General features: G+C 61.8%; 47 protein-coding genes (2 of these 47 running past the window's edge). 12 read left to right on the top strand and 35 right to left on the bottom strand.

Going from position 1 to position 57,671, the window contains the following annotated elements; genetic code table 11:
• The 5 genes from ggt to ACIQAL_RS18960 form a co-directional block, all read right to left on the bottom strand.
• Positions 1-1,012, bottom strand: the 5' portion of a protein-coding gene (gene ggt / locus ACIQAL_RS18980; RefSeq protein ID WP_341957867.1) for a gamma-glutamyltransferase. It extends 713 nt beyond the left edge of the window; 1,012 of the gene's 1,725 nt are visible here — the first part of the coding sequence; the start codon lies at positions 1,010-1,012; its stop codon lies beyond the left edge, outside the window.
• Positions 1,013-1,364: 352 nt separating this feature from the next.
• Positions 1,365-2,045: a TIGR04211 family SH3 domain-containing protein gene (locus ACIQAL_RS18975; protein ID WP_401148233.1), complete on the bottom strand. Its 681-nt coding sequence runs from the start codon at positions 2,043-2,045 to the stop codon at positions 1,365-1,367.
• Positions 2,046-2,398: 353 nt separating this feature from the next.
• Positions 2,399-4,633 (bottom strand): 1,4-alpha-glucan branching protein GlgB, encoded by a 2,235-nt coding sequence (gene glgB, locus ACIQAL_RS18970; RefSeq protein ID WP_401148230.1) that lies wholly within the window; start codon positions 4,631-4,633, stop codon positions 2,399-2,401.
• Between the two features lie 2 nt (positions 4,634-4,635).
• The gene (gene treS / locus ACIQAL_RS18965; RefSeq protein ID WP_401148228.1) at positions 4,636-7,956 is read right to left on the bottom strand and encodes a maltose alpha-D-glucosyltransferase; all 3,321 of its coding nucleotides are present in this window, start codon (positions 7,954-7,956) and stop codon (positions 4,636-4,638) included.
• Positions 7,957-7,972: 16 nt separating this feature from the next.
• Positions 7,973-10,009, bottom strand: coding sequence for an alpha-1,4-glucan--maltose-1-phosphate maltosyltransferase (locus ACIQAL_RS18960; protein WP_401148225.1), 2,037 nt, complete (start codon positions 10,007-10,009; stop codon positions 7,973-7,975).
• Positions 10,010-10,339: 330 nt separating this feature from the next.
• Here ACIQAL_RS18960 and ACIQAL_RS18955 point away from each other — a divergent pair, with 330 nt between their 5' ends.
• Entirely contained in the window at positions 10,340-10,516 is a 177-nt protein-coding gene (locus ACIQAL_RS18955) for a hypothetical protein (protein ID WP_401148223.1), read from the top strand.
• Between the two features lie 35 nt (positions 10,517-10,551).
• On the opposite strand, the gene ACIQAL_RS18950 is transcribed toward ACIQAL_RS18955, so the two are convergent.
• The 3 genes from ACIQAL_RS18950 to ACIQAL_RS18940 all read right to left on the bottom strand — a co-directional run bounded on the left by ACIQAL_RS18950 (position 10,552) and on the right by ACIQAL_RS18940 (position 12,804).
• Positions 10,552-11,097 carry an MgtC/SapB family protein gene (locus ACIQAL_RS18950; RefSeq protein ID WP_401148221.1) on the bottom strand — a complete coding sequence of 182 codons (546 nt, stop codon included), beginning with the start codon at positions 11,095-11,097 and terminating at the stop codon, positions 10,552-10,554.
• A 76-nt stretch (positions 11,098-11,173) separates the two neighbouring features.
• Entirely contained in the window at positions 11,174-11,722 is a 549-nt protein-coding gene (locus ACIQAL_RS18945) for a cytochrome b (protein ID WP_401148219.1), read from the bottom strand.
• Entirely contained in the window at positions 11,719-12,804 is a 1,086-nt protein-coding gene (locus ACIQAL_RS18940) for a catalase family peroxidase (RefSeq protein ID WP_401148216.1), read from the bottom strand. Before ACIQAL_RS18940 ends, ACIQAL_RS18945 begins: the two co-directional genes overlap by 4 nt.
• 177 nt (positions 12,805-12,981) lie before the next feature.
• Between ACIQAL_RS18940 and ACIQAL_RS18935 the strand changes: the two genes are divergently transcribed.
• A complete protein-coding gene (locus ACIQAL_RS18935) occupies positions 12,982-13,494 on the top strand; it encodes a sigma-70 family RNA polymerase sigma factor (protein WP_341957849.1) in 513 nt (170 codons plus the stop codon).
• Positions 13,491-14,249, top strand: coding sequence for an anti-sigma factor family protein (locus ACIQAL_RS18930; RefSeq protein ID WP_401148214.1), 759 nt, complete (start codon positions 13,491-13,493; stop codon positions 14,247-14,249). Before ACIQAL_RS18935 ends, ACIQAL_RS18930 begins: the two co-directional genes overlap by 4 nt.
• Before the next feature lie 46 nt (positions 14,250-14,295).
• Here ACIQAL_RS18930 and ACIQAL_RS18925 read toward each other — a convergent pair whose 3' ends face one another.
• Positions 14,296-15,894 carry a lactate dehydrogenase gene (locus ACIQAL_RS18925; protein ID WP_401148211.1) on the bottom strand — a complete coding sequence of 533 codons (1,599 nt, stop codon included), beginning with the start codon at positions 15,892-15,894 and terminating at the stop codon, positions 14,296-14,298.
• A gap of 111 nt (positions 15,895-16,005) precedes the next feature.
• Complete coding sequence (locus ACIQAL_RS18920; RefSeq protein ID WP_401148586.1) at positions 16,006-17,199, bottom strand: MFS transporter; 1,194 nt, start codon at positions 17,197-17,199, stop codon at positions 16,006-16,008.
• Between the two features lie 118 nt (positions 17,200-17,317).
• On the opposite strand from ACIQAL_RS18920, the gene ACIQAL_RS18915 reads away from it, so the two are divergent.
• Both ACIQAL_RS18915 and ACIQAL_RS18910 read left to right on the top strand, forming a co-directional pair.
• On the top strand, positions 17,318-17,866 hold the full coding sequence (locus tag ACIQAL_RS18915; RefSeq protein WP_166594439.1) for a TetR/AcrR family transcriptional regulator: 549 nt from the start codon (positions 17,318-17,320) through the stop codon (positions 17,864-17,866).
• A 57-nt stretch (positions 17,867-17,923) separates the two neighbouring features.
• Positions 17,924-19,210: a leucine-rich repeat-containing protein kinase family protein gene (locus tag ACIQAL_RS18910; protein WP_401148208.1), complete on the top strand. Its 1,287-nt coding sequence runs from the start codon at positions 17,924-17,926 to the stop codon at positions 19,208-19,210.
• A 110-nt stretch (positions 19,211-19,320) separates the two neighbouring features.
• Here ACIQAL_RS18910 and ACIQAL_RS18905 read toward each other — a convergent pair whose 3' ends face one another.
• The gene (locus tag ACIQAL_RS18905) at positions 19,321-20,022 is read right to left on the bottom strand and encodes a YebC/PmpR family DNA-binding transcriptional regulator (protein WP_401148206.1); all 702 of its coding nucleotides are present in this window, start codon (positions 20,020-20,022) and stop codon (positions 19,321-19,323) included.
• 336 nt (positions 20,023-20,358) lie between these two features.
• Here ACIQAL_RS18905 and ACIQAL_RS18900 point away from each other — a divergent pair, with 336 nt between their 5' ends.
• On the top strand, positions 20,359-21,921 hold the full coding sequence (locus ACIQAL_RS18900; protein ID WP_401148205.1) for a type VI secretion system Vgr family protein: 1,563 nt from the start codon (positions 20,359-20,361) through the stop codon (positions 21,919-21,921).
• A 16-nt stretch (positions 21,922-21,937) separates the two neighbouring features.
• Here the strand turns inward: ACIQAL_RS18900 and ACIQAL_RS18895 are convergent, their stop codons facing one another.
• The 6 genes from ACIQAL_RS18895 to quiC form a co-directional block, all read right to left on the bottom strand.
• Positions 21,938-22,711 (bottom strand): enoyl-CoA hydratase, encoded by a 774-nt coding sequence (locus ACIQAL_RS18895; protein ID WP_401148203.1) that lies wholly within the window; start codon positions 22,709-22,711, stop codon positions 21,938-21,940.
• 91 nt (positions 22,712-22,802) lie between these two features.
• Positions 22,803-24,011 (bottom strand): acetyl-CoA C-acyltransferase, encoded by a 1,209-nt coding sequence (locus ACIQAL_RS18890; RefSeq protein ID WP_401148201.1) that lies wholly within the window; start codon positions 24,009-24,011, stop codon positions 22,803-22,805.
• A gap of 15 nt (positions 24,012-24,026) precedes the next feature.
• On the bottom strand, positions 24,027-24,794 hold the full coding sequence (locus tag ACIQAL_RS18885) for an SDR family NAD(P)-dependent oxidoreductase (RefSeq protein WP_401148199.1): 768 nt from the start codon (positions 24,792-24,794) through the stop codon (positions 24,027-24,029).
• Between the two features lie 128 nt (positions 24,795-24,922).
• Positions 24,923-26,317, bottom strand: coding sequence for an MFS transporter (locus ACIQAL_RS18880; RefSeq protein ID WP_401148196.1), 1,395 nt, complete (start codon positions 26,315-26,317; stop codon positions 24,923-24,925).
• 91 nt (positions 26,318-26,408) lie between these two features.
• A complete protein-coding gene (locus tag ACIQAL_RS18875) occupies positions 26,409-27,080 on the bottom strand; it encodes a TetR/AcrR family transcriptional regulator (RefSeq protein ID WP_341957831.1) in 672 nt (223 codons plus the stop codon).
• A gap of 89 nt (positions 27,081-27,169) precedes the next feature.
• Positions 27,170-29,077: a 3-dehydroshikimate dehydratase QuiC gene (quiC, locus tag ACIQAL_RS18870; RefSeq protein ID WP_401148195.1), complete on the bottom strand. Its 1,908-nt coding sequence runs from the start codon at positions 29,075-29,077 to the stop codon at positions 27,170-27,172.
• 294 nt (positions 29,078-29,371) lie between these two features.
• Between quiC and ACIQAL_RS18865 the strand changes: the two genes are divergently transcribed.
• Positions 29,372-30,739, top strand: coding sequence for an MFS transporter (locus tag ACIQAL_RS18865; RefSeq protein ID WP_401148194.1), 1,368 nt, complete (start codon positions 29,372-29,374; stop codon positions 30,737-30,739).
• A gap of 68 nt (positions 30,740-30,807) precedes the next feature.
• On the opposite strand, the gene ACIQAL_RS18860 is transcribed toward ACIQAL_RS18865, so the two are convergent.
• The 13 genes from ACIQAL_RS18860 to uvsE form a co-directional block, all read right to left on the bottom strand.
• A complete protein-coding gene (locus tag ACIQAL_RS18860) occupies positions 30,808-31,695 on the bottom strand; it encodes a DMT family transporter (RefSeq protein WP_341957828.1) in 888 nt (295 codons plus the stop codon).
• Positions 31,696-31,916: 221 nt separating this feature from the next.
• Positions 31,917-32,312, bottom strand: coding sequence for a 4-carboxymuconolactone decarboxylase (gene pcaC / locus ACIQAL_RS18855; protein ID WP_166594427.1), 396 nt, complete (start codon positions 32,310-32,312; stop codon positions 31,917-31,919).
• Positions 32,313-32,328: 16 nt separating this feature from the next.
• Positions 32,329-33,693, bottom strand: a complete 1,365-nt coding sequence (locus ACIQAL_RS18850; protein WP_401148191.1) for a 3-carboxy-cis,cis-muconate cycloisomerase — start codon at positions 33,691-33,693, stop codon at positions 32,329-32,331.
• A gap of 47 nt (positions 33,694-33,740) precedes the next feature.
• Positions 33,741-34,343 carry a protocatechuate 3,4-dioxygenase subunit alpha gene (gene pcaG / locus ACIQAL_RS18845; protein WP_401148188.1) on the bottom strand — a complete coding sequence of 201 codons (603 nt, stop codon included), beginning with the start codon at positions 34,341-34,343 and terminating at the stop codon, positions 33,741-33,743.
• 10 nt (positions 34,344-34,353) lie between these two features.
• Complete coding sequence (gene pcaH / locus ACIQAL_RS18840) at positions 34,354-35,073, bottom strand: protocatechuate 3,4-dioxygenase subunit beta (protein WP_401148185.1); 720 nt, start codon at positions 35,071-35,073, stop codon at positions 34,354-34,356.
• A 126-nt stretch (positions 35,074-35,199) separates the two neighbouring features.
• Positions 35,200-36,129, bottom strand: coding sequence for a pca operon transcription factor PcaQ (gene pcaQ, locus ACIQAL_RS18835; protein WP_401148183.1), 930 nt, complete (start codon positions 36,127-36,129; stop codon positions 35,200-35,202).
• A gap of 378 nt (positions 36,130-36,507) precedes the next feature.
• Entirely contained in the window at positions 36,508-38,730 is a 2,223-nt protein-coding gene (locus tag ACIQAL_RS18830; protein WP_401148181.1) for an ATP-binding protein, read from the bottom strand.
• Positions 38,727-39,353 carry a biliverdin-producing heme oxygenase gene (locus ACIQAL_RS18825; RefSeq protein ID WP_401148179.1) on the bottom strand — a complete coding sequence of 209 codons (627 nt, stop codon included), beginning with the start codon at positions 39,351-39,353 and terminating at the stop codon, positions 38,727-38,729. The genes ACIQAL_RS18830 and ACIQAL_RS18825 overlap by 4 nt, the downstream gene beginning before the upstream one ends.
• A gap of 170 nt (positions 39,354-39,523) precedes the next feature.
• Entirely contained in the window at positions 39,524-41,413 is a 1,890-nt protein-coding gene (locus tag ACIQAL_RS18820) for a M48 family metallopeptidase (protein WP_401148177.1), read from the bottom strand.
• A 24-nt stretch (positions 41,414-41,437) separates the two neighbouring features.
• Entirely contained in the window at positions 41,438-42,034 is a 597-nt protein-coding gene (locus ACIQAL_RS18815; protein WP_341957813.1) for a LemA family protein, read from the bottom strand.
• A gap of 102 nt (positions 42,035-42,136) precedes the next feature.
• The gene (locus tag ACIQAL_RS18810; RefSeq protein WP_401148175.1) at positions 42,137-43,762 is read right to left on the bottom strand and encodes an NADP-dependent glyceraldehyde-3-phosphate dehydrogenase; all 1,626 of its coding nucleotides are present in this window, start codon (positions 43,760-43,762) and stop codon (positions 42,137-42,139) included.
• 214 nt (positions 43,763-43,976) lie between these two features.
• Positions 43,977-45,101 carry a GGDEF domain-containing protein gene (locus ACIQAL_RS18805; RefSeq protein ID WP_401148172.1) on the bottom strand — a complete coding sequence of 375 codons (1,125 nt, stop codon included), beginning with the start codon at positions 45,099-45,101 and terminating at the stop codon, positions 43,977-43,979.
• 323 nt (positions 45,102-45,424) lie between these two features.
• Positions 45,425-46,456 (bottom strand): UV DNA damage repair endonuclease UvsE, encoded by a 1,032-nt coding sequence (gene uvsE / locus ACIQAL_RS18800; RefSeq protein ID WP_401148169.1) that lies wholly within the window; start codon positions 46,454-46,456, stop codon positions 45,425-45,427.
• Between the two features lie 177 nt (positions 46,457-46,633).
• Here uvsE and msrA point away from each other — a divergent pair, with 177 nt between their 5' ends.
• Positions 46,634-47,140, top strand: coding sequence for a peptide-methionine (S)-S-oxide reductase MsrA (gene msrA / locus ACIQAL_RS18795; RefSeq protein ID WP_341957806.1), 507 nt, complete (start codon positions 46,634-46,636; stop codon positions 47,138-47,140).
• Positions 47,141-47,152: 12 nt separating this feature from the next.
• Here msrA and ACIQAL_RS18790 read toward each other — a convergent pair whose 3' ends face one another.
• The 4 genes from ACIQAL_RS18790 to ACIQAL_RS18775 form a co-directional block, all read right to left on the bottom strand.
• Positions 47,153-48,019 (bottom strand): substrate-binding periplasmic protein, encoded by an 867-nt coding sequence (locus ACIQAL_RS18790; RefSeq protein WP_401148166.1) that lies wholly within the window; start codon positions 48,017-48,019, stop codon positions 47,153-47,155.
• On the bottom strand, positions 48,009-48,800 hold the full coding sequence (locus tag ACIQAL_RS18785) for an ABC transporter permease (RefSeq protein ID WP_401148163.1): 792 nt from the start codon (positions 48,798-48,800) through the stop codon (positions 48,009-48,011). The genes ACIQAL_RS18790 and ACIQAL_RS18785 overlap by 11 nt, the downstream gene beginning before the upstream one ends.
• A 2-nt stretch (positions 48,801-48,802) precedes the next feature.
• On the bottom strand, positions 48,803-49,672 hold the full coding sequence (locus tag ACIQAL_RS18780) for an ABC transporter ATP-binding protein (protein ID WP_401148161.1): 870 nt from the start codon (positions 49,670-49,672) through the stop codon (positions 48,803-48,805).
• A gap of 621 nt (positions 49,673-50,293) precedes the next feature.
• Positions 50,294-51,322 (bottom strand): ABC transporter substrate-binding protein, encoded by a 1,029-nt coding sequence (locus ACIQAL_RS18775; RefSeq protein ID WP_401148158.1) that lies wholly within the window; start codon positions 51,320-51,322, stop codon positions 50,294-50,296.
• 588 nt (positions 51,323-51,910) lie between these two features.
• Here ACIQAL_RS18775 and ACIQAL_RS18770 point away from each other — a divergent pair.
• The 4 genes from ACIQAL_RS18770 to ACIQAL_RS18755 all read left to right on the top strand — a co-directional run bounded on the left by ACIQAL_RS18770 (position 51,911) and on the right by ACIQAL_RS18755 (position 57,190).
• Positions 51,911-53,284 carry an LLM class flavin-dependent oxidoreductase gene (locus ACIQAL_RS18770; protein WP_401148155.1) on the top strand — a complete coding sequence of 458 codons (1,374 nt, stop codon included), beginning with the start codon at positions 51,911-51,913 and terminating at the stop codon, positions 53,282-53,284.
• A 60-nt stretch (positions 53,285-53,344) separates the two neighbouring features.
• Positions 53,345-54,571 carry an acyl-CoA dehydrogenase family protein gene (locus ACIQAL_RS18765; protein WP_401148153.1) on the top strand — a complete coding sequence of 409 codons (1,227 nt, stop codon included), beginning with the start codon at positions 53,345-53,347 and terminating at the stop codon, positions 54,569-54,571.
• Positions 54,572-54,743: 172 nt separating this feature from the next.
• Positions 54,744-55,721, top strand: coding sequence for a sensor histidine kinase (locus tag ACIQAL_RS18760; protein WP_401148150.1), 978 nt, complete (start codon positions 54,744-54,746; stop codon positions 55,719-55,721).
• 494 nt (positions 55,722-56,215) lie between these two features.
• A complete protein-coding gene (locus ACIQAL_RS18755) occupies positions 56,216-57,190 on the top strand; it encodes a GlxA family transcriptional regulator (protein ID WP_401148148.1) in 975 nt (324 codons plus the stop codon).
• Between the two features lie 24 nt (positions 57,191-57,214).
• On the opposite strand, the gene ACIQAL_RS18750 is transcribed toward ACIQAL_RS18755, so the two are convergent.
• A protein-coding gene (locus ACIQAL_RS18750; RefSeq protein ID WP_401148146.1) for a 4-oxalomesaconate tautomerase crosses the window boundary here: on the bottom strand, positions 57,215-57,671 show its end. The gene runs 623 nt beyond the window's last position; the window shows 457 of its 1,080 coding nt (coding positions 624-1,080); its start codon lies beyond the right edge, outside the window; the stop codon is at positions 57,215-57,217.

The following is a 57,671-nucleotide window of genomic DNA, read 5'->3' as shown; positions in this document are numbered from 1 at the left end:
GCGCGATCGGGTTCTTCACGAAATCCGGGTCGCCGAGGTAGCTGTTGCGGTCCACATAGGCGTGACGCATGGCCTCGATCTGATAGTGCATGCCCTGGGCCGAGTGATAGCCCAGCTCCTTCATCGGGTAGCCTTCGAGGATGTTCATGATCTCGCAGATCACCACACCGCCCGAGCTTGGAGGCGGCGCCGAGACCACGTGGTAGCCCCGGTAATCGCACTCGATGGGCGCCAGTTCGCGGGTTTTGTACTTATCGAGGTCGGCCTGAACGATGATGCCCTTGCCCGCCTTGCTCGAATCGACGATGGCCTTGGCGACCCAGCCCTTGTAGAAACCGTCGGTCCCCTTGGCAGAGATTTCCTTGAGGGTTTTTGCCAGGTCCTTCTGCACCAGCTTGTCGCCAACCTGCATCGGCTGGCCTTTGTTCAGAAAGATCGGGGTCAGGTCCTTGTCAGCCTTGAACTCGTCGGTCGCGGTGTGCAGCAGATCGATGTCGCCCTGCTCCAGCGGAAAGCCGTTTTCGGCGAGTTTGATCGCCGGTGCAATGACCTCGGCGCGCTTCTTGGTGCCGTATTTGCTCAGCGCCATTTCCATGCCGGACACCGTGCCCGGTACGCCCACGGCCAAATGGCCCTTGGAGCTGAGGTCCGGAACGACGTTGCCGTCCTTGTCCAGGTACATGTTGGCGGTGGCGGCCTGCGGCGCTTTTTCACGGAAATCAAGGAAGGTCTTGCGGCCGTCCGCCAACTGGATGGTCATGAAACCACCGCCGCCGAGGTTACCCGCAGCCGGGTAAACCACTGCCAGCGCATAACCTACGGCAACGGCGGCGTCCACCGCGTTACCGCCGGACTTCAGCACATCGACGCCGACGTGAGTGGCCAGATGCTGCGCGGTGACGACCATGCCGTTTTCAGCGGCAACGGGGGCGACGGAGGCGGCGTAAGTGGAGGAAAACGCGAGGGTGAGCGAGGTCGCAATGAGCGACTTGGCCAAGGGTTCAAACTTCATGAGTCGACTCTCTTTCTTCTTTTGAATGTGGAACAGCATTGGCGGGTCGAGCCGGATGGGGACATGCCCTCTCACGACTCGCCCGGCATCCTTGCGACTGCAGATGCACATTTGTTGGAGCGCTGTTGCTAGCCACCCCGGCCCACGACAGTACCGGGGGGCCGCACCAAAATAGCGCAGCCAGAAGAATCAACCTAGAGCCAATGACAAGATATTTCAGAGAATCCTTAGAGCCGTTGCAAAATCTGACATGTAGGAGCGAATTCATTCGCGAGACGTCGATTAGGTCGATAGACATGTGCCGGATGTACTGGCCTCTCGCGACTGAATTCGCTCCCACAGAACAGTCAGGTCAGAACCAGCGATCGTTGCGTTTGCGGCCACGGGTCAGCGCTGGAAGGATCAGGCCCAAGAGCAAGCCTGCTCCGGCGATGCTGCCGCCGTAGACCATGTAACGCATCAGCACCTGATTGTTCTCGTCACCCAGCTTGGCCTGGGTCGAGCGCAGTTCCGACTGGGCGTCGGTCAACTGGGCGTTGAGGTCTTTGGTGCGGGCTTCGAGCTCGTCGACGAGTTTCTTGCGGGAGTCGAGGGTCTCCTGCATGCCCTGGACCTTGGTCTTCCAGTCGTCATCGATGGTTTTGAGTTGACCGCTGAGGTCGGCGACCTGCTGGGTCAGTTGCGGCAGCCGTTCGGTCTGGCCGGGGACTTCTTGAAGATCATTGGAGGGAATCCAGACGGTATCCCCGGAATTGCCGCGCACCTGGCTGTAATCGCCCTGGGTGTTGATCAGCTCGACTTTCTGCCCGGACTTCAGCGTGCCGACGATGCGATAGCCGTCGGTGGGGCCGCTGCGAACGTACGTGCTGAGGGTGTCGCTGACCCAACGGTCCTTGCCTTCGGCGTGGGCTTGGCCGGCGAGGCCGAAAGCGAACAAAGTGCCCATCAAACCGGCGCTGAGCAAACGGCGTCGAACGCCCGGCAGTGGTGAGATGAGGGAATCGGGAGCTGAAACAGGGCGAGATAGCGACATGGGGAATCTTCGACAAATAAAAAGAATGGCCGGATGGACGGGCCGCATGCGATGAACGAAACGTGGTCAACAGACCATTCAAATGATGTCAGGTTCACTGCGGGAGGGTGACGTTCGTCTGAGCGCCCGGGTTGATCCGTCGAAGCGGCGTAGAGGTTTGGCTGGGGACACAGAGGGAATCAGGCCGTCCAGACACCTGAAAAACAGCGTGGGAGACGCGGAAAGCGCGACGGCAACGAGGGTGGCGTATCAGTCAACCTCGCTGTGACTGATGAACCGCACTCGCTGCCGTCGTGCCCCCGACGGCTCCCACCGGTTGGGCGGCGCACCTTCGATTGCTTTAGCAGATGACTTTACTGGTCGCTCACCGGCTTCAAGACCACCACCGCCAACGGCGGCAGGTTCAAGGCCACAGAATACGCCTGCCCGTGGTTTTTGATTTCCTCGGCCATCACACCCCCGCCATTGCCGATGTTCGACCCCGCATACACCTCGGCGTCGGTGTTCAGCAACTCAGCCCATTTGCCACCAAACGGCACGCCTACGCGGTAATGCTCACGGGGCACGGGCGTCAGGTTCGCCACCACCAGCAGCGGCTCGCCGTCCTTGCTCCAGCGCAAATACGCGTACACGCTATTGCCCGCATCGTCACCGATGACCCATTGGAAACCCTGCGGCTGGCAATCCTGCTCGTACAACGCCTTCTCGGACCGATACAGCCGGTTCAGATCGCCCACCAGCGTGTGCACGCCTTTGTGGTCCGCGTAGTTAAGGAAGTGCCAGTCCAGCTCAGTGTCGTGGTTCCACTCGCGCCACTGCCCGAACTCGCAGCCCATGAACAGCAGCTTCTTGCCAGGGTGGGTCCACATGAAGGTCAAGTACGCCCGCAGGTTGGCGAACTTCTGCCAGCGATCCCCCGGCATCTTGTCGATCAGCGAATGCTTGCCGTGGACCACTTCATCGTGAGAAATCGGCAGGATAAAACGCTCGGACCACGCATACACCAGGCCAAAACTCAGGCGGTCGTGGTGATGCTGACGATGGATCGGGTCCTGCTCAATGTACTTGAGCGTGTCGTGCATCCAGCCCATGTTCCACTTGTAAGCGAAGCCCAGGCCGCCCTGTTGAGTCGGTTGACTGACGCCCGGCCACGCCGTGGATTCCTCCGCGATGACCAACGCCCCCGGCGCTTCCAGCGCGACCACGTCGTTCAGGTGACGCAGAAAATCGATGGCTTCCAGATTTTCACGACCGCCGTAGCGGTTCGGCACCCACTCCCCGGCTTTACGTGAATAGTCGCGATACAGCATCGACGCCACCGCATCCACCCGCAGGCCGTCGATGTGGAATTTCTTCAGCCAGTGCAGGCCGGAGGCGATCATGAACCCGTGCACTTCGGTGCGGCCCAGGTTGTAGATCAGCGTGTCCCAGTCCTGATGGAAACCCTCCTGCGGGTTGCCGTATTCGTACAGCGCCGTGCCGTCGAATTGCGCCAGGCCGTGGGTGTCGGTCGGGAAATGCGCAGGCACCCAGTCAAGAATCACGCCGATGTCGTTCTGGTGACAGGCGTTGACGAAGGCCGCGAAATCTTCTGGTGAGCCATAACGGGCGCTCGGCGCGAATTGCGAGAGCAGTTGATACCCCCAGGAACCGCCGAACGGGTGTTCCATGATCGGCATCAATTCGATATGGGTGAAGCCCAGCCCTTTGATGTACGGGATCAGCTCCCGCGCCAGCTCTTGCCAATTGAACGGACGATCCGGTTCGTCATCGCCGCCGTGGTGCCATTTCCAGGACCCGGCGTGCAATTCATAGATCGACAGCGGCTGATGCACATCCTGCTTGTCGCCACGGGCCTGCATCCAGTCGTTGTCCTGCCAGTCGAAGCTCAGGGGCGCAGCGACCTTCGAGGCGGTGTCCGGCGGCAGCTTGGTGGCCAGCGCCATCGGGTCGGCCTTCAGTGGCAAGACGCCGTGCTGGCCGAGGATTTCATATTTGTAGGCTTCACCGGGGCCCAGGCGCGGGATGAAAATTTCCCACACGCCGGACGGGTAACGCACACGCATGGGGTGACGGCGGCCATCCCAGCTGTTGAAATCGCCGACAACCGAAACGCGACGGGCATTCGGCGCCCACACCGAGAAACGCACGCCGTTGACGCCGTCCACGGAAGTGACCTGTGCGCCCAGCGCGCTGCTCAGGTCGCGGTGATTACCTTCGGCAAACAGGTACAAGTCCATCTCGCCGAGGAGTTGGCCAAAGCTGTACGGGTCTTCGGTGATCTGCTCGCCGGTGGCCCAGTTGATCTTCAACAGGTACGGCTCTCGCACCGGAAAGTGCCCGGCGAAAAAGCCGGGTTTGTCGCTCATGCTCAGTTCGCCCAGATCGCGTTCACCGTCACGGGACAGCACGCGCACGCCCAATGCATTGGGCAGGTAGGCGCGGATCACCTGGCCATCCTTGCCGTCGCTGTGAGGGCCGAGCATGGAGAACGGGTCGCGGTGTTCGGCGCGGATCAACGCGTCCATGTCGCCGGCGTTGGGCAGCACATTTTGGTTGCCTTTACCGAATGGGTCAGACGCACTCATTTTCATTCTCCATCAGACAAGTCCAGCAGCCCACGTAGACCTTGAAGCGGTACCGACAACCAGGTCGGCCGATTCTCGGCCTCATAGGCCACTTCATAAGCCGCTTTTTCCAAAGTGAACAGCGCCAGCGCGGCCGCCTCCCCTTTGGTGTCTTTCCAGGCGTGGGCAACGTCGACGGTAGCTGTTTTGTAAGCCCCGAGAAACGCGTCCCGCGCCTGTCTCAAATACGTTTCGGCCACATGCTTGCGCGCGGCCTCTGCCTGAGGCGAGCTATCCGCACTCTGGGCATTGCGTACCGCCATGGCGGCAGCGTAGTCGAAAGATCGCAACACGCCGCTGACGTCTTTGAATGGGCTGTACTTCGCGCGACGCTCCTGCAGCGGACGCGCCGGTTCACCCTCAAAGTCGATCAGGTACGCATCGCCTTTCACCACCAGCATCTGGCCCAGGTGCAAGTCACCGTGAACCCGCATGCGCAGGCCGCCCACCGATTGTTTGGACAGGCTCTGCACCTGTGCCAGCAGCGGTTTGCGTTTACCCAGCAATTCACTGACCAATTGCTGATCGCCGGGTTCAAGGGTATTGCGATGCTGTTCGAGCAAGTCCAGCGCGCGCTCGATCTGCGCCCCGACGCTTTTGGCCGACGCCTGACTGTCCTTGACGCTGGTGACCTCGGTCTTGAAGTCGGGATTGTCGGTCGGCGCGCTCAGCACCACGTGCATTTCACCCAACCGTTGTCCTAGCAATCCGGCGAAATCCTTGAGTTCCAACAAGGCATTGGCGTGCTGTTCCGCCGATGACGAACCGTGAGCCATGTGATCGCGCACAGCGCGTTCGAGGTTGTTCTGGGTCCATTCCCACGCGTCCCCCTGATTGCTCAGATACCCCTGAGCGATCATCAGCAGATTGCTCTCGCCCGCCTTGTCGACCCGCACCACCGCGCCAAGCAGCGGCGAGATGTGTTCGTAGCCGGCTTCGGTAAGGTACGCGCCCATTTCCAGTTCGGGGTGCGTCCCGGCCGCCACGCGACGGATCATCTTCAGCACCAGCGCGTTGCCGACCACGACCGAGCTGTTGGATTGCTCGGCGGACAGATAGCGCACTTCAGATTCGCCGTTCAGTCCCAGCGCCGCCAGTTTCGAGGTCTGCTGAAAACGCAGCTCGCCATCGTCGGTGGGCAATGCGGTCTTGTCCTGCATGCCTTTGATCACGGCGCGAATGAACGGCTCCAGGGTGAACGCATCGGTAATCAAGCCGACTTGACGCCCACGACGCACGCGGGCCAGGGCCAATTGCTGCGGCAGCGCGCTGCTGAAATCATCTTCGGCGAGGAAGCCGAACGGCAGCTGATACCGCGCCACATCGCTGCCCGACGTGACCTCGATTTCGCTGAGCAGCACCGGGCGTTCGGCCGTGCCGAAGCGTACGGCGTAAGCGATGTGCACGTTGTCGATGGCCGTGCCCTTGCCCGCGAACCAGCGGCGTTTGGGCAAGTAGACCGACAACGAGGTCTGTTCCATGGTCTGGCGCAGCGGTTCGTCCAGCAGTTCTTCCAGACGTTGCTTGAGCACCAGGGTGGGGAAATCCGGCATGCTTTCGGCCGGTTCGACGTGCCAACTGGGCATTTGATTCTCCGCGGCCAGCACGAACCAGTAGAAGCCATACGGCGGCAACGTCAGCAGGTAATTGAGCTGGCCAATGGGTGGAAAGGCGCTGCCGCCCAGCATCTCGACTGGCACCGTGCCCGCGTAATGGGACAGTTCCAGTTCGGCCGCCTGGGAAGCGGCGGAGACGTTGGCGACACACAGGATGATTTCAGTCTTGCCGTCCGGCCCCGTGTATTCGCGGGTGTAGGCCAGAATGCGGCGGTTGCTCGGCGAAAGCATTTTCAGTGTGCCCCGGCCGAACGCTTTCTGCTGTTTGCGCACGGCGAGCATGCGCCGGGTCCAGTTGAGCAGCGAATGCGGGTCGTGGTCCTGAGCTTCGACGTTGACCGACTGATAGCCGTACAGCGGGTCCATGATCGGTGGCAGCACCAGACTCGCCGGGTTGGCCCGGGAGAAGCCGCCGTTGCGGTCGATGGACCATTGCATCGGCGTGCGCACCCCGTCGCGGTCGCCAAGGTAGATGTTGTCACCCATGCCGATTTCGTCGCCGTAATACAGGGTCGGCGTCCCTGGCATGGACAACAACATGCTGTTGAGGAGCTCTACGCGGCGGCGGTCGCGTTCCAGCAGTGGGGCCAGACGACGGCGAATGCCAAGGTTAATGCGCGCACGGCGGTCGGAGGCGTAGTAGTTCCACAAATAGTCGCGCTCACGGTCGGTGACCATTTCCAGGGTCAGCTCATCGTGGTTACGCAGGAAAATCGCCCACTGGCAGTTTTCCGGGATTTCCGGGGTCTGGCGCAGGATGTCGGTGATCGGGAAACGGTCTTCCTGCGCCACGGCCATGTACATGCGCGGCATCAGCGGGAAGTGAAAGGCCATGTGGCATTCATCGCCGTCCTTGCCTTTGCGATCCCCAAAATACAGCTGCGTGTCTTCCGGCCATTGATTGGCCTCGGCCAGCAGCATGCGGTCGGGGTAGTTGGCGTCGATCTCGGCACGAATCTGCTTGAGGACGTTGTGGGTCTCTTGCAGGTTTTCGTTGTTGGTGCCGTCGCGTTCGATGAGGTACGGAATCGCGTCCAGACGCAGGCCGTCGATGCCCATGTCCAGCCAGTAGCGCATGACTTCCAGCACCGCTTTCATCACCTGCGGGTTGTCGAAGTTCAGGTCCGGCTGGTGGGAATAGAAGCGGTGCCAAAAGTACTGCCCGGCGACCGGGTCCCAGGTCCAGTTGGACTTTTCGGTGTCGAGAAAGATGATCCGGGTGCCGTCGTATTTCTGGTCGTCATCGGACCAGACGTAAAAATCCCGCGCCTTGGAGCCCTTCTTTGCGTGTCGGGCCTTCTGGAACCACGGGTGCTGGTCCGAGGTGTGGTTGATGACCAACTCGGTGATCACCCGCAGCCCGCGCTTGTGGGCTTCGGCAATGAATTTCTTGGCGTCCGACATGTTGCCGTAATCGCTGTGAATCCCGCGATAGTCGGAGATGTCGTAGCCGTCGTCGCGCCGGGGCGACGGGTAAAACGGCAGCAGCCAGATGGTGTTGACGCCCAGCTCGGCGATGTAATCGAGTTTGGCGATCAGGCCTGGAAAGTCGCCGATCCCGTCATCGTTGGAATCGAAATACGACTTCACGTGCACCTGGTAAATCACCGCGTCCTTGTACCAGAGCGGGTCTTCGATGAAGGCAGCGTTGCGGGGTTTCTTTGCCATGACCACGTCCCTTGAATTATTGGTTTGGCGCCTTGATGCGCCAGATGCCAAACGGCTGATAGTTCGGGTCGATGCGCATGAACTGCGTTTTGCCGTACCAGGTCCAGGAGTGGCCGGTCATCAGGTCTTCACCCAGGGTCGCCGCGTCATCCGCCAAGCCCATTTCCCACAACGGCAGCTCGAAATAGGCTTCCTGCGCGTTGCGCGGATCGAGGCTGACGGCCACGAGGACGAAATTGCTGCCGTCCGCGCTGCGTTTGCCGAAGTACAGAATGTTGTCGTTCCAGGCGTTGTAGATGCGCAGGCCCAAGTGCGATTGCAGCGCCGGGTTCTGACGACGGATGCGGTTCAGCTGTGCGATCTCGGCAATGATGTTGCCGGGTGCGGTGTAGTCCCGAGGGCGAATCTCGTACTTCTCGGAATCCAGGTATTCCTCTTTGCCCGGCACCGGGGCCGACTCACAGAGTTCAAACCCGGAATACATGCCCCACAGCCCCGACCCCATGGTTGCCAGCGCGGCGCGGATCAGGAAGCCCGGACGCCCTGAGTCGTGCAGGAAGTGCGGGTTGATGTCCGGCGTGTTGACGAAGAAGTTCGGCCGGTAGCATTCGCGCCACGGCGACTCATTGAGCTGGGTGAAATACTCGGCCAGCTCGGCCTTGGTGTTGCGCCAGGTGAAGTAGGTGTAGCTCTGGGAGTAACCGACCTTGCCCAGGCGCGCCATCATCGCCGGCTTCGTGAAGGCCTCGGCGAGGAACATCACGTCCGGGTGCTGCGCACGAATGTCAGCGATCATCCATTGCCAGAACGGCAATGGCTTGGTGTGCGGGTTGTCGACGCGGAAGATCTTGACGCCCTCCTCGACCCAGCCAAGGACCACATCGCGCAGTTCCAGCCAGAGGCTAGGGATCGCATCCGGCGCGTAGAAGTCGACGTTCACGATGTCCTGGTATTTTTTTGGCGGGTTTTCCGCGTAACGGATCGTGCCGTCCGGGCGCCACGAGAACCAGCCCGGATGCTCCTTGAGCCACAGGTGATCCTGGGAGCACTGGATCGCGAAATCGAGGGCGATTTCCAGGCCGTGCTCGGCAGCCGCAGCGACCAGATTGCGGAAGTCTTCACGGGTGCCCAATTGCGGGTGGATCGCGTCGTGACCGCCATCCGCACTGCCGATGGCGTACGGGCTGCCCGGATCGTCGGGACCGGCTTTCAGCGAGTTATTAGGGCCTTTTCGGTGCGCGCGGCCAATCGGGTGAATCGGCGGGAAATACAGCACGTCGAAACCCATGTCGCGAATCATCGGCAAGCGGCTGTGCACGTCGTTGAAGGTGCCGTGGCGATGTTTATCGTCGGTGATCGAGCGGGGAAACAGCTCGTACCAACTGGCGAACTGCGCCAGTTCACGTTCCGCATCCAGCGGGAATTCAAGGCTGCGGCTGAGGAACGCGTGATTGTCGGCCTGCGCCATGATCGCGGCGGTTTCACTGTGCAGCAGCACGGTGACCTGCGCTTCATGTTCGGTGTTCTCGCCGAGACGTTTCAGCAGGCTATCGATCTGCCCTTTGAGTTCGTTCTGGCTGCGTTCGCTGGCATGCACGAGGTGCAAACGCCCTTCTTCCAGCTCCAGACCGACCGGCACACCGGCGGCGTATTTTTTCTCCAGCTCATAGCGATAGCTGGCGAATTGATCGATCCAGGCTTCCAGGCGAAACAGGTAGCGGCTGACTGAGGTCGGGGTGAACTCACCGATCCAGCTGTCATTGCCCAGTTCGCGCATCGGCGCCTGATGCCATTCCTGCTCGTCGGCGGCGCGGTAACGGATGCGCACGGCCATTTTGTCGTGGCCATCGGCGAACACCTTGCTGGTGACCGTTACGGGTTGCCCGGTGATGGCTTTGGCCGCCAATTGCCCGTGCTCAAGCACCGGCTGCGTGTCTTCGATGACGATCCGCGGCAGTTGCAGGGCCTGGGTCAGGGATAAAGGCTGGGTTGGGTGTGGAACATCGGTGGCCAGGGAATCCGGGCCGTATGGCTGATCAGCAGTCACATTCATCGAGCATCACTCCTCACGCCCCAGGGACGCTCCTTGTACAAGTCCGTAATAGTCCATTTCGTCGACACTTCATCCTTGATCTGCATGCGTCCGACCTCGGGGCAGGTGTGCCCGAATCTGGCCGCATAGGTTCCGAACGCCAGTTTCGGGGAAAAGTTCAAAGAGCTTGCGCGGCAAAAAATCGATCCGTTGGCAGCTTAGTCGTGGGCTGGCAAACCACCGGGAAATTGCGCTGAATCATTCAATCCGACTCACTGTCGAACTCACCGAGCGCGCAGAAAAAACCGGCACGATTGCCTCTTGCGACCTGCGCCAAAGGAAGGTGAAGCAATGACCATTCCCGTTCCCGCTGAAACGCCCGATCCGAACATCGATGATCCGGAACTGCCGGTGCCGAAACCTGAAGAACCGCCTCCGCCGACCATGCCGCCTGTCATCGAACCGCCCAAGGGCGACCCGCCCAGTCAGGAGCCGCCTGCGGTACTGGGTGAAACGTTTCCAGAATGATTGAATGAAGAAGCCCTGAGTGCGCGCCGTCGCGCTCAGGGTTGGTGCGAATCACCGCCGGTCTTGCGGGCCGGGTCCTTGTCCCGCTCCTCGGGCGGGTCGAACCGATCAACGATCAGCGGCATCAAACTGAAAATCCCCAGCGCCAAGAGCGTGCTGAGTACGGCAGTCGCTTCCCGGCCCATGCCAGCGGCGATGCCAATGGCCGCCGTCATCCACAACCCCGCTGCAGTGGTCAGGCCTTTCACTTGATGGGTGTTGAGTTTGTCGCCCTTGAGGATGGTGCCCGCGCCGAGAAAGCCAATCCCGGCGACGATGCCTTGCACCACCCGGCTCAACGCAGCGTCATCCGCGCCCGCCAGTCGCGGCACCAGAACAAACAGCGCCGCGCCCATGCAGACCAGCATATGGGTGCGCACCCCCGCTGCCTTGCCTTTGTGCTCGCGTTCGAAACCGAGAATCCCGCCCAGTACGGCCGCGATCACCAGCCGCACACTCACCCGCGTCAGTTGGGACGCATCAGTGATGTCTGAGAACTCGGAACGCAACGTCTCGACGACTTCCTGCCACCAACCGTTCATGACGGGTCTTCCTTGCCTGGGATGCGGTGATCAATGGACCACGGCGACAGGCAAGAGTGCGACCGGACGAGCAGCATCATGACCCCCGCGTTTTCCCTCGCAACATGCTGTCCAGCACTTCATCCCGGCGAATCCAGCCATGAAACAACGCGGCCGCGAGGTGCGCGAGGATGGTCAGGAAAAACAGATACGCCAGATAGCGATGGGCTTTGCGCAGAAACGCAAACGTCTCGGCATGGGCGGCTACGATGGAAGGCAGACGGATTGAGTTGCCGAGCATCACAGGGTCGCCCGCTGCCGAGATCATCGCCCAGCCAATCAACGGCATCGCCAGCATCAACGCATAGAGCAAGTAGTGAGAGAGCTTGGCCGCCAACACTTGCACCGCAGGCAAATCCGCTGGCAACGGCGGCGTTTGCGTGGTGAAGCGCACGATCAGACGCACGATGACCAATGCCAGAATCGCAATCCCCAGCGGTTTATGGATGTTCAACAACCACTCATGGCGTTCGGACACCGAGGCCACCATGCCCGCGCCGATGAACAACATGGCGATCACCATCACGGCCATCAACCAGTGCAACGCGCGCGCCAGAGGCGAAAAATGCAAGGTAGGCGTACTCATGGCTGTTTCTCCTCGGCAGGCGCGGCTTTCAGTTGATCGACTTCGCCTGTGCGGCGCAGGTATGACGAGGCGTAGGCAGCAGACCGAGCCGCCAGCAACGGATCGTCTGACCCTTCGATGCCGCTCGGCAACACTAGCGGATCGTAGTTGATGTCCCGGCACGCGCCGTCCAGCTGGGCGCTGTCGCTTTCAACCACCAACGTTCCAGCCGTCACGGTCTTGTGCTCCCCGGACCACGCCTTGGACGCATCGTTGGTCGGGTCTTGCGGGTTAGCAAGGGTCAGCACCAGGTTCCAGCGCTGTGGCCCGCTGGCCAGTTTGTCGCTCAAGTCTTGCTGCAAGTAATCCTTGGCGTCCGGGGCCGGTGCATCGCCTTTCGCTTCAGGCACCAGACTCCAGCGCACCGGTTGCCGCTTGCCCTGCGTATCTACCAGCACAAATGCGTTGACGCTGTTGTAGGTCTCCGTCACAAAGCTGGCAGACGGCTTGGCCGTTTTGACCCAGGCCAGAAACGGCTGGGCCTCGGGGTGCGCGGCAAAGAACGCCGGAGGCTTGGACGGATCAGGCTTGCCGGTTTTGGGATCAGGCGCGGTGGCTTTTTGCAGGTCGACGAACGCTTCAGGCGTGCCCACCGGGAACACCGGCATGCTGTTCATCCCGGTGCGCCATTGCTGGCCGTTGGGTTGGGTGAACTGCACCGCGAAGCTGCGGATGGGCGCTGCGCTGTCAGGCGAATACGGATTGCCGGTGGGCAATGCAAGCCGGCCGACGACCGGGGTGCGGCCACTGGCGAACACTTCGGCTTTGGACAGTGTCGCCGCCGCGCCATTGCTCTCGAAATACCCGGCGACGCAGATGCCTTTGGGGTGGTTGCGACGGTAGCCGGGGTGAACGCCGTTGCTGTGTTCGAACACATCGACAACCCGAGCAGGCGTCAAGCGTTGTGGGTCAAGGCTGCCATTCACGTAGGCGAAAGCGCCGGCGGCGATGGCCACCACCAGGCCAATACCGGCGAGGCGAACGAATTTCTCCGAGGGGGTCAAGGGTGGTTTGCGGGGGTACGGCGGCTCACGGTCAATCATCGGTCACACTCCGGGCCTGGGGCCTCTCTGCATTCATGTAGCGGTAGGACGCGGCATACACGCCTTTATTCCATGGCGTGATATTTATTTTGTGTGCGGTGGAATAACTTGCACGGGCGTGCGTCTTTCTGGTCATACGATCCGAGCGATCCCGCCGATCGATCAGGAAATCACCCTATGCATGATGTCGACGATCAATTACGAGAGCTGCTGCCACGAATGCGTCGGTTTGCCGCATCGCTCACCCGTGACCACAGCACGGCCGATGATCTCGTGCAGTCGAGCCTTGAAAAAGCCTTGTCTGCCTGGAGCAGCAAACGCCCGGAAGGCGACCTCCGCGCCTGGCTGTTCTCCATTCTTTATAGGCAATTTCTCGACGCCCATCGACGTTCGCGCCGATACAGTCGCATGCTGGAGCTGTTTACCGGCGGCAAGGAAGATCACCATGAGCCTTCCGTGGAGCGCACCGTGGTCGCGCAAACCACGCTGCAGGCATTCGAACGGCTGAACACCGAGCAACGTGCGCTGTTGCTCTGGGTGTCTGTCGAAGGCTTGAGTTATAACGAAGTGGCGGAAATCCTCGGCGTCCCCGTGGGCACCGTCATGTCCCGCTTGTCTCGCGCGCGCCAGGCTTTGCGCCTGCTCAGCGAAGGCGAAATCACCACCCCTGCTCTGCGGATATTGAAATGATGACATTGCCTCCCAGTGAACGCGACTTGCACGCCTACGTCGATGGGCAGCTCAACGACGCCGACCGGCAGACGATGGAGACGTATCTGGCCACGCAGCCCGAGCTGGCCCAGCAACTGCTGGCCTGGCAGCGGGATGCCCAGAACCTGCGCGCCAGCTTGAGTGGCGAACTGCATCGCCCGGCCAACCCAGACCTGGACCCGGCGTTCATCCGCCAGCGCGTGCGTCGTAGCCGCAGCCGCCAGTTCGCCACCGCGGCAGTGCTGTTGATCGCGGTCGGTGTCGGCGGAATGAGTGGCTGGCAGGCCCGGGAAATGACCCTCGTCAGCGGCGTTCAGCCCATGGCCGACGCCGTGCAGGCCTATCGGATGTTCGCGGTCAACGACAGCATGGCCAGCGACTGGAACACCGACAAGCCGAACAACGCGCAGGTCTGGCTGGACAAGCATTTCGCCCAGGCCAACCGCCTGCCCGATCTGGCGTCAGCCGGATTCAAACCCGTGAGTGGGCGCCTGACCAGCACCGAACAAGGTGCCGCCGCGATGGTGGTGTACAAGGATGACGAAGGACGGACGCTGAGTTTTTACATCCGTCCGCCAGGCCCGAACAATCATTTGCTGGCCCCCGGCACGCGACGGGACGGCGAACTGGAAGCCGATTACTGGTCGGGAGGTGGTTACAACTACGCCGTGGTCAGCCCTGCCGATGACCCTGCTGTCAAGGCTGCGCGACAGGCGTTGCGTCAGCCGATTTGAACAGAGGGCGGTGGGTCAGACAGCCGGTCTGTCACAGATCCACCGCTCAACCCTCCAGGTCGCTCGCACTGCCCCGCAACAATACCTTGTCCTGAATACCCGCCAGGGTGTCCTTGAGCGTCGAAACGCCACGGCCTTGTTTCGCGTCCTTATCCTGTTGCAGCGCCTGTTGCAGCACGCTCAGGAAATTTTGGGTTTTTGACGATGACAACGGCGTCCGCGTGTCGCTCTCCAGGTGCCCCATCACGTATTTGGAAATACGCGTCGACTGGCTTGCGGACTGGCTGACCGACGCCTGCACCAATGCCCCTTTGTCGTAACCGATGTTGGTCTTGCTGCTGGCCTGATCGTTGATCTGGTAATACAGGTAATTCTGCGACGTCGGATCGCGGCTCAGGTCCAGCTTCTGGCCTGCGGTGAGCGCCTTGTGGTAACTGGCAATCAGGCTCGATTGCTGGTTCTGAACAATGCTCCGGTTCAACTGATCCCGGCCTTTGGATTGCGTCGATTGCGACAGGTTGTACGAGAACGCGTCCAGCTCATCAGGGCGTGCCGGGTTGCTGGCCTCGGTCTTCTCGGTGACCGACGCCTTGAAATCGGCCAGGCCCGTCAGCAAGCCGTGATCGGTATCGGTCAAGTCGATGGAGTTGACGGTCTGGGGTGCAGTGGAAGGCCGGGCTCCGGGGTATTGGCTGTGCAGCGTCTTGAACCCGTCTTCGAACAGGGAGAGCAATTGTGCGTCGCCGTCACCGCGTGTCCGGGCGGCTTCAATCTGACTCACGTAGTTTTTAACGGCTTTCGCCTGCTGGTCGCTGTTGCCGATAATGGCGGCATTCTTCAGATCGACCGAAATGTCCAGATTGCCTGACGCACCGCTCATGCGCACTGAACGCTGGTCGGCGTCGGCATTCATGTCGAGGGTCTGGACGCTGCCGTCATTCAGTTTGATGCGGGTGCTCAGCGCCACCGACGAAAACACATTGCTGTCATATTGCGTCAACGCGTCCAGCTTGAGCTGAGGAGGTTTCGCCGTCAGCCCGTCGATGGCCGATTGAAAACCGTCCGCCATCTTGCCCAGCGCGGCGAGTTCGTCGTCGCTCAGGTCGCCACCGCTGACCTGTGCCTGTACCGCCAGCCCGTTTTCGCTGCTGGAAAGGGTCAACTGCACGGTCTTGCCGCTGGCGGTCTTCAGGGTCAGGCTTATGCTGTTGTCGGCGGCACTGCTGTGCAGTTTGTCCTGGGCGGCCGCCAGCTCGGAGGGTTCAAGGGTTCGTCCGGAAGGCGAGCTGATCACCGACTGGGAAATGCCCTTGCCCGTCTGCGCCAGTTGCGCAAGCAGCGTGGCGCCAAGGCCCTGGAAACGGCCCACACCATTCGTCGTGCTGAAGTTGCCCTGCATCGCCAGGGTCACCGAATCCTGCCGCGTGTATTCCCACGCGGGCGGCACATCGGCGTCGGCAATCACACCACGGGCGGTGTAGGTCTGTGCGTTAGTGACGAGGGTGTCCTGCCCCAACATCACGACAGACGAAGGCGATGCGGTGCTCGGGGTCGTCGCCACCGCTGCGGTGGCCACCGGCTGAGTCGCCAGTGTCGGGGTGACCACCAGAGGCTGCGCGGAGGTGATAGAGGAAATCGAAGTCATAGCTGTTCCATGCTCAATTGAGTCGAGTGTGTCCCAGCCGGTTTATCGGCACCACCGCCCCTGACTTTAGGGAATGGGCGGCGCCGCGCCCGTTTTCGGTGCAATCCGAGGTCAGGCCGCGCGCGCCTTGGTCATGCGCTGCATGAGCAACCCGCCCAGGGCCAGTAACGCCAACACGACCACTACGCCCCCGTACACATTGGTCGTGACCACCAGCCCCTCGCTTTTGACCGCCAGCCCGGCGAGCAGCGCCGGGACGCAGAACGCCAGGTAGCTCAACGCCAGAAACGTCGACATCAGCCCCGCCCGTTCATGGGCGTGGGCCAGCGGCAGCAGCAACCGCAACGCCCCCAGGAAGCTGGCGCCAAACCCGATCCCCGCCACCACCGCGCCGCTGAAGAACAGCCACAGCCAGCCCACGTTGACCGCCAGCAGAATCACCGACACGCCCAACGCCAAAAAGCTGCACCCCACCAACAGCGCCAATTGGGGCGGGCGCAGGCGCAGATTCATGATGGAAATCGCCCCGCTGATCGTCAGAGCCGCCACCGCCAAACCACCGTGAAGCACGGATTTCGAGCCGGTCGCGGCGGCGAGCAATGAAGGTGCCAGCGACAGGAAGAACCCGCCCAGCGCCCAGGCGGCGATGTCCGCTGGCAACACCAGCAGCAAGGTACTGCGCGCACGCTGCGGCACATAGAGCCTGGGTTTCAGGGTCTTCAACACACCGGGTTGCGGGCTGACGGTTTCCTGCACGCGCCAGAGGTACAGGATCTGCGCCACGAAGGCCGCCAGCAGGAGAATGAAGGCCAGCAGCAACGGCATTGGCGCGTATTCGACCAGCGCGCTGGTGCCGAGCGCGCCCAACGCCATGCCGAACATCGGCGCAATGCTGTTGATCAACGGGCCCTGATTCTGATCGGTGTCGAGCATCGCCGCGCCCAACGCGCTGCTGGCGATCCCCGTCGCCACCCCTTGCAACACGCGGGCGGCGATCAGCCAACTGACGTCGCTGGCGCCGATGAACAAGAGCATCGACAAGGCCTCCAGCAGCAGAGCGACGAGGATCACTGGACGCCGACCCAAATAGTCTGACAGCGAACCGAACACCAACAACGTCGCCAGCAAACTCAAGGCGTACACCGCAAAAATCAGCGTCAGCAGCGCGGAAGAAAAGCCCCACGCCTGCTGATACACATGGTAAAGCGGCGTCGGGGCACTGGAAGCGGCAAAGAAGCACAGCATCACAAACGCAAAATACCCGAGGTGGCCCCGGCTCCGACCATCGACTTGCGGGTTCTGCATCGATTCAGACACGCGTACACTCTCCCGAAAAAGCACACCATAAAAGCTATTAATTTGCGTTAGAGAGTGTGCGAGCAGAAACCGCTTAAAGCAAATACTTTGTGTTAAGGTCCGATTCATGGCTATCAAAGAAGGCATTCGTACCGGCGGCCGTAGCGCCCGGGTGCAGACATCGATCCACGCCGCCGTGCGCGACTTGCTTGAAGAGCAGGACCGTTCCGCGTTGAGCGTGCCCATGATCGCTGCCCGTGCGGGCGTCACGCCCTCGACCATTTACCGTCGCTGGGGCGATTTGACGTCGCTGCTGGCCGATGCGGCAGTGGAACGTTTGCGCCCCGATGAACCGGTGGATTGCGGCAGTCTGCGCGAGGACCTGCGCACTTGGGTCGAGGTCTACCTCGAAGAAACCAATTCCGCACCGGGCCGCGAAATGATGCGCGACGTGGTCGCCAGCAGCGCAACCCTGTGCTCGGGCAAGTGCCTGAACATGGTCCGTGATCAGTTGCAGATCATCATCGACCGCGCCCACTTGCGCGGCGAGCGCAGCCCGTCCGCCGATGAACTGGTCGATGCCGTCGTGGCGCCCATGGTGTACCGGATTCTCTACGCCGAGTCGGCCCCTACCCTCGAACGCATGCATCAGCTGCTGGATCGCTGCCTCGGTTGAGCGCGACGCTCACGAACTCGCTATCATGACCGGCCCTGAACCACGGGCCTTTTCCCCATGCACACTCTCGCAGACCTGCGCGCCGGCACCCTGGCGGGCAGCAAACGGCTGGACCTCAGCTGCGGCCTCACGGCGTTTCCCGACGAGATTTTCAGCCTCAGCGATTCGCTGGAGGTGTTGAACCTGTCGGACAATCAACTCAGCGAGCTGCCGGCCGATCTGCACCGGCTCAAACACCTCAAGATCCTGTTCTGTTCCAACAACCTGTTTACCCACCTGCCCGAAGCGTTGGGCCAGTGCGAGCATTTGTTTTTCGTCGGCTTCAAGGCGTGCCGGATCACCGAGGTATCGCCCCGCTCGCTGCCACCCCGTCTACGCGCCCTCGTCTTGACGGATAACCGCCTGGAATCACTCCCTGACGAGCTGGGTCGTTTCGAACACTTGCAAAAACTGATGCTGGCCGGAAACCGATTGCGCACTCTGCCCCCGTCACTGGCGGCGTGTCAGCGGCTGGAGCTGGTGCGCATAGCGTCCAACGAGATTCGCCGATTGCCGGACTGGCTGCTGCAGATGCCCGCGCTCGCCTGGCTGGCGTTTTCAGGCAACCCGCTGAACGACATTCACACTGAGGAGCCCATCCGGCAGATTCCCTGGTCAGCGCTGACCTTGCATCAGGTGCTGGGAGAAGGCGCTTCCGGGGTGATTCAGCAGGCTGAATGGCAGCACGACGACGGAGTGATCGAAGAGGTGGCCGTCAAGCTCTATAAGGGCGAGCTGACCAGCGATGGCTCCCCATTGAATGAAATGGCTGCGTGCATTGCCGCCGGTCAGCACCCGAACCTGATTCCCGTCCTGGGGCAAGTGTTCGATCACCCGCAGCAGGCGCGAGGGTTGGTGATGGAGCTGATTTCTCCGCGATTCATCACCCTGGCCCGCCCGCCCAGCCTCGATTCCTGCACACGCGACGTCTACGGCAGCACGCGCTTGAGCCTTACGACGGTGCGGCGCATGGCCCACGGCCTTGCCGACGCCTGCGGGCATTTGCATCGCAAAGGCATCAATCACGGCGACCTGTACGCCCATAACGTCCTCTGGGCGGAACAGGGCGAGAGTCTGCTGGGGGATTTCGGCGCTGCCGCGTTTTATCCCGATGAAACGACAGGCCAGACCCTGGAGCGCATCGAGGTGCGGGCGTTCGGAATATTGCTGGATGAGTTGCTGACGTGTTGCGACGGGGCTGACGAAGAAACGGCTGTGCTGCGGGGGCTGACGGCGCGCTGCGTTCAGCCTGAGGTCATGAAACGACCGGGGTTTGCCGAGGTGCTGGCGCTACTGGATCGCTAGGCAAACATCACCGGCGTGCGGCGGCCTCGGACTCTTCGGAGATGCCGGAGGCACAGCCGCAGTGATGAGGTGGGTCAATCACTCCAATCAGTCACTGACCCACCGTGGTATCAACCGGCCAGACCGACGTACACGTCCTGCACGTCATCGTGGCCGTCAATCGCTTCCAGGAACGCTTCAACTTCGGCCATCTGCTCGTCGCTCAAGCCCGACACCGGGTTTTTCGGGCGGTAGCCGATTTTGGCGGATTCCACAGTGAAGCCTTGTTCTGGCAGCGCCTTGCACACGGCGTCCAGGTCAGTGACTTCGGTGTAGAACAGGGTCACGCCCTCGTCGCCCGGCTCGACGTCCTGCGCACCGGCTTCGATGGCGGCTTCTTCCGGGTCGGCCTTACCGTCGCCCGCCGCTTCGATCATGCCCAGATGATCGAAATCCCACGTGATCGAACCCGCAGCGCCCATTTGCCCCTTGCGGAACAGCACACGGATCTCGGCAACCGTGCGGTTGACGTTATCGGTCAGGCATTCGACGATCACCGGCACCTTGTGCGGCGCGAACCCTTCATAGGTCAGTTTCTCGAAGTGCACGTGCTCGCCCAGTAGGCCAGCGCCCTTTTTGATCGCGCGCTCCAGCGTCTCGCGGGGCATAGAGGCTTTCTTCGCCTGCTCGACCACCAGGCGCAGGCGCGAATTCATGTCGGGATCAGCGCCGGAACGCGCGGCAATCATGATTTCCTTGGACAGCTTGCCAAAAATCTTGCCCTTGGCATTGGCTGCTGCTTCTTTGTGTTTGACCTTCCACTGTGCGCCCATGATTACTCTCTTGTTCCGGTGGCAGTACACCGTCGGGGCCGATCCGGCGTGGCGCGTCGGACCGAAGACGGTGAATGCTGAAAAGGTGAACGATGATGACGCGCCAGGACAGAACGCTGGCGCCCGCCGCATTTTATACGCGCTGGCGTCATATGAAACCCCTGACGTGCTGCCGTCGATCAAACGAGCGCGGATAAGTTTCCCGGAAAACGTCAACACACGGCTCTGGATATGGCGACGCGGCCTGTAGTCCCTTTCTGAAAATACAGAACTGGCCCCTTTGTGGCGCCGCTTTTCGTACCCTCTGCACCCCGAAATTTCACGGTGCCCCACTCGATGCACAAAGACTCGCCAGTGACGATGACCCTGTCCATCGCCAGCCGCCCAAGCGATCTGCTGGTCGTCGGCGTCAAGGGTCGTGATCGACTCAATGCGCCATTTTGCTTCGACATCGACCTTGTGAGCCCTGATCCTGCGCTGGATCTGGCTTCGTTGCGCCAATGCAACGCTGGATTGGAGATCGGCGGCACGCCTGCCCCGCTGCATGGCGTGCATGGGCAGATCAGCGACGCCCGACAACTGTATCGCGGCGCTGACCTCAGCGTGTACCGGCTACGCCTGAGCCCTGCCCTCCAGCAACTGTGCGGCCCGACCCGGCGTCGCGCATTCAACGGGCTGACGGTGCCGCAAATTCTCACGCGGCTGCTGCACGACCACGGCCTGACTGACGGGGCGTTCCGCTTCGATCACTTGATCGGCGTATATCCCCGCCGACCTCATTGCCTGCAATACGACGAAAGCGACCTGCACTTCCTGCAGAGGCTGTGCGAAGAAGAAGGCATTGCCTTTCGCCATGAACACGCTCTTCAACGGCATATCCTGGTGTTTTCCGACGACCCGATGGGTTTCCCGGAAGGGTCGGCGCCCGCCCCGATCGATCACCTCGCCGAGCGACTGTCCGTGCAGGCCAGCTACAGCAGCCATGCGGGCGAGCATTACACGCCCCAGGCCTTTGCACCTCAACACCATTCCGATGCCGACAATCAGCGCCTTTGCGCGGTGCAGAACGCCAATCGCCCCCTCGCACAACAGCAGCAGAAACAGATCAGCGTCCGCCTGCTGGAACGGCTGCGCTGTGAACGGCGGGAAATCAGGGGCCGCAGCCGCTTGCCCTGGTTTCGCGCAGGCCTGGTCGTACGCGTGGACGGACAGCCAGACCCATTGCTCAATGATCAATCGCTGTTGACGGATGTGCGCCACAGCGCCTGGCAACTGGCGCCGTTAAGGGGCTGCACCTCCAACGACGTCATCCATATCTTGCAGGCCATGGCGTCAGAGGGCGCCGCCGACATGGGCGTTGCGCAATGGCTGCTTGTCCCGCCGGGCGCAGACCGGCCAGCGCTGGCGGGCTACGAAAACAGTTTTAGCGTGCTGCCGTGGACAATGCCGTTCAGGCCGTCCATGGAGCACCCAAAACCCATCGTGGCGTCGCTGGAAACCGCCACCCTGATCGACGGACGAGCGGACGAAGCCGGTCGCGTCAGGGTTCGGTATGGATGGCAGACCGAAGGTCCGGCGAGTCCGTTCAGGGACAGCTGGGCACGGGTTGTCGGCAGTCTCTCCGAGCCGCGCGCTGGGATGGCGTTGCGTATTCAGTTTTTCGAAGGTGACCCCGACCAGCCGCTGGTCTGTGGCATGGCCGAGGGACCTGAACGGCATTCGGTCCTTGAGGCAACCACCCGGGACGCTGCGTCGCCATCGACGATACCGCCCGAGCCAGCGCCTGTGCTCGTTGACAGCAAGCAACCCCTGACCCTGCGCGGCGCCCGCGCTACCTTGCACATCAACGAGCACGGCGTCCGGTATACGCCGCACGCCAAGGGAGGCGACGGCATGTGAGGTCAGCCGCCGCTGATCAGCGGTGCTTGAAGCTTGGTTCACGCTTCTCAATGAATGCCGCCATGCCTTCCTTCTGATCCGCGCTGGCAAACGCCGAATGGAACACCCGACGTTCGAAGCGGATGCCCTCGGACAAGCTGACCTCGAACGCGCGATTGACACTTTCCTTGACCATCATCGCCACCGGCAACGACTTGGCGGCGATGCTCTCGGCGACCTTCAGCGCCTCTTCGAGTAATTGCGCTTGAGGCACGATGCGCGCCACCAGTCCGGAACGCTCCGCTTCCTCGGCGTCGATCATGCGCCCGGTCAGACACATTTCCATGGCCTTTGCCTTGCCCACGGCGCGGGTCAGGCGCTGCGTGCCGCCCATGCCCGGAAGCACGCCGAGCTTGATCTCCGGCTGACCGAACCTGGCGTTGTCCGCCGCCAGGATGAAATCGCACATCAGGGCCAGTTCACAGCCGCCCCCCAACGCAAACCCGGACACCGCCGCGATAATCGGCTTGCGGCGATTGGCCACCCGATCGCTGTCGCTGAACAGGTCATCCAGATAGATTTGCGGGTATGTCAGTTCGGCCATTTCCTTGATATCAGCACCGGCGGCAAACGCTTTGGCCGAGCCCGTCAGCACGATGCAGCCAATGTCACGGTCGCGTTCGAGTTCATCCAGCGCGTGATTGAGCTCGCTGATCAACTGCGCATTGAGGGCATTCAGTGCTTGTGGGCGGTTAAGCGTGAGCAACGCAACCCGACCTTTTATTTCCTTCAAGATCGTTTCGTAAGTCATTGTTCTTCATCCCGTTAATCAATAATTGTCGAAGCCAGAAACAGCATTACCCGACTTCAAGCTAAAGCTCTAACCCGTTGAATTCGAACGATTAAACCAGCTCCAGCGCCATGGCCGTTGCTTCGCCGCCACCGATGCAAATGGCGGCCACACCGCGTTGCAATCCCCGCTGTTTCAGCGCCGACAACAGGGTCACCAGAATCCTCGCCCCCGAGGCACCAATCGGATGGCCCAAGGCACAGGCGCCGCCGTTGACGTTCACTTTTTCGTGGGGCAGTTCCAGCTTGCTCATGGTCACCAACGCGACCACGGCAAACGCCTCGTTGATCTCGAACAGGTCCACATCGCTGAGGGACCAGCCGGTTTTGCGCATCAGTTTTTCGATGGCGCCAACCGGTGCGGTCGGAAACAGGTTGGGCTGGTTGGCATACGCCGCATGGCCACGAATCACCGCCAAAGGCTTCAGCCCTCGCCGTTCGGCCTCTGATTGACGCATCAGCGTCAACGCCGCTGCGCCGTCGGAAATTGAACTGGAGTTGGCCGCCGTGACCGTTCCGCCCTCGCGAAAGGCCGGTTTGAGCTGTGGGATCTTGTCCAGCCTGGCTTTCGGCGGTTGCTCGTCCTGGGAGACGGTTTTCTGCTCTTTGCCGACAGTCACCTGCACCGGGACGATTTCAGCGTCGAAATGCCCCTGCTTCATGGCCTCTTGGGCCCGGGTCAGCGAGGCGATGGCGAACGCGTCCTGGGCCTCGCGACTGAAACTGTCGAATGACGCGCAATCCTCGGCGAAGGTGCCCATGAGCCGGCCACGGTCGTAGGCGTCTTCCAGCCCGTCGAGAAACATGTGATCGACGATCTGCCCGTGGCCCATGCGATAACCGCTGCGCGCCTTGTCCAGCAGGTACGGCGCGTTGGACATGCTTTCCATACCGCCAGCGACCACTACCTCGGCGCTGCCCGCCAGCAACAGGTCGTGGCCCATGATCGCCGCTTGCATGCCGGAGCCGCACATCTTGTTCAGCGTCGTGCACAAGGTGCCGTTGCTCAGGCCTGCCCCCAAGGCGGCCTGTCGGGCCGGGGCCTGGCCAAGTCCGGCAGGCAGCACGCAGCCGAACAGCACCTGCTCGACATCCGTAGCCGCTAGCCCCGCACGTTCAACCGCCGCACGGATGGCGGCCGCGCCGAGTTGCGGCGCCGTGAGGCTTTTGAGGTCTCCCTGGAAGCCGCCCATGGGCGTGCGCACGGCGCTGACGATCACCACGGGGTCTTCGTTCTGGGGCTGACGTTGGTTGTGTGGCATGTCGAATGTCCTCGATTAGCGAGCAGCCATGCGCAAGGCACCGTCGAGACGGATCACCTCACCGTTGAGCATGCTGTTTTCGATGATGTGGCGCACCAGGGCGGCGTATTCGTCGGGCTTGCCGAGCCGTGGCGGGAACGGGACGCCTGCGGACAGGCTCTCGCGCACCTGCGGGGTCATGCCGGCCATCATCGGGGTTTCGAAAATGCCGGGGGCGATGGTCATGACCCGGATGCCGAACCGCGCCAGTTCACGGGCGGCGGGTAAGGTCAGGCTGGCGATGGCGCCCTTGGACGCCGCGTAGGCGGCTTGACCAATCTGGCCGTCGAACGCGGCCACGGACGCTGTGTTAACGATCACGCCGCGCTCGCCACCCTCGTCCGCCACGCTCTCGGCGATGGCGGCAGCGGTCAGACGCAGGAGGTTGAAGCTGCCGATCAGGTTGACGTTGATCACCCGGCTGAAACTGTCCAGGCCATGGGGCCCTTCCTTGCCGAGGATTTTTTCCGCGCCGACGATGCCCGCACAATTGATCAGGCCATTGATCTGGCCGAACTCAGCCAGCGCCGTGTCCACCGCCGCCTGCGCAGCGGCCTCATTCGTGATGTCGGTGACACTGGCCCGAGCATTGACGCCGAGCACGTGCAGTTGGGTGTCCAGCGCCTGGCCATTGACGTCCACCAGCATGACCTTCGCGCCCGCCTCGATCAGCATCTGCGCGGTCGCCGCGCCCAGACCCGATGCGCCGCCGCTGACCAGAAATACCTTGCCTTCGATCTGCATGATTGTGCCGTCCTTCACTTCTTATTGTTCGAGTGACGAAATACTCCGCTCTGTCCCGGCAATGGGCAATAGTCAAAGCGCGCAGCCGCGATGACGGTTTTGGACAGTGCGTGACGTCACGCCGTCGCTCACGCCTTGCGCTGCAGCACCGCCTCACCGGATTCGGAGGACAGCCGCCGGTTATCCAGTAACGCCAGCAATGCGATCAGCGCCACCCCGACGAACGTCAGCTGAAAGTCCGCCGTCTGCGCCTGACCGTCGTTGCCGTGCAGATACATCGAGCCGCGCAGCAGCAACGCGCCGATGGCCACCCCCACGCCCATGCTCAGCTGGAAAAACATGCTGAACATCGTCGATGCGTCGCTCATCTGCGGCTTCGGCACGTCGGCGAACCCCAGGGTGTTGAAGGCCGTGAACTGCATCGACCGCGACAGGCCGCCCACAAACAGGATGAACAGGATCAAGCCCCAGCTCATACGCTCGTCGAGCAACGCACAGGCCGCGATGGCCAGCACACCGATCACCCCGTTGCCCATCAGCACGGCGCGAAAGCCCCAGCGCTGCATGATCGGGCTGGTGAAGGGCTTCATCGCCAGGTTCCCCGCGAACACGCCCAACACCAATAGCCCCGAATCGAACGCCGACAGGCCAAAGCCCAGTTGAAACATCAATGGCAACAGGAACGGCAAGGTGCTGATAGCGATGCGAAACAGCGAGCCGCCGAAGAGGCTGACGCTGAACGTGCGGATGCCGACCACATTGACGTTCAACAGCGGTTCGGCCCGCTTGCGCATGTGTGCCCAGGCCAGCACGGCGCTGACCAGGCCGATGGCCGTCACCAGCAGCCCGGGCCAATGGCTGCCACGGGCCTGCCCAAGCATCTCCATGCCGTACAGCAACGCCATGCACGCCATCCCTACCAGCACGAAACCGGGAAAGTCGAACGCCCGCGGGCTGACGTCATTGCGTCGAGGGATCAAGACCCAGGTGGCAATCAAGGCCAGCGCGCCCAGTGGCAGATTGAGGTAGAAAATCCACGGCCATGAGGCATGCGTGACGATGAAGCCGCCCAAAGGCGGCCCGAGAATGGGCGCTACGAGGCCTGGCCAGGTGATCAGAGAAATGGCGCGGACCAGGTCCTTTTTCTCCGTGGCACGCATGACGGCCAGTCGTCCGACCGGGACCATCATCGCGCCGCTGATGCCCTGCAGCACCCGCGCCGCGACGAATGCCTCCAGCCCTGTGCTCAACCCGCAGAGCAACGAAGACAGCGTGAACAGTACGATGGCGCCGCCGAACACCAGCCGCGAGCCCAGCCGATCCGCCAGCCAGCCGCTGATGGGAATGAAGGCCGCGATGGCCAGCATGTAGGCGCTCATGCCGATGTTCAGGTCGACTGCCGCCACACCAAACGTTTTCGCCATTTGCGGCAAGGCCGTGGCGATCACTGTCGCGTCGAGGTTTTCCATGAAAAACGTGACCGCCACCAACAGCGCGATCAGGGTGGATTGGCGTTGCGACATCGGCACCGGTCCTTGAATGGGCAGTGCTCTAGCGTAGCGGTTTCAGGGCGTCACGCGCAGAGGAAATTGGCCTCAGTGGCGGCAAACGGCGTCATGGTTTGAGATACCGCATCACCGAATCGCTCACCATTGCCCTGTGCCGGGCCTTGATGTGCGGGTCTTCCAGCTCGATCTGGAAAATCTCCGAAAAAGTGTGGCGGTTCGACACGCGGTAGAAACAGAACGAACTGAGCAACATGTGCAGATCGACCGCCTGTACACCTTCGCGAAACACGCCTTCTTTTTCTCCACGCCGCAACGTCTCGTCCAGCGCTTGCAGCACATGCTGGCTCAGCGCCCGAATGGTCGGAGACTGTTTGACGTTTTCGCCATTGTGGATGTTCTCGATGCAGACGATGCGCACGAAATCGACGTTGCGGTCGTGGTGATCGAAGGTGAATTCGACCAGACGCTGAATCGCCTCCATGGGCGGCAGAACGTCGAGTTTCAGGCTGCTTTCGGTGTGGCGGATGTCGCCGTACAACTTCTCCAGCACTTCGCTGTACAGCTGTTCCTTGCTGTTGAAGTAGTAATAAATCATCCGTTTGGAGGTTTGCGTACGTTCGGCAATGGCGTCGACCCGCGCACCTGAAAGGCCTTGGGCGACGAATTCAGCGACGGCGGCCTGGAGGATGCCGTCGCGGGTTTTTTCCGGATTGTTCTTGCGGCCCTTGCGTGGCGACTCTACGGACGCTTCGACAAGAGTGTCGTCGACAGTTTTCATGCTTGGCTCACGACCACGGTGGAATCCGCCGATTATGAGCCGCAGCGCCGCGTTACGGAAGCGGCATATGCCAGCATGCGCGTCGTCTGTCACAACCTCGCTTGCCGTGGCGTGCCTTTTCGTGAAGCGGCCATGGCTGCCAGACGCACCGCCACGTTGGCTGCGCCATAACCGGCGTAGCCATTTTTGCGTTGCAGTAATTCGAAGAAAAATCGATCGTCGAACGCCTCGGTGTACACATGAAACAGCTCACCGCCCTTGGCATCGCGGTCATACAGCACGTTGTAATAGGCCAATTCACTCAGAAATTCGTCGTCGAAATCGAAGCGGGCCGCCAGGTCGTCGTAATAATTGAGGGGAATGTCCAGCAATTGCACACCGGCTTCTTTCGCCCGCGCCACCTGCGTGAAAATGTCCTCGCAGGCGAAGGCGATGTGGTGCACACCGGAGCCGCGATAATTCGACAGGGCATGTGAAATCGCCGTATTACGGTTCTCGGAGATGTTCAGCGGCAGGCGCACGGTGCTGCAACGGCTGCGCAACGCACGGCTTTTCACCAGACCGTAGGGGTCCGGGAGCACCACTTCGTCGTCGGCCTCGAAATCCAGCAGGCTCTTGTAGAACAGTACCCACGTGTCGAGGCTGTCCGCCGGGAGCGCCATGGCCATGTGGTCGATGCGTTGCAGACCACCGGTAACGGGGGCGTCCGAGTGAATGTTGAAATCACTGTCGTAGATCGACTGGCCGGGCGGGGCTGGCTCTACCAGATAAATCAGGCTGCCATCCGGCGCGCGCACGGCGGGAATCTCTCGCTCGTTCGGTCCGACCAGTCCACGGTACGGCTGCCCCTTGAACTGACGGGCGCGCTCTAGCGCCGCGCTGCCATTTTCAACGCGCAACGCCGTGGCGCACAGCGACGGGCCGTGGGATTCGAAAAAACTGTGGGCGAACGAATAAGGTTCGGCATTGAGCACGATCTTGATATCGCCCTGCCCCAACAGGCGGACAGCCTTCGAGCGGTGCTGACCCAATTGGGCGAAGCCGAGGCCCTGCAACCAACTGCCCAAACGGGCGCCGTGCGCCTCATCGACCGCAAATTCAAGAAATTCAACGCCGTCGTACGCACTGGCTTTCGGCGGGTTGAACAACAACCCGGGCGAAACAGGCCGCGCCTCCTCGGCCAGCCGCTCGCGGGTTTTTTCTTCCAGGTAAAGCAACGAACGCAGGCCGTCCGCCGCATTGGCCCGAGGGGGCGCAGCACGAAAACCATCATTGAAGATTTCCAGCGACAATGGCCCGGTGTAACCGCTGCGCAGGATCGGGGCGAGAAAACCCGGCAGGTCAAACTCACCCTGGCCAGGAAAGCAGCGAAAATGCCGACTCCACTCCAGTACGTCCATGGCCAGCAAAGGCGCGTCGGCCATTTGCACGAAGAAAATCTTGTCAACGGGGATATCAGCAATGGCGCCTGGATCGCCCTTCAACGACAGCGTGTGAAAGCTGTCCAGCAACACCCCCAGGGCCGGGTGATTGACCTGACGCACCAGGTTCCACACCTGCTGCCAAGTGTTGATATGCCGGCCCCAGGCAAGTCCCTCGTAGCCCACGCGCAACTGCCGCGCACCGGCCCGTTCGGCCAATAGCGCCAAGTCGTCCAGCAGGAGGTTTTCGTCTCCGAGGGAATCGCTCGCGGTGTTACTGCACACCAACACCAGGTCAGTGCCCAGCGCTTGCATCAGATCGAACTTGCGTTCGGCCCGGTCCACGTTGCGTTGCAAGCGGTCGCGTCGGCAGCCTTCGAAGTCGCGAAACGGCTGAAACAAAGTGATCGCGATGCCCAGATCCGCGCACATCTGCCGCACGGTGCGCGGGCTGCCGTCGTAGTACAGCAGGTCATTTTCAAAGATTTCCACGCCGTCGAACCCGGCGGCGGCAATGGCTTCCAGCTTTTCGGGGAGGGTCCCGCTCAGGGAAACGGTGGCAATCGAACGCTGCATAAACTGACTCCAGAATGAACGCACCCAAGAGACAGCGCCTGGCTGATGCTTCGGTGTCAGACCGATTATTCTTCGCCCGTCCTGTCAGTGCAATTTAAATGTACGTACTGGTTAGTTTTGTGTTCGATAATCGCCCAAAAGCGGTTTACCTCAATTGACGCTCCTGCCCATGATCTCCACCATCGTTTGCACATTGTCGGACAAAGGCTGCCTCTGCCTACGTGTGAACCCCTTGCTGCGCCGCATTGACGCCGCCATCGCCGACAAAACCATAACAATTCCAAGACAGGTTAAATGCTCATGCGCTCCTACCCCGCTTCGTCTGCGCCGGTCGCAGCCAGCTCCCCGGACACTCACGTGACCCCTCATGCCGGGATCGGCGACAAAGTCCGAGGCGCGCTCGCCGTCGGCAAAACCCGCTGGGGCATGCTTGCGCTGGTGTTCCTCGCCACCACCCTCAACTACATCGACCGCGCCGCGCTGGGCGTCATGCAGCCCATTCTGGCCGTGCAAATGCGTTGGACGGCCATGGATTACGCCAACATCAATTTCTGGTTTCAGGTGGGCTACGCCATCGGTTTCCTGTTGCAAGGCCGGTTCATCGACCGCGTCGGTGTGAAACGGGCATTTTTCCTCGCCGTGCTGCTCTGGAGTTTTGCCACCGGCGCGCACGGCCTGGCGACATCGGCGGCGGGCTTCATGGTCTGCCGGTTCATTCTCGGGCTGACCGAAGCGGCCAACTACCCGGCCTGCGTCAAAACCACACGGCTCTGGTTCCCGGCGGGAGAGCGGGCCGTCGCAACGGGCATTTTCAACGCAGGCACCAACGTTGGCGCGATGATCACCCCGGCCCTGCTGCCGCTGATTCTGTCGGTCTGGGGCTGGCAGGCGGTGTTCATGTGCATGAGCGTCCTGGGCCTGACCTGGGTGATCACCTGGCGCTTGAAATACTTCAATCCCGAAGACCACCCCACTGTTCGTGAAAGCGAGCGGGCCTACATCCATCAGGGTCACGAGCCCGAGGTGGTGACGGAGAAAGTCCCGCTCTCGACGATCCTGAAAATGCGTGGCACCTGGGCATTCGCACTGGCGTACGCGATGACCGCGCCGGTGTTCTGGTTCTACCTGTATTGGCTGCCGCCGTTTCTGAACCAGCAATACCACCTGGGCATCAGCGTGACGGAAATGGGTCTGCCATTGATGCTGATCTGGCTGACGGCGGATTTTGGCAGCATCGGCGGTGGTGTGCTGTCGTCGTGGCTGATTGGCCGGGGCGTGCGTCCGATGACGGCGCGTCTGGTGTCGATGCTGATCTTCGCGCTGACGATCATTTGCGTGGTGTTTGCGGCCAACGCGAGCGGGCTGTGGATCGCGGTGGCGGCGATCGCCTTGGCCGTGGGGGCGCATCAGGCATGGACAGCGAACATCTGGACCCTGGTCATGGATTACACACCCCCGCACATGGTGAGCACGGTGTTCGGGTTTGGCGGGATGTGCGCGTCGATCGGCGGGATGTTCATGACCCAGATCGTCGGGGCCGTGCTGACGGCGACCCATAACAATTACAACGTGGTGTTTACGTTGATTCCGGCGATGTATTTTCTGGCGCTGGTGTGGATGTTCTTCATGGCGCCGCGTGACGTGAAAGCAAGCGCTGCCTGATGGTCAGCGATGCGGATGGGTCAAGCGGCACTCTGAACCGCCCCCCGCATCGCGCCGTGGTAAGCGCCCTACCCGCCTGTCCTGCGCTGCTGCCAGGCAGCCGCCAGGCCGCTCAAACAGATAATCGCAATCCCCGCTTGCGCCGTCAGCGACGGCGCGTGGTTGAACACCAGATACCCCCACAGCCCCGCGAACACGATCTGGCAGTAGCCGAACGGCGCCAGCAACGCGGGTGCCGCGAACCGGAAAGCCTGGGTCAGCAGCAAATGCGCGACCATCCCGCAGGTCCCCAGCGCCAGCATGAATGGAATGTGTATCCACTGCGGCGATTGCCAGAAAAACGGCACGATGGCGCTCATCAGCAGGCTATTGAACAGCCCCGCAAAGAAATTGCTCGTGGTCGGGCTGTCATGGGCGGCAACCAGCCGGGTGAGCAATTGATAACACGCAAAACACAACGCGGAGCCCAGCGGCAGCAGTACGGCGGGGGTGAACAGTTCGCCGCCCGGATGAACGATCACCATCACCCCGCCAAACCCGACCAGCACGGCTATCCACTGACCTCGCGACACCTGTTCCTTGAGCAGCGGCACCGACAAGGCCGTCACCAGCAAGGGCGCCAGGAAGTTCACGGCCGTGGCTTCGGCAATCGGGATGAACATCAGTCCGCTGGTGAATAACAGACTCGTGCCCAACAGGCATGCCGCCCGCAGCGCTTGAAGCCCCGGCCGCTTGGTCCGTAATACGCGCAGCCCTGCGGACGGCATGAAAATGCAGGCCATCAACGCGGTGTGCACGACATAACGCACCCAGACCACCATCATGATCGGGTAAATGCCGGAGAGGTATTTGGACAGGGTGTCGTGACTGGAAAACAGGAAGGTCGCCAGGACAATCAGTGCGATGCCCTTGAGTGGCTGGTTGACGCCGGAGAGCGGCGTACGGGTGGTGCTCATCAGGTTTCCTTTGGCCTTGCGGAAGCGGGTAGTCGACCGACCATCGCTGCGAGTCTGGAGCTAGACACGCAGAGAATATAGAAGCTGTCGTCAGATAACCAAAGAAACCTCAAGGATGACGTCGTTTTTGTCGCGCCCGGCGTCGCACGTCGGACGCTGTAAGCAGCACAGGGTGCGCAAGCGAGCGCCCCCATTTACCCCGCTCGCACCGCTCGCAACGCTCACTCCTGCAACGACTCAACCCCCAGTTCGTCCCACACGGCTTCTGCCAGATGAAAACTCGCGTTGGCTGCCGGTATGCCGCAATAGATAGCGCTTTGCATCAACACTTCCTTGATCTCGTCGCGGGTCACGCCATTGTTTTTTGCGGCACGCAGATGCAGGCGCAGTTCGCCCTCGCGGTTCATGCCGATCAGCATGGCGATGGTGATCAGGCTGCGGGTATGGCGTGGCAAGCCGGGGCGGGTCCAGATGTCGCCCCAGGCATGGCGGGTGATCATTTCCTGAAACTCGCCGTTGAACGGCGTGAGTTTCTCCAGACTGCGGTCGACGTGGGCGTCGCCCAAGACTTCACGGCGTACGCTCATGCCGGCTTCGTAACGGTGTTTCTCGTCCATTTGCGATCCTGTCGATTCAACGAAGATTGAAAGCCTGGTGATCGGCCACCGCGCGCTTGACCCAGCGCCGCGACTGCCCCAGGTAACGGGTGGGGTCGAGCAGATTATCCAGCGCCTGCGGCGACAGCTGTTCGCTGACCGCCGGATCGGCGCCCATTATGACGCGCAACGGTTGACCCTGGTCCACCGCCCGGCGACAGCATTGCTCGATCAGGTGATGGGCCCTGTCTCGCCCCACGCGTCCGGCCAGCGCAATGCTCACCGCTTCCGCCAACACCAGCCCTTGGGTCAGCGCCAGGTTGTGGGCCATCCGCTCGGCATCCACCTCAAGGCCGGGAATGACCGCCAGCGCCTGTTGCAACGACCCGGACACGAGGCAGCAAAGCTCCGGCAGTGTTTCCCATTCGGCGTGCCACAAACCCAGGCTGCGCTCATGCTCCTGTGGCATGGCACTGAGCAACGTGGCCACCAACCCCGGCGCACGGGTGGCGGCGGCGATCATCACCGCAGCCCCTACCGGGTTGCGTTTGTGGGGCATGGTGGATGAACCACCCTTGCCCGCCGCTGCCGGTTCGAACACCTCACCGGTTTCGGTCTGCATCAGAAGGCTCACGTCCCGCCCGATCTTGCCCAGGCTGCCCGCCATCAGTCCCAACAGGCTGGCGAACTCCACCAACCGGTCGCGCTGGGTGTGCCACGGCTGATCGGGCAGGTTCAGTTTCAGTTCCCTGGCCAAGGCTTCGGCGATGGGAAAGGCCATGTCGCCCAGCGCCGCCAGACTCCCCGACGCGCCCCCGAATTGCACGCACAGCACCCGCGGTTTCAGCTCTTTGAGACGCTGACGATGGCGAGTCACCGCCCCCAGCCATCCGGCGATTTTCGCGCCAAGGGTGACCGGAGTCGCCTGTTGCAGCCAGGTGCGCCCCGCCATCGGGACGTTGGCATGCCGCTGGGCCTGTTGCGCCAACGCTTCCGCGAGGTTGGCCAACGCCTGCTCCAACAGACCGATCGCGCTGCGCAGTTGCAGCACCAGCCCACTGTCCATCGCGTCCTGACTGGTGGCGCCCATGTGCACGTAACGCTCGGCGGTGGGGTTGCGCGTGGCAACTTGCTTGCCCAGCGCTTTCACCAACGGAATAGCGGAGTTGCCCGCGTCGCCGATGGCAACGGCCAGCGCATCGAAGTCGTACAGCGATGCATCACACGCCGCGACGATATCGGCCACGACGTCGGTCGGGATCGCGCCGACCGTGGCCTCGGCTTTGGCCAGCGCGGCTTCGAAATCGAGCATGCCTTGCACGCGGCCCTGATCGGAAAAGACCTCGCGCATGGTGTGTTGAGTGAAATAACGGTCGAAAAGCTGATTGCCGGATCTGTTCAACGTACTGCTCCTGACGGCTCGTCCATACAGTTCATGCGGTCACGCGGTCAGAAATCGAAGAACACAGTCTCATCTTCGCCCTGCACACGGATGTCGAAACGATAGGCGACTTTGCCGTCCACGGTGCAGCGTTTCGCAATCAATGTCTGACGACGAACCGGTTGCTCAATCAGGTTGAGCACCGGGTCCAGCGTGTTGCTGGCCGCTTCGTCATCGAAATACAGCCGCGTGTGCAGGTGAATATTGATACCACGAGCGAACAGCGACAGGTTCACATGGGGTGCCATGGGCAGCCCCGCCGCGTTGCGTACGACGCCCGGTTTAACGGTTCTGGCCAGCCACTCGCCTTCGTCGCTGGTCGCCGTGCGGCCAAAGCTGTTGAAGGGCTTGTTCAGGTCGAAATCCGTCTCGTACACGCCGTCGGCGTTGGCTTGCCACAGTTCCAGAAACGAATCGCGAATCAGGTGACCGTTGCCGTCGTAGACGTGGCCCAGCAGCAGGATGTGCTCGCCGGGGGCGCCCGGCCTGGCCATCTCGTTCCAGACTTCCTGCTCCCGAGGCGGGTTGCCCGCGGCGGCCAGCGCCAGGCCGATGTGAACGTAGGGGCCAGCGGTCTGTGAAGGGGTTTCCGGCAGAATATGAACGGGCATGTCAGCCTCCTCAGACGTTTTCGAAGTGGGTCTTGCGCTGGCCGCGCAGCACGATGTCGAAGCGGTACGCCAGACAATCCATCGGATTGGCCATGCTCATGTCGAGCCTGGCGATGAGGCCTTGCACCGCCTCCGGGTTAGCGATGGCTTTGACAATGGGGCACAGGGGAATCAACGGATCGCCTTCGAAATACAGCTGTGTGATCAGCCGGGTGGCTATCGACGGGCCGCTGACGGAGACATGAATGTGCGCGGGACGCCAGTCGTTGGGGCCATTGCGCCAAGGGTACGGGCCGGGCTTGACGGTGCGGAAGCAGTAATGGCCGTCGCGGTCGGTGAAGCAACGACCCACGCCGCCGAAATTGGGGTCCAGCGGCGCCAGATAGGCGTCTTTTTTGTGCCGATAACGACCACCGGCATTGGCTTGCCACATTTCCACCAGCGTGTGCGGCACGGGCTGGCCGTACTGATCGATGACCCGACCGGCAACGATGATGCGCTCACCGATGGGCAGGCCGCCGTGGTTGAAGTTGAGCAGCAGATCCGCGTCATGACGCCCGAATTGCAAACGTGTGAAATCGGGGCCACTGGTTTCCGACATCGACTGGGGAATGCTCACCAGTGCCTGACGCGGCGAGCGCAGAATCGATGTCTTGTAATCGGGGGTCAGTGCCTTGGGGTGCCAATGACGGTCGCGGGTGGCGAAACGGCTGTCGTGCAGGTCGGACATGCCAGTCTCCTTGTTGTCGTTATGGGAGGTTCGCGCCTGCCGGATGACCCGCAGGCACCGGCGCAGTGTCCCGCAGCGACGTCCTCGACAACATTGAAAAAACCGCCGGCATCCATAACCGTCTGGTTATGGATAATCGCCCTCGCGGTACGCGTGCCCCACCTCCCGCAGCACGTCTACACACCACTGCGCCGCCAGCGTCAGAGGCAGCGCCGGGTTACTGCACAGCCCCACCGAGCCGCCCGGTTCGCGCATGCCGAGCTCCAGTTCCACCAATTCGCCGCTGTGCAAATCCTGACGAACCGCGTCGAAGGGTGCGATCCATACCGCGTCACTGGATGCCACATAACGACGACTGAGGGTCAGGGACAGGGTTTCCAGACGCTGCCGAGGGGGCTGAATGCCGTGTTGCACGAACAGGCTGTCGGCGAACTGGCGAATGGTGGTCCCCGCCAGCGGCAACACCAGCGGAAAGTCTTCCAGTGTGGCGCGAAGGTCGCCCTCGGCGAGAAGCGGATGGCCCGCCCGCACCACCAGGGTCATGGATTCGCTGTAGAGGTGCTCAAAGCTCAGGCCGAGAATTTGTGGGCTGTCGGTCATGCGCCCGATCACCAGGTCCAGCTCGCCCAGCCGCAGCTGAGACAGCAGGTAAGCGCTAGGGCCCGTGGCGACGCTGACCACCAGTGACGGGTGCTGGGCGTGCAGACGACAGATCACTTCCGGCACCAGCAGGCTTTCAACTGTCGACAGCACCCCCAAACGCACCGTCACCGGCTCATGAATGCCCGACCGCAGGCTGTTCACCCCTTCGCGCAACGCCTGAACGCTGGGCCCGGCGTAGCGCATGAAGGCCACCCCCGCTTCGGTCAACGCCGCGCCGCGCTTGTTGCGCACGAACAGCGTCGCCGACAGCAGGCTTTCCAGCTCCTTGAGGGTCTTCGACAGCGCCGGCTGACTGATCGCCAGCTTGTCCGCCGCCTTCGCCAGACTGCCCTGCCTCGCGACCTCAAGGAAACACAGCAGATGGCGGAATTTGATGCGGGTGTCGATGTTCACAGTGGGAAAAACCTTCTAAAACAGTTGGGCGTCACGCGATTCGCCCCGATGACGAAGCCTTCAGCCCTGTGGCAGCCCGACCCACCGCCATCCCGGCCGTCGTCCCTCCGGCGGCTCCCACAGGTCGGGTGCCGTCCACACATTTCATGGTCAAGCCCAATCCCGTGGAAGATGGCGGAGGTTCACAGGCCCTTCCCCACAGGTTCGGCACCGTGCACACATCCCAAGGCAAACCCCAATCCCGTGGAAGATGGCGGAGTTTCACAGGCCCTTTCCCACAGGTGCGGCACCGTTCAAACATGCCAAGGCTAACCCCAATCCGTGGGAGACGCCGGAGGGACGACGGCAGCGACAGCGCCCGCAAGACCGGCACTCATCTCAAGCGCTGGCCACCAACGGCACGGTAAGCCGAAACGTGCTGCCCACACCCTGCTCGCTGCTGGCGGTCAGTTCGCCGCCATGGGCTTTGACGATCCCTTGCGAGATGTACAGCCCCAACCCCGTCCCGCTCGGGTTGCCTTCGCGGATGCGCCAGTAGCGCTCAAACACATGGGGCAGTTGCTCCGGCGCAATGCCGGGTCCGGAGTCGACGATGGTGATCGCGACAAAATCCCCTTCGACGGTCGCGGTGACACTGATCCGGCCCTCTTTCGGCGTGAACTTGATCGCGTTGCCCACCAGGTTCGACAACACCTGAAACATCCGCTCAGGGTCGGCCATGATCTTCAGGTTCGGCTCACCGGTAAAGGTCAGGTCGATGAATTTGTTCAACGCCAGCGGCAGCAGCAGTGACCACGCGTCTTCGAAAAACTGGCTCAATTCCAGCGGCTGCGGGTCGATGGAGTACCGCCCGGCCTCGATCTTCGACGTATCGAGCAAATCTTCCAGCAAGTTGGTCATGCGCGCCGTCGCCCGTTGCAGGGTGTCGATGGCGGAATTCAGCCGTTTCGACGCAGGGCTGACGTCCGCCGCGATCAGCCGCTGCATCATCCCGCACTGCATGACGATCACCGTCAGCGGGCTGCGCAGATCGTGGGAGACCACCGCCACCAGCTCATCTCGCGCTCGTACGGCGTCTTTCTCCCGCAGCACTTGCCGCGACAGATCCGACTCCAGCGCCGAGCGACGCAAATCGGTCACGGCGTACAGATCGCCAACGCTCCACAGGCGCGACGTGCCTTCCACCTGCTGTTTCCACACTTCAAACGATTCACGGGGCTGCAACCGATTGCCCACCAGCACCTTGGACGCGTCCGGGTTGCCGCTCCAGTGCACGCTGTCCCTGATTTCCGGGCGGAACCACAGCACGCCGTTGTCCACGGGTTTGGGCAACGTGAAGGCCAACACACCACTGGCGACCCGCTGATAGTCCACAGCGTCGGGAAACACTGCGCGCAGGCTGGAGGTTTCCAACACCGGTGAGGATTGCTCTCGCACCCAACCCAGCAACGCCTGCACCTGCTCGCGGGTCGGGCACTGGCCGAACAGGTGAACGTCCTGCTCGATGATGACCGCTGCCCCGGTGGCATCGGCCAGCGTCAACAGCTCGTCCGGATGCTCGATCAGGCCTTGGTACACGTCGCCGTCTGCCATGGCCATCGCCTGGGCCAACGAGGCAAGCAGGCTGTCCTTGGCCTGGCGTTGACGCTGTGCCTGCACCTCTTCCAGCGCGCTGATTTGCATCGACAGCACCTGGCCGATGGTCTGGCACGCGGCGCGCAACGCATGGGGCACTTGCAGCGGCTCGCGGTTGCCGCAGCTGATCAATCCCCACAAACGCTCATCCTTCAACAACGAGATGCTCATCGACGAGCGCACGCCCATGTTCTGCATGTACTGGCAGTGGATCGGCGAAACGCTGCGCAGCACCGCGTAACTCATGTCCAGCGGCTGTCCCGTGTCCGGCCGGAGCACGGGCACCATCGGCACGGGCACGTAGGCGGCATCGGGAATGATCCGCAGCCAATTGAGGCGGTAGAGCTCGCGGGCTTGCTCGGGGATGTCACTGGCCGGAAAGAACAGGCCTTGATACGCGTCGACCTCAGGGGTGGCCGACTCGGCGATGACCTGACCGTGCCCCTGTTCCTGGAAACGGTAGATCAGCACCCGGTCGTAGCCGGTCAGCGTCCGTATCTCGTTGACGCTGATGTCGTACAGCTCAGCGAGGGTTTTCGCCGATTGCAGTCGGCGCAGAGTCCGACTCAGGTGATGGTCCAGCGGCGGCAGCGCCGCCTGCTCATTGACGGGTTCCAGTTCGAGGAACAACAGGCCGTCATGCCGATGAATCAGGCCGTCTGTCCACTGTCCACCGCAGTGCAGGCGCAACGGATTGATGTCGTCCAGCGAGCCGATGACCACGGCCTCGCGCAAGGCGTCGGCCTGGTCCACACCCAGCCAGGTCGAGAGCGGCTGGCCCGCACGCAGATCGTCGGCGCCGCCGAGCAACAACGAAGCATTGGCGCTGGCCTGCTGGACGGTCCACGAGGCTTCGTCGAGGGTCAGCAGCACGCCGTGAGGCTGAATGGCGCCGGGGATGCGAATGGGTTCGTCAGCACAGTTTTTCAGCAACGAATCCAGGGTTTGCTCGGAAGTGGACGTCATTTCAACACCCCTGCGTGATCCAGCCAGTGTTCGAAACGGGTAAAGGTCTCGCATGCGGCGTCCACCAGACGCGGTGTTTGCTCAGGGTCGTCGAACTCCGCCAACCGGGCCAGAAACGCTTTCCACAAACGCCCGGTCTCACGGCCGTAGACGTCGAGAAATTCACCACCGGTGTCGGCGTCGATGCCCAGCCGGTCAGCGATGATCCGACGCAGCACCTGGCCGCCCAGCGTCGCGCCTTCCATCACGTACATCACGCCCAACAAGCGCGCTTCGCTGTCGATGACGGGTAATTCAGTGCAGAGGGGCAAACCGTCGACCTGCTCGCGGGTGAGGCCCAAGGCGTGAAGGTCTTTGATCAGCGCGGGGATTTTGTGCCGTGCGGGGTCAGGGGCGGCATCCAGAAAACGCTCGATGCTGTGCTGCAGCGGCACATGGAAGCCGTAATAGGCCTTGATAATGCGCGCATAGGTGGAGCGATCGAGGTCGGGGCTCGTCAGCGGCAGTCGTGCCTCCAGCGTCTTGTGCTGCACCGCCGTGGCCGCGCGCAACTGTTGCAACACGCTGGCGGGCGGCAACGATGAGGTAGAAAGGGCAATCGACTCGGGGGTAGCTTCAACCAAGGGGGTGTCCAGTCAGCAATGAAAAAGTGGGGCGTAGGCAGACATCCGCAATGTTCTGCCAAATAACTGTCTCGCACGGTAATGGACACCATGCCTGGGTGTAAACATGCGTCTCAAGGGCCTGCCTTATGCAACGGCAATCTCAAGCCCCTCCGGCGTTTACCACAGCCTTAGGGGTGCGTCAGAGCAGGCCCGGCAATCGGCGGCAATGGGCAATCGAGGATGTCGGCGACGGCGCGCATCAATTCGGCTTCGGCGGCAGTCACCCGTCCGTCATGTTCGACGCAGCGGGCCATGGCCTTGAGCAGTTGCGGCTTTTGCAACGGCCACAAAAGGTTCAGGCGGCTGACGGACGTGGCCAGGGATTTCAGGCCTGCCGGTGCGGCCATTTCCAGACCGGCGAGAGGCACTGGCAAACTGGCGCGGGCATGCACGAACGCCGCCTGCGCCTGATCCGGGTTGTCATGGCCTGCCCTGGCCAACGCGCTCAGCAGAACGGCAATATCATCGCCCAACTGCACAAGATCGTATTTCGCCTGGCGTTGACGCGGTGGATTCAAGCTGCGCTCGACGATCCGCAGCAGCGTCCATTCCCACATTTCGATCCGCTGATCCGCCTTGATCAATAGCGTCATGCTGTCCGTGAACCTGACGATGGCCTGCGTATTCATCTGTTTGAGCGCCGGGATCGCGAGGTCAATCAGCGGCAGGCGCAGGTCTTGATCCAGTCGTTGCAACGGCGTGACCAGACGCTGCAAACGATCCTCCAGTCGCGCCTCGATCCGGGGTTTCAGAAGCTGCAATTGCTGCTCCCTCATCGCGGCGTCGGACGACAGCAACAGGCCGTATACCAGCGCTTGCGCCCCGATCTCGTGGTGCGCGGCGTCGTAGAGCAGCCCGTCCAGTCGGGCTAACGCCCCTTGAGCCAAGGCCCGGTGCACCGGTTTCGGATCGCCAATCGACGCCAACGACTCTTCGATCCCGGCAAGGGTCAGGTTCAACCCGTTGTATTCGGTCGGTACGCGCACAGGCGGCGTCGCAGGAAAGTGCGTGTAAGCAGTCGGCCACACCACCTCGGGAAACACGCCGTCCCACTGCGGCTCGATGCGTCGAATGCGTTTCTTCAGCGGCGGGTGCGTGGCCATGAACCCCTCTACATAGGCCGCCACCCCCGCCGCGAAATACAGATGGCTGAACTCCGGTGCGTGACTCGCCTGCAAGTTCGAGCCTTGCCCATACCCGCCGATCTTTTTCAGCGCACCGCCGATGGTGGCCGGGTCCCGGGTGAACTGCACGGCGGAGGCATCGGCGAGAAACTCCCGCTCCCGGCTGACCGCAGCCTTGATCCAATTGCCGAAAAATGTACCGGTATAGCCCAACACCCACAGCGTCGCCCCGACGAAAAACAAAGGCAGCGCGGCTTTTTCGCCGTCTTTCGCGCTGCGCATGCCGAACTCGCCGATCAGCCCGATCACCAGAATCCCGTGCAGGACGGAGACCAGCCGGGTGTTCAGGCGCATGTCGCCGTTGTGAATGTGGCTGAATTCGTGGGCGATCACCCCTTGCAGTTCTTCCCGTGACAGCAGGCAAATGGCACCCCGGGTGATGCCGATCACGGCGTCTTGCGGGGTCAATCCGGCCGCGAAGGCGTTGATGCTGGTGTCGTCGATCAGATAGACCGGCGGCACAGGACTGCCCGAGGCAATGGCCATTTCCTCGACCACATTGAGCACCTTGCGCTCGTCGTCGTTGTGCTGCGTCAGGTTGATCAGCCGCCCGCCCAGGCGCTCGGCAATCGCCTTGCCGCCGCCCTGGAGCTGGCGGCTTTTGTACAACGACGCCAAGAGGATCACCAGCACCGTCACCAGCGCAATCGCGGGCACCAGGTTCCAGGCCACGTGCAAGGTTCGGTGTTTGCTGCCGCTGTCGGCCATGAATTGCAGGCCGACGCTCACGGCCAGGCTGGTCAAAGCCACCAGACCGGTGACCGCCAGCGTCATCAACAGCACCAGCCGCCCGGTGTTGCGGCGGGCGCGGTCTTGCTGCTCGAAGAAGTTCATCACGCGGTCCCTGCGGTGGGTCGATTAAAACGCCACCTTGGGCACGGCCTGAATCTGCGCGGTGTCGGCGAACTCCAGCACACCGGCATCGGCCTTGTGACCGAAGTTGGCGGCGAAAAACACCGGCGGGAAGGACTGTTTGTAGGTGTTGTATTCCATCACCGCGTCGTTATACGCCTGACGGGCAAACGCCACCTTGTTTTCGGTGCTGGTCAGCTCTTCGCTGAGCTGCTGCATGTTCTGCGAAGCCTTGAGGTCCGGGTAGGCCTCCATGGTCACGTTCAGACGACCCATGGCGCTGGTCAACGCCCCTTCGGCACTCCCCAGTTGCGCCATGCGTTGTTCATCTCCGGGCTGACCGGATGCCGCCTTGAGACCGGCCACCGCCTGATTGCGCGCACTGATCACCGACTCCAGGGTGTCGCGTTCATGGGCGAGGTAGGCTTTGGCGGTTTCTACCAGATTGGGGATCAGGTCGTGACGGCGCTTGAGCTGCACTTCGATCTGGGCAAAGGCATTCTTGAAGCGGTTACGCAACAGGACAAGTCGGTTGTAGACGCCGATGACGTAGACCACCGAACCAACGACGACAACCAGAAAAACGATAGCGGAGACGCTCATGCTGACTTCCTTGAGGTGCAATGACTACAGCGACGTGGGCTGCGGAATCTTAGCCCAAGTCGCTGCGAGACACATCAGGAAACCCTGTGATAAACCGGGCGATCAAAAAATGTAATCGGTGGTCAGGAAGCTCGACTCGCGATTGTGGATGATGTCGCTGATCAGCGCTTTGTTGTTCTCCTGGAACTTGGTCGCGACCAGTGTGCGGATCGAGAACACGCGCAGAGCGTCGTCCACCGAAAGCGTGCCTTCGGCCGAGTTCTTGCGGCCGTTGAACGGGAAGCTGTCCGGCCCGCGCTGGCATTGGGCGTTGATGTTGATGCGGCCTACCTGATTGGCGAACGCATCGACCAGTCGCCCAACCTGCTTGGAGTCGTTGCCGAAGATGCTCAACTGCTGGCCGAAATCCGAGTCCAGCACGTACTCAATGACGGTTTCCAGATCGCGGTACGCCACCACCGGCACCACCGGCCCGAACTGTTCTTCATGGTAGACGCGCATGTCCGGTGTCACCGGGTACAGCACCGCCGGGTAGAAGAACTGTCGATGGGTCGTGGCGCCGCCTTCGTTGACCACCTTGGCGCCTTTGCTCACGGCGTCATCCACCAGCCCTTGCAGGTAATCGGTCTTGCCCGGCTCCGGCAGCGGCGTCAGGGAAACCCCCGGCTCCCATGGCATGCCCGGTTTCAGCTGGGCGAGTTTTTCCTCGAATTTCTCCAGGAAACTGCCCACCACGTTCTCGTGCACGAACAGGATTTTCAGCGCGGTGCAGCGTTGGCCATTGAACGACAGCGAGCCGGTGATGGCTTCGGTCACAGCGTTGTCGAGGTTGACGTCGGGCAGCACGATGCCCGGGTTCTTTGCGTCGAGGCCCAGTGCCGCGCGCAGGCGGTGCGGCTTGGGGTGCAGTTTTTTCAGGGCGCTGGCGGCCTTGTTGGTGCCGATGAAGGCGAAGACGTCGATCTTGCCGCTGGCCATCAGCGCACTGACGGTCTCGCGACCGCTGCCGTAGATGACATTGATCACGCCGGCGGGGAAGCTGTCGCGGAAGGCTTCGAGCAACGGACGGATCAGCAGCACGCCGAACTTGGCCGGTTTGAAGACCACGGTGTTGCCCATGATCAGCGCCGGAATCAGCGTGGTGAAGGTTTCGTTCAGCGGGTAGTTGTAGGGCCCCATGCAAAGGGTCACGCCCAGCGGCACGCGACGAATCTGGCCGAGGGTGTCCTGTTCAAGCTCGAACCGGCTGGAGCGGCGGTCCAGTTCCTTGAGGGCGTTGATGGTGTCGACGATGTAATCGCAGGTGCGGTCGAACTCTTTCTGCGAGTCCTTGAGGTTCTTGCCGATCTCCCACATCAGCAGGGTCACGACGGCCTCGCGCTGTTCGCGCATTTTCTTGAGGAAGGTTTCGACGTGGTTAATACGGTCCACGACGCGCATGGTTGGCCAGGCACCCTGACCTCGGTCATAGGCTTTGACGGCCGCATCAAGGGCGGTCATCGCGGTGTCGGCATCCATCAGCGGCGTGCTGCCCAGGATCACGTCTTCGAGGCCTGTGTCGGTCTTCAGCGAAACCGGACTGAGCACCGGCGCCAACGGCCCCTGCCACTGATGCAACGCGCCGTTGACCAGGTAATCCCGCTGCTCGATGACAGGACCTGCGCGGAACGACTCGGGGATGTCCTCGGCACGCGGGTACAGGTTGTCCAGTTGGTTTTGCAGGGTCATCGCTCTTTACCTCTTCCAGTCGGCCAATGTGCGCCAGACACTACGCCACAGCTTGAAGAGAATGAAAAGAGTCAGGGGGAATGTCACGGGGGTGTGACAGAAAGGGTTGCGATCTCATGGCCGAACAACGAACCCCGTGGGAGACGCCGGAGGTTACGACGGCAGCAATAGCGGTCTGTCTGACACGCACGCGTTTGTCTGGACAAACCGTCCCTCAAGCCACTGCGGTTTGATTACGCCCCTGCGCCTTGGCCCGGAACAGCGCTTTGTCCGCGTCATTGAGCAACGCATGAACGCTCTGCCCTTCCGCCCCCATCGACGCCACGCCAATGCTGGCGGTGATCATTTCCCCGTGATCACAGCACAGCCGGGAGATGGTTTGGCGCAGTTGCTCCGCCCGTGTCTCGGCGGCGATGAGGGGCGTGTCGATCAGCAACAGCGCGAACTCTTCGCCGCCCAGCCGGCCGCAAATGTCGCCCTCTTTGGCGCACTCGCTGATCACGGCCCCGATCTGCCGCAACACCTGATCCCCGGCCTGATGCCCGTAAGAATCGTTGATCCGCTTGAAGTGGTCGATGTCCAGCATCAGCGCACTTATCGGCTGGCGGTTGCGTTTGCCGTGCGCGTACGTCTGCTCGGCGTGATGGAAAAACGCCCGACGGTTCTTCATCCCGGTCAGTTCATCGGTTTGCGCCGCCTGATTGGCGATGTCGCGAGCGTGCTCCATTTCCCGGGTCAGGCGAAACGCCGTCTCCATCGCCTCGGACAGTTTGCGGGTGGCAGTGATCACGAAAGACGCGAACACCAGCGACGCCACGGCCATGCCCACCTGCATCGTGCCCTGTTGAAACAGCAGCCAGAGCGAACACGGCAGCAAGACCAGCCCGATGGACACAATGGTCATCGAGCGATACGCCGAATAACAGGACACGGCGCTGACCGACATCCCCACCGTAAACAGCAACACCAGGGTCTGGATCAGCAGGTCATCGGAGCGCATCAACGCCAGCGCGCCTAACCCCCAGATCGTCGCGGACAGCACCAGCGTCAGCCAGTATTTGAGCTCCCAGCATTCAGGGGTGCGCGTGACGACAGGACTGCGGAAATACGTGACCAGCAGCGCTACCCTCAGCGCGGTGGACGCCCCCAATGGCATCAGCCAGCCAAACACCAGCGCGTGATCGATCCGGCTCCAGCACAGCCAACTCAGCATCACGGCGGCCAGAAAACTGCCCAGCACGGAGAAAACCGTTTGCCTGAACAGCAGCTGCAACCGATCCGTCCGCACCTGAGCATCGATCAGGGCTTTGCGCTCATGCTGAAACTCAACGAGGTACATCGAAATGGCCTGTCCATACTGCGGTCACAGGCGCGATTGTGGCACCGGGCCATGACCGCACACAACACGGACGCGCCGAAAGCGTCGACAATTCATGCTTTTACCGACCGTTCAAGCCAAAAAACGTCCCAACGCGCCATTTAGAGGCGGCGGTGATGACATCGGAGATCCGCCATCCCTCAATTTCCGCAATGTGCGCTGTTCTCACTGTGGGAGCGAATTCATTCGCGAAAGCCGGGACAGGCAATGGTGATGCGTCGCCCAAATAACCGTTCGCGAATGAATTCGCTCCCACAGGGTTCAGCAAAACCGCAATCTTGAATTCAGGGTTGTTCGGGGTCCATGAACTGCCGATAGAACGCTTCGGTGGCCAGGTTCTTGTCCTTGGCTTCGAACATGATGTCGAATCGATCCAAGAATTGCAGGGCGTAGCGGTTGGTCCAGTCGTTCCACATGCGGTCGCTGTGCAGGTACAAGTCGCGCTTGTTGACCACCTGAAGCAATGCCTCCATCTCCAGTTTCTGCTCGGCGGTGAAGCCCAATGCCTGAAGGCTTTCGGGCGGCTGCGAGTAATGCATGGCCGGCCGCACGCCGCGCCAACTGTCGATGATGCGACTAACGCGGGGATCGTCGGGGGCGATGTAACGGCTTTCATGAATCCAGCAGTGGTGAATGTCCAGCACCACCGGCGCCAGATCCGCCAGTTGCAGGCAGTCATCGACGCCGTAGGTTTTCTCGTCGTTCTCGAACGTAATGGACTGGCGTGCCACTTCAGACAGACGCGGCCAGACGGCGCGCACCCCGTCCGCACCGAGTCTCCCGGCGATGTGAATGTTGCATTTGAAATCCTGAAAACGGCGGCCGTAACCCATCATGCGGATCATGTCGGCGTGGTATTCGAACTCCGCAAGGCTGTTCTCCACCACGTCCGGACGGTCCGACCCCAGCACGCAGAATTGACCGGGGTGGAACGACAGCCGGATGTCCGCCGCCCGCGCAGTGTCGCCAATGGCCGCGAACAGGCTGGCCAACCGTGTCATGACCGAGGGCGCCTGATAAAACGCCGCGACCTTGGGGTGGCTGTAAAACGGCAGCAGGTCGCTGCTCAGCCTCAACATCCGCCGCGCCACCGGCAACTGTGCGACGTAACCCAACAGGCGAACTTGTGCGGCCAGGTTGTGCTCGACGATGTCCAGCAGCTTGTCCTGCGCCTCTTGCACGGTGACGCTGTCCATCCAGCGCAAGGTCGTGGTGCGCGGGTTGTAACCGCCCTCCAACGCCTTGAGTTCCTTGAGCGACAGTTCGCGCTCCGGGTGGCGGTACATGCAGGCGAAGCCGATGCGGGGTGTATTCACGAAAAGTCCTGAAGAGAGTCCTGATGACGGTTTTGACGGGGTGCCTCTCACAGCAGACGTCGCGACCGGGCCGGGAGTTCGGGTTATTTCGCCCCCTTGCACCGGTCGACGACAGGCGAGCACACTGGGACACACTTTGACATCTGTGCGTTCAACGCACACAGGAAGGATTGCACCATGACCACTCAAACCGAAACCGCCCTCCTCGCCGGCGGTTGCTTCTGGGGCATGCAGGACCTGCTGCGCCGCTACCCCGGCGTCGTGTCCACCCGCGTCGGCTACTCCGGCGGCGACGTGCCGAACGCCACCTACCGCAACCACGGCACCCACGCTGAAGCCATTGAAATCGTTTTCGACCCGGCGCTGATCAGCTATCGGAAAATCCTCGAATTCTTCTTCCAGATCCACGACCCGTCCACGGCCAATCGCCAGGGCAACGACATCGGCCTGAGCTACCGGTCGGCGATTTTCTACCTGAACGACGAGCAGAAGCACATCGCCGAAGACACCGTGAAAGACGTCGATGCCTCCGACCTGTGGCCTGGCAAAGTCGTGACCGAAATCAGCCCGGCCGGGGATTTCTGGGAAGCGGAACCGGAGCACCAGGATTACCTGGAACGCATCCCGAATGGCTATACCTGCCATTTCATCCGCAAGGATTGGGTGTTGCCGAAGCGAGCATAAAGGTCGTACGGATCAGTGACACACCAACCCATCGCTGATCTTCATGCTATCGACCAGAAACGCATTGCTGTGCACATCCCAAGCCTTCGCCTGCCCGCCGTCGGACTGCCATTCGCGCAGTCCGGCCTGGAGCAGACTCAGGCTTTTCGGGTCGGGGCGGGACAGATAAACCCGTGCGTCGCTGCTGGCTTCCAGGCGTTGCGGGAGCATGCGGTAGAAGCGCCAGTCAGGGGTTTGCAGGAGGCTGGTGAGGACCGTGCGTTCGTCGGCCAGCAACTGGCAGTCGCCCGCCATGAACGCTGTGGCTGCCCGAATCCCGGACACGTAGGTGTGGACCTGCGCGCCTTTTGTCTGCAGCGCGTGAATCCACGGGCTGCCATTGGCTACGCACACGGTCTGACCTTTGATTGAGGTTTGCGGCGCGTTGCGCAGGCTCAGCAGCGCGCCTTTTTCATAGGCTGAAGGGACGTCGCTCAACCCCGCCCGCTGCCGCTCCAGCCCCGGAATGTCGAGGCTGCCTGCGATGACGACATCCACTTCGCCCCTGCGCAGAAATCCGGCGACGTCCTGTGACGGGATCGCCGTCAATACCACTTTTACCCCAAGATACCGGCCCAATGCGGTGGCCAATTCGCTGTCCATTTCATCGGGCTCGGCGATGAGCGCATCGTTGCTGTAAGTCGGTCGCGGGTAGCTGCGCACACCGATGCGCAACATCTGCCGTGCCTGCGCCTGCAGCAATACCGGGCCCGGCCCCTGTTCGGCGCCATCGATCATTGGCAGCAGCCAGATAGCACAGACCGCTGCCGCGCCGAGCAACCCGGCCAGACTCCAGCGAATCCAGCCTCCGGTGAACGCTGCGCCGGTGTCAGCCCGCATGTTTCAACCCACGGCGCCAACGGGTGAAGCGACGCTCCAGCAGCGCCAGCAGGAAGTTCAACAACAGCCCCACCACCGCCAGCAGCAGAATCCCCGCGTACATGCTCGGTATCTGGAACACCTCCTGCGAATTGAGCGTCAGGAACCCCAGCCCGGAATGGGCGCCGATCATCTCGGCCGCCACCAGCGCGGTGATGCAATAGGCGCCCGCCAAACGCACCCCGGTAAAGATCGACGGCGACGCCGAGGGCAGGACGATTTTCAGGAACAGAAAACGGCGGTTGGCCCCCATCGACAGCGCCGAGTTGATCAGCAGGCTGTCCACCTGTTTGACCCCGCTGATGGTGCTCAACAGGATTGGCCAGAACGACGCCCAGAAGATGATCGCCACTTTCGACAGCTCGCCGATGCCCAGAAACAGGATGAACACAGGAAACAGCGCCAACGCCGAGGTTTGCCGGAAGAACTGCAATAAGGGGTCGAGAATCCGCTCCAGCCGCGCAAACCAGCCCATCAGCAGGCCCAGCGAAATGCCCGTGACGATGGCCAACGCGAGGCCTGCCAGAGACCGGATCAGACTGGCCTGAAGGTGTTTGAGCAACGCGCCATTACCCGCCATGTCGACGATGGCGCCCAGCACGGCCGACGGCGGGCTCAGGTAACCGGGGTTGACGATGCCCAGTCGGGGCAAGGCTTCCCACAACGCCAGGAAAGCCAGAATACCGATGGAACTGTCCACCGCGTGGCGTGAGTGTCGGGACCAGCGAGACAACACACTCATGCTCAGACCCCCACCTTATAGCCACCGAGCCGGGCGACCTGCTGCCAGCTTTCATGACGGGCGGCTTCTTCGACCTCCGCCGCATCCGGAACTACATTGCCCATGCCTTCGCGCAACGACGCCCACGCCCGCTGACGCAGATGAACGAAGGCATGGCTGTTGCGCAGTTGCGGCAACCGGGGACGTGGCAGGTCGATGTCGATGATCTCCTTGATCCGCCCAGGGCGCGGGGTCATGACCGCCACGCGGTCGGACAGGAAGATCGCTTCGTCGAGGCTGTGGGTGATGAACACGATGGTTTTTTTGTGCAGGTCCCAGATGCGCAGGAGTTCGTCCTGGAGCGTTTCGCGGGTTTGTGCGTCGAGGGCGGCGAAGGGCTCGTCCATCAGCAGCACGTCAGGCTCGTACACCAGCGAGCGGGCGATGGCCACGCGTTGGCGCATGCCGCCTGAGAGTTCGTGCGGGTAGCGGGAGGCGAAGCCCGTCAGGCCAACGAGGTCGAGGTATTCGCGTGCCCGTTCCCGTCGCTCGGTTTTGCCGACGCCCCGGATCTCCAGCCCCACGGCGATGTTGTCGAGCACCGAACGCCACGGCAGCAAGGCATAGCCCTGAAACACCACGCCCTGATTGCGGTTGATGCCCTGCAAGGGTTTTCCGTCGATCTCCAGCGTGCCGGCGGTTTTCTGCGCGAGCCCGGCGAGGATATTCAGGTAGGTGGATTTGCCGCAGCCGGACGGGCCGAGGATCGACAGGAACTCGCCTTCGCGCACTTGAAGGTCAAAGTCCTTCAACACCTCGACCCGCTCGGTTTTGCCTGATTCGTCCTGCGCCTGATATTCCATGTGCAGATTAACTGTGGAGATTTTGTGCACTGATGCCTCTTCTGTCCTTTGTAATGACCACCCCTTTCATTGGGTGAATACTGTTTCTTTGTGGGAGCGAATTCATTCGCGAAAGCCAGGACAGGCGATAAAGAGGCGTCGCCTGGAATATCTTTCGCGAATGAATTCGCTCCTACAGGGAATTTGCGTCAAGACAGGCACACATGCATCGCCCGACCCACCGCCTTCGCGGCCGTCGTAACCTCCGGCTGCTCCCACAGGTTCGGTGTCGCTCGCAGACCTTGAGCACGACGCCCTCTTCACTGTGGGAGCGAATTCATTCGCGAAAGTCAGGCGATGGAGAGGCGTCGCCTGAACAATCTTTCGCGAATGAATTCGCTCCTACGGGTAATTTGCGTCAAGGCCGGCACACATGCATCGCCCGACCCACCGCCTTCGCGGCCGTCGTAACCTCCGGCTGCTCCCACAGGTTCGGTGTCGGTCGCAGACCTTGAGCACGACGCCCTCTTCACTGTGGGAGCGAATTCATTCGCGAAGGGGGTTCAGACAATGAAGATTTCTTGGCTGTACCGGCCCTTTCGCGAATGAATTCGCTCCTACAGGTTTTGCAGCGGCTGCGTGACCGGGGGAATCCATGCCGACGCCCTGCGCTCAAGCTTTCGCCAGCGCATTGAACGCATTGGTGTACACGTCCTTCACGGCCACTGCCCCGGGCTTGATCTTCTTCTCGTTTTCAAGGATGTCGATGTAGTACTGAATGGGCGGCTCGGTCACCACCAGGTCGTCGACGTAGGCGTAGCGCTCCACCAGTTCCAGCGGCGTGCCGATGCGTTGGGAAACGATCTTGCGCGCCTCGTCGGGGTTGGCGTTGACCCAGTTGGCGGCCTTCGCAATCGCGGTGACGAAATCCTGCGTGGCCTCAGGGTTTTCCCGGATGAACTTGCCATAGCCGCTGTACGGCGCCATACCGCCCAGGCCTTTGTCGAGGTCGTAGTCGCTCCACAACTTGCGCAGTTCGGGGTTGTGTTCCGCGCCGCCGGACGCTGGCGGGTGAATGATCGCGATGTCGACGTTGCGGGTCAGCACGGTCTGTTCGCCCTGGTTATCGGGCACGACCACCCAGTTGATTTTGTCCACGTCCACATCGTGCTCACGCAGGTATTTCTTGGTCACGAACTCGGCACAGGCCCCGAAACTGTTGAAGCCTACGGTTTTGCCTTCCATGTCCTTGGGCGTGAAAATTCCCGAATCCGCGCGCACGAAATACTTCATGTGCGGCGCTTCCTGAAGGGTTTTCCCGCCCGCCGCGACCACCTTGAGGTCAAGGCCGCTGGCAATCGCCGAGATCACGAGGGGCACCATCCGCGAACCGAAGTCGATCTCACCGGTGCCAACCAACGGGATGATCTGCGGCGCGGCGATCTTGCCGATGTAATTCGGCCGGGTGCGGGTGCCCTCGAAATAGCCCAACGAGTCGGCGAGGTACACCAGGTCGAACGACGGGTTGTCCGGGTATTTGAAGCTGACCACCTGATCCGAGCGGTTCTTGATCACGGCAGGCGCAGCGTTGGCGGTCTTTTCCGGCTTGCCGCAGCCTGGCAGGATCATCCCGGCGGCCGCCGCCGTGCCCAATAACGCCACCTGTTTGATAAAAGCCCTGCGGCTGTTAAGCGTTTCCATGACGAGCGTCCTTGGTTATTTAAATCTTCGAGACAGGCACGCGTTATTCATGAACGGCAGGCACTGTTTAAATAAGAGGCTATGGCCGGAGCGACAATAATGAGGCGATGGATTCAGCGTCAATTGTCACTTGGATACTGGCTATAACGTTTTCAACTAAAGTTATGCCTGCTATCTGCAATGCCTTAGTTCGCAACTCCGATGGAATGACCGGTCAACGGTGAGGCCTTTGCAACCCCTGTCGCCGTTAAGGCGGCCTGCTAAGGGATGCGGCTTTCCGCCACCGCGCACGCGAATAACACCGCTCAAGCCAAGTGTTGATCCAGCAACAGTCAAACAACAGATACCCTGCCCTTGACACACATCAATTCGAAGCTGTGTTTACCGAGCCTGGTTAAATACCGATGTATTGCGCCTTTTAAATAACGGCCCGTTTACGGCACAGCCCTTGCAACTTCATGACCTCTACTGCGCACCGCTTAATGAATGACCCCACGAGCACCTGCCTGTTTTATCCCCTGCAAGATAAACAGGCGCGTGCCATTAACGGACGCTGGCTGAACACTCACGATTGCACGGAGTCATCCCATGAGCACACGCACTGACACCCTGAAACTCGGCCTCTTCCTGCGCGCCACCGGGCACCACATCGCGGCCTGGCGTGACACCGGCTCTCAGGCCGACGCAGGCGTCCGCCTGGACCACTTCATCGACCTTGCACGCAAAGCCGAAGCAGCCGGGTTCGACACGCTGTTTCTCGCCGACAGCGTGTCCGTGCGCGGCATCGACGCGCCGACCTTCGACCGAGTGATCGCGCCGAGCTTGAGTTTCGAACCGCTGACGCTGCTGTCCGCGCTGGCAGTCGTCACCTCGCGCATCGGTCTGGTGGCGACGGCCAGCACCAGCTACAGCGAGCCGTTCAACCTGGCGCGCCAGTTCGCCTCGCTGGACCAGATCAGCGGTGGCCGGGTCGGCTGGAACCTGGTCACCAGCAGCGACCCCGACGCCGCGAAGAACTTCGCCAAGACCGCAGAGGGTCAGCAGCCTGCCCACGCCGACCGCTACAGCCGGGCGCGGGAGTTTCATGAAGTGGTGCAGAAACTCTGGGACAGCTGGGAAGACGACACGCTGCTGCTGGACAAGGACAAAGGCGTGTTCCTGGACCGCACCAAGCTGCACCGCGCCGACCACCACGGCGAACATTTCCACGTGCGCGGGCCGTTGAACGTGCTGCGTTCCCCCCAAGGCAAACCGGTGTTGGTGCAGGCGGGGGCGTCTGAAGACGGACGTGATCTGGCAGCGGCCACCGCCGAGGCGATTTTCGCCGCGCACCAGAGTCTGGCCGATGCCCAGGCGTTCTACAGCGACATCAAATCCCGCGCTGCGGTGCTGGGCCGCAAACCCGAACACATCAAGATTCTGCCGGGGGTGACCATCTTCACCGCGCCGACCTCCGCCGAAGCCCATGCCAAGCATCAGCGGCTGCAAAACCTGGTGCACCCCGAAGTCGGCCTGAGCCTGCTGTCCGGCTTGCTGGGTGGGGTCGATCTGTCTCACTTGCCGCTGGATGGCCCGCTGCCTCAAGACCTGCCTGCCACCAACGCCTCGAAGAGCCGTCAGCAGTTGATCCTGCAACTGGCCGCCGAAGGCCTGAGCATCCGCGAGCTGTACCTGCGCCTGGCCGGTGCGCGGGGGCACTGGACGCTGGTGGGGTCGCCGGAAGAAGTCGTGGACCAGTTGCAGGCGTGGTTCGAAGGCTACGGGGCCGACGGCTTCAATATCTTGCCGCCGACCTACCCCGAGGGGCTGGACGATTTCATCGCCCTGATCCTGCCGGAACTGAAACGTCGCGGGCTGGTGCCGCAAGACGGCCCGACCGGCAACACCCTGCGCGAGCGTCTGGGCCTGCCCTTCCCCGCACACCCGGCGACCTTGCTTCGCGAGCCGTCGATTGCCGTCTGATTTCCAGAAAACCATGAGGCGGACGCCTCCTGATTCATTTTTTGTACAGAGAGTTTGACCATGGCGCATCAAGTCAACGCAGCCTGGGGCGCAGGCCCTTCCGCCCGCTATGAACAACTGGCCGAGCGGTTTCGTCCGCTGTTTGCCAACCTGCGCGAAGGCGCGATCAGCCGCGAGCTGGAGCGCCGGTTGCCGGTCCAGGAGCTGCAACTGCTCAAGGCCTCGGGTTTCACCGCCGTGCGGGTGCCGAAAGAATACGGCGGCCTGGGCGTCACGCTGCCGGAACTGGCCAACCTGCTGATCGAACTGGGCGAAGCCGATTCGAACCTAGTGCAGGCCCTGCGCGGGCATTTGGGGTTCACGGAAAACCTGCTGAACAGCCGTGACGAAGAACGGCGCAAAGTCTGGTTCGAGCGGCTGGTGCGCGGCGAAACCGTGGGCCCGGCCACCGGCGAAGTCGGCGACACGCCGCAATCGCACCTGCATTCGCGGCTGTATCTGGACGGCGAGCAGTGGCGCATCGACGGCAACAAGTTCTACACCACAGGCTGCCTGTACAGCGAATGGATCGACGTGGCGGTCAGCGATCACGACGACAAACGCGTGTTCGTGACCGTACGCAGCGATGCCGAAGGCGTGGAGGTGGTGGACGACTGGAACGGCTTCGGCCAGCGCCTCACCGCCAGCGGCACCACGCATCTGCGGGGCGTGGCGGTGGACACGCGGAACATCGTCAGCGTCGATGACAAGTTTCAGTATTCCCCGGCGCTGTATCAGATCGTGCACCTGGCCAACCTTGCCGGGATCGGTCGTGCTCTCAGCGGCGAAGTGGCGGCTGCCGTGGCCAAGCGCACCCGCAGTTTCAGCAACGGCAATGCGTCGCGGGTGGCCCAGGACCCGCAGGTCTTGCAGGTGGTGGGCAGTCTGCGCGCGGCGGCCTACAGCGCCGGGGCCATTGTGCTGAAAACCGCCGAGGCATTAGAGCGGGCGTATCAGGCGCGGCTCACCGGTGATGCCGAGGCCTTGAAGAAAGCCGTGGACATCGCCGAGCTGGAGATTGCCCAGTCGCAAACCATCGTCAGCGACCTGATCCTCGACGCCAGCTCGCGGATGTTCGACGCCCTCAGCGCGTCCGCCACCCTGCGCCCGCTGGGTCTCGATCGTTTCTGGCGCAACGCCCGCACCCTCACCTCCCACAACCCGCGCATCTACAAGGACCGCATCGTCGGCGACTACGCGGTCAACGGCACGCCGCCACCTGCGCAGTGGAAAATCGGCGTGGCATGATTCTTCAGCGCTGCGCTTCTGGGTACGATCTTGCCAATCCGGGCACCGAGGGGACTGTAACGGCCATCGAGGTGCCCGATTCTGCCAAACGGGAACGACTTTCGTTTCGGCCCTGAATCGCTGCGTATACTCGGCGACAACGACACGAGGCGCTTTGAATCCGGGGGGCTCGATGCCAGAAAAACGTTCACCTCAACGCGCTTCCTACGCCAGCGCCGGTGCAGATCAGCCCTGGTCCGACTACTACGACATGTCACTGCCACCGGGGCAGACCGAGTCGATGTATCGGCTGATGCCTGACCCGCACAGCGGCATCGCCATCACCCCGCTGCCGACGCCCTACCCGGCCCAGCACCTGGGCACTTTGGAACTCTGGGCGCCACACGTCCCCACCTCATCGCACAATGCCATTCGCAAACCCGCACCCGCGATCAGCCCGCAGGATGACTTCTCACGCAACGCGCATTTACAGGTGATGGGCGAGCTGACGGTTTCCATCGCCCATGAAATCTGCCAACCGCTGCTGGCCATCGCCTCCAATGCGTCGGCCTGCGTCCGCTGGCTGCAACGGGACAACCCGAATCTGGACGAAGCCATTGATGGCCTCAGCGACATCCGCAAAGACTGCGAACGGGCCGCCAACATCGTGGCAGCCCTGCGGGCGCTGGCCCGGCAGTCGCCGTGTACGCCACAGCCGGTCAACGTCAACGATCTGATTCACAAAGCCGCCCGCCTGCATGCACCTGCGCTGACGCGGGCCGGGGTGACACTGAACACCGAGCTCATGGCCAACCAGTCCGTGATCGCCGATCCGGTTCAGGTCCAGCAATTGCTGTACAACCTGATCGCCAACGCCCTCGAAGCGGTGGCCGAATCACGGCCGTCGAAGGGTGTGATCAAGGTGTCTTCCGCGTCGCTGCGTGACGGTGTGCAAGTCTCGGTCGAAGACAACGGCCCCGGCATCCCGGTGCAAGACCGGCAGCAAATCTTCAGCGCGTTCTACACCACCAAGCCCAGCGGCCTGGGCATGGGCCTGACCATCTGCCGCTCCGTGGCCGAAGCCCACAACGGCAACCTCTATGCCGAAACCTCCGAACTGGGCGGCGCGATGATCCGGTTTCAACTGCCGTTGGGGTGCAAGAACCATTGAGGTAGCGTTCCACCTGACACGACCGAGGTGTCTGGTTTTGCTGCCGGTTCCCGGCAGATCACAGGCAAGGTGGAGCGCCACCCCGGCACTCCCACGCCTTCGGCAGTAACAGATAGGTGGGGTGGTTCAGGCTTCTAATTTCGCAGACGCAGATGCCTGATGTGGTTCAGGCTTCTGATTTCGCAGACGCAGATGCCTGATGTGGTTCAGACTTCTGATTTCGCAGAAGCAGATGCCTGATGTGGTTCAGGCTTCTGATTTCGCAGAAGCAGATGCCTGATGTGGTTCAGGCTTTTGACTCTGGCCGCAGGCCGTGGGAGCTGGCTTGCCTGCGATCTACTGCACAGCAGTAGCAAACTCTATGCACACGATCCTGCTGGCACTCTCCCGATTCCGCTGTACCGGATTCCCTTCGATTTGCCCTACACTCCCGCCATGAAAGACCCGAGCCACCGGCCTGTGCCGGCCCGGCCCTGAAAAAAGGCGGTTGATGCATGCAAGACCCTTGTGCCCACAAGACCGTGGTGATGGTGCTGTTCAACGACGTGCTGATGCTCGACGTGACCGGCCCGATGGACGTCTTTACCCTGGCGAACCGCCTGCTCCCCAAGGAAAAACATTACCAGTTGCTCACCGTTTCCGACCGTGCGGGCCTGGTTCGCAGTTCGTGTGGCCTCAAGGTCCATGCCGACCTGCGCCTTGAGGACTGTCCCACCTCCGTTGACCTGCTTCTGGTTCCTGGCGGCCCGGGCGCCTACGGTGTCAGCCACCCCGCGCTGAACGAGTGGCTGCCGGATGCCGTCAAAAACGCCCGGCGCTTCGGCGCGATTTGCACCGGTGTGTTCCTGTTGGCCGAGGCCGGGCTGATCGACGGCTATCGCTGCACCACCCACTGGAATTACGTCGAGCGTCTCGCCCAGCACTACCCGGAGACGCGGGTCGAAACCGAACAGATCTACGTCATGGACCGCAACCTCATCACTTCGGGCGGCATCACCGCCGGTATCGACATGGCGCTGGCCGTCGTCGCCGAAGACCACGGCAAAGAGCTGGCTTTGGAGGTCGCGAAAATCCTGCTGGTGGTGATGAAGCGCCAGGGCGGCCAGACCCCTTATGGCCCCCTGCTGGCAGCGGTGCCCCGAGACGGCGGTGCCATTGCCAAGGTCCAGGCCTACGTCGTCGATCACATCGAAGAGCCTTACACCATTCAGCGCATGGCCGACCTTGCCGCCATGAGCGCCCGCAATTTCGCCCGCGCCTTTCAGCGAGAAGTCGGCGTGACGCCCATGCAGTACGTGCAGAACGCCCGCATCGACCATGCCCGGAAACTGCTGGAAGCCTGCAACCTGCCCCTCAAGACCCTCGCCACCCGCTGCGGCTTCGGCAGCCCACGGCACATGCGCAAGGTATTCAGCGAACGGATCGGGTTGTCGCCGAATCAGTATCGGCAGCAGTTTGGGGGTGAGTGACCGCGTTGGTGCGCGCTACCAGGATCAAGCCGGTTTCCACACGGTGGCAGGAATGCACACGCGGCCTTCGAACAACAGTCGAGCGGTGCGGACAATACCTCCGCCAAGCAGCTGCCCTTCAGACCGATGGATCTCAGCGACGAAGTGCCCCGTGGGGTGTTCGATCTTCAGGCGCTGAGGGTCGGTGTCCTCCCGTTCCACGAAGTCATCGGCGACAGAGCCAGGCAGCAGACAGGCCGCCGCCACACTCACCGCGCCGAAGACACCAATGGCCGTGTGGCAACGATGCGGGATGAACGATCGGGTGCAGATCGCGCCACCTTCACGGGGCGCAGCAATCAAGACCATCTTTGGCACGTTGCGCTGACCGACCTCCCCGAGATTCATCAAAGGACCGGCCTGGAGACGGATCGACTCCAGTCGCGCTTTAAGCGTCGCATCGACATCGAGGCAGTGCGGGGTTTCGTGACCATTCTTGCCC

Origin of the sequence: Pseudomonas sp. NPDC088368, assembly GCF_044753445.1 — a bacterium.
Classification (GTDB): Bacteria; Pseudomonadota; Gammaproteobacteria; order Pseudomonadales; family Pseudomonadaceae; genus Aquipseudomonas; species Aquipseudomonas bambusae.
The sequence above is the reverse complement of the archived record's forward strand: the minus strand, read 5'-3'. Positions and strand labels throughout refer to the sequence as shown.

Excerpts from the sequence above, each read along its gene's own strand:
- ACIQAL_RS18950 (WP_401148221.1), bottom strand. The coding sequence starts at position 11,097 with ATGAACGGTTGGTGGCAGGAAGTCGTCGAGACGTTGCGTTCCGAGTTC.
- ACIQAL_RS18805 (WP_401148172.1), bottom strand. The coding sequence starts at position 45,101 with ATGTACCTCGTTGAGTTTCAGCATGAGCGCAAAGCCCTGATCGATGCT.
- ACIQAL_RS18920 (WP_401148586.1), bottom strand. The coding sequence starts at position 17,199 with ATGCAGAACCCGCAAGTCGATGGTCGGAGCCGGGGCCACCTCGGGTAT.
- ACIQAL_RS18975 (WP_401148233.1), bottom strand. The coding sequence starts at position 2,045 with ATGTCGCTATCTCGCCCTGTTTCAGCTCCCGATTCCCTCATCTCACCA.
- ACIQAL_RS18960 (WP_401148225.1), bottom strand. The coding sequence starts at position 10,009 with ATGAATGTGACTGCTGATCAGCCATACGGCCCGGATTCCCTGGCCACC.
- ACIQAL_RS18765 (WP_401148153.1), top strand. The coding sequence starts at position 53,345 with ATGGCGCATCAAGTCAACGCAGCCTGGGGCGCAGGCCCTTCCGCCCGC.
- quiC (WP_401148195.1), bottom strand. The coding sequence starts at position 29,077 with ATGCAGCGTTCGATTGCCACCGTTTCCCTGAGCGGGACCCTCCCCGAA.
- ACIQAL_RS18905 (WP_401148206.1), bottom strand. The coding sequence starts at position 20,022 with ATGGGCGCACAGTGGAAGGTCAAACACAAAGAAGCAGCAGCCAATGCC.
- ACIQAL_RS18755 (WP_401148148.1), top strand. The coding sequence starts at position 56,216 with ATGCAAGACCCTTGTGCCCACAAGACCGTGGTGATGGTGCTGTTCAAC.
- ACIQAL_RS18830 (WP_401148181.1), bottom strand. The coding sequence starts at position 38,730 with ATGACGTCCACTTCCGAGCAAACCCTGGATTCGTTGCTGAAAAACTGT.
- ACIQAL_RS18885 (WP_401148199.1), bottom strand. The coding sequence starts at position 24,794 with ATGCAGATCGAAGGCAAGGTATTTCTGGTCAGCGGCGGCGCATCGGGT.
- ACIQAL_RS18940 (WP_401148216.1), bottom strand. The coding sequence starts at position 12,804 with ATGATTGACCGTGAGCCGCCGTACCCCCGCAAACCACCCTTGACCCCC.
- ACIQAL_RS18820 (WP_401148177.1), bottom strand. The coding sequence starts at position 41,413 with ATGAACTTCTTCGAGCAGCAAGACCGCGCCCGCCGCAACACCGGGCGG.
- ACIQAL_RS18925 (WP_401148211.1), bottom strand. The coding sequence starts at position 15,894 with ATGACTTCGATTTCCTCTATCACCTCCGCGCAGCCTCTGGTGGTCACC.
- ACIQAL_RS18880 (WP_401148196.1), bottom strand. The coding sequence starts at position 26,317 with ATGTCGCAACGCCAATCCACCCTGATCGCGCTGTTGGTGGCGGTCACG.
- ACIQAL_RS18945 (WP_401148219.1), bottom strand. The coding sequence starts at position 11,722 with ATGAGTACGCCTACCTTGCATTTTTCGCCTCTGGCGCGCGCGTTGCAC.
- ACIQAL_RS18935 (WP_341957849.1), top strand. The coding sequence starts at position 12,982 with ATGCATGATGTCGACGATCAATTACGAGAGCTGCTGCCACGAATGCGT.
- ACIQAL_RS18775 (WP_401148158.1), bottom strand. The coding sequence starts at position 51,322 with ATGGAAACGCTTAACAGCCGCAGGGCTTTTATCAAACAGGTGGCGTTA.
- pcaC (WP_166594427.1), bottom strand. The coding sequence starts at position 32,312 with ATGGACGAGAAACACCGTTACGAAGCCGGCATGAGCGTACGCCGTGAA.
- ACIQAL_RS18785 (WP_401148163.1), bottom strand. The coding sequence starts at position 48,800 with ATGAGTGTGTTGTCTCGCTGGTCCCGACACTCACGCCACGCGGTGGAC.
- ACIQAL_RS18915 (WP_166594439.1), top strand. The coding sequence starts at position 17,318 with ATGGCTATCAAAGAAGGCATTCGTACCGGCGGCCGTAGCGCCCGGGTG.
- ACIQAL_RS18890 (WP_401148201.1), bottom strand. The coding sequence starts at position 24,011 with ATGCCACACAACCAACGTCAGCCCCAGAACGAAGACCCCGTGGTGATC.
- msrA (WP_341957806.1), top strand. The coding sequence starts at position 46,634 with ATGACCACTCAAACCGAAACCGCCCTCCTCGCCGGCGGTTGCTTCTGG.
- ACIQAL_RS18810 (WP_401148175.1), bottom strand. The coding sequence starts at position 43,762 with ATGACCCTGCAAAACCAACTGGACAACCTGTACCCGCGTGCCGAGGAC.
- ACIQAL_RS18815 (WP_341957813.1), bottom strand. The coding sequence starts at position 42,034 with ATGAGCGTCTCCGCTATCGTTTTTCTGGTTGTCGTCGTTGGTTCGGTG.
- ACIQAL_RS18790 (WP_401148166.1), bottom strand. The coding sequence starts at position 48,019 with ATGCGGGCTGACACCGGCGCAGCGTTCACCGGAGGCTGGATTCGCTGG.
- ACIQAL_RS18955 (WP_401148223.1), top strand. The coding sequence starts at position 10,340 with ATGACCATTCCCGTTCCCGCTGAAACGCCCGATCCGAACATCGATGAT.
- ACIQAL_RS18875 (WP_341957831.1), bottom strand. The coding sequence starts at position 27,080 with ATGAAAACTGTCGACGACACTCTTGTCGAAGCGTCCGTAGAGTCGCCA.
- ACIQAL_RS18770 (WP_401148155.1), top strand. The coding sequence starts at position 51,911 with ATGAGCACACGCACTGACACCCTGAAACTCGGCCTCTTCCTGCGCGCC.
- ACIQAL_RS18895 (WP_401148203.1), bottom strand. The coding sequence starts at position 22,711 with ATGACTTACGAAACGATCTTGAAGGAAATAAAAGGTCGGGTTGCGTTG.
- treS (WP_401148228.1), bottom strand. The coding sequence starts at position 7,956 with ATGGCAAAGAAACCCCGCAACGCTGCCTTCATCGAAGACCCGCTCTGG.
- ACIQAL_RS18865 (WP_401148194.1), top strand. The coding sequence starts at position 29,372 with ATGCTCATGCGCTCCTACCCCGCTTCGTCTGCGCCGGTCGCAGCCAGC.
- glgB (WP_401148230.1), bottom strand. The coding sequence starts at position 4,633 with ATGAGTGCGTCTGACCCATTCGGTAAAGGCAACCAAAATGTGCTGCCC.
- ACIQAL_RS18910 (WP_401148208.1), top strand. The coding sequence starts at position 17,924 with ATGCACACTCTCGCAGACCTGCGCGCCGGCACCCTGGCGGGCAGCAAA.
- ACIQAL_RS18860 (WP_341957828.1), bottom strand. The coding sequence starts at position 31,695 with ATGAGCACCACCCGTACGCCGCTCTCCGGCGTCAACCAGCCACTCAAG.
- ACIQAL_RS18900 (WP_401148205.1), top strand. The coding sequence starts at position 20,359 with ATGCACAAAGACTCGCCAGTGACGATGACCCTGTCCATCGCCAGCCGC.
- pcaG (WP_401148188.1), bottom strand. The coding sequence starts at position 34,343 with ATGCCCGTTCATATTCTGCCGGAAACCCCTTCACAGACCGCTGGCCCC.
- pcaH (WP_401148185.1), bottom strand. The coding sequence starts at position 35,073 with ATGTCCGACCTGCACGACAGCCGTTTCGCCACCCGCGACCGTCATTGG.
- ACIQAL_RS18760 (WP_401148150.1), top strand. The coding sequence starts at position 54,744 with ATGCCAGAAAAACGTTCACCTCAACGCGCTTCCTACGCCAGCGCCGGT.
- ACIQAL_RS18930 (WP_401148214.1), top strand. The coding sequence starts at position 13,491 with ATGATGACATTGCCTCCCAGTGAACGCGACTTGCACGCCTACGTCGAT.